The 53683-nt window shown below is 69.8% G+C and carries 58 protein-coding genes and 1 tRNA gene (2 of these 59 cut by a window edge); 24 read left to right on the top strand and 35 right to left on the bottom strand.

The features are described 5' to 3' along the window. The 4 genes in view from AC1DWJ_RS04845 to AC1DWJ_RS04830 are tightly spaced (at most 20 nt apart) and all read right to left on the bottom strand, a layout consistent with a single transcriptional unit that may run on beyond the window. Positions 1–157 carry the start of an ABC transporter substrate-binding protein gene (locus tag AC1DWJ_RS04845; RefSeq protein ID WP_477620122.1) on the bottom strand. 773 nt of this gene lie to the left of the window's left edge, so 157 of the gene's 930 nt are visible here — the first part of the coding sequence; it begins with the start codon at positions 155–157; its stop codon lies beyond the left edge, outside the window. A gap of 20 nt (positions 158–177) precedes the next feature. Continuing rightward, a complete protein-coding gene (locus AC1DWJ_RS04840; protein WP_457254220.1) occupies positions 178–969 on the bottom strand; it encodes an ABC transporter permease in 792 nt (263 codons plus the stop codon). Then, positions 966–1613 (bottom strand): ABC transporter permease, encoded by a 648-nt coding sequence (locus tag AC1DWJ_RS04835; protein WP_457254221.1) that lies wholly within the window; start codon positions 1611–1613, stop codon positions 966–968. The genes AC1DWJ_RS04840 and AC1DWJ_RS04835 overlap by 4 nt, the downstream gene beginning before the upstream one ends. Further along, positions 1610–2728, bottom strand: coding sequence for an ABC transporter ATP-binding protein (locus tag AC1DWJ_RS04830; RefSeq protein WP_457254222.1), 1119 nt, complete (start codon positions 2726–2728; stop codon positions 1610–1612). Before AC1DWJ_RS04830 ends, AC1DWJ_RS04835 begins: the two co-directional genes overlap by 4 nt. Between AC1DWJ_RS04830 and AC1DWJ_RS04825 the strand changes: the two genes are divergently transcribed. Then, positions 2727–4244, top strand: a complete 1518-nt coding sequence (locus tag AC1DWJ_RS04825; protein WP_457254223.1) for an aromatic amino acid ammonia-lyase — start codon at positions 2727–2729, stop codon at positions 4242–4244. The genes AC1DWJ_RS04830 and AC1DWJ_RS04825 overlap by 2 nt on opposite strands. Before the next feature lie 31 nt (positions 4245–4275). Here the strand turns inward: AC1DWJ_RS04825 and AC1DWJ_RS04820 are convergent, their stop codons facing one another. The 4 genes from AC1DWJ_RS04820 to dcd all read right to left on the bottom strand — a co-directional run bounded on the left by AC1DWJ_RS04820 (position 4276) and on the right by dcd (position 7240). Further along, positions 4276–4857: a dienelactone hydrolase family protein gene (locus tag AC1DWJ_RS04820; RefSeq protein WP_457254224.1), complete on the bottom strand. Its 582-nt coding sequence runs from the start codon at positions 4855–4857 to the stop codon at positions 4276–4278. A 54-nt stretch (positions 4858–4911) separates the two neighbouring features. Then, a complete protein-coding gene (locus AC1DWJ_RS04815) occupies positions 4912–5553 on the bottom strand; it encodes an alpha/beta hydrolase family protein (RefSeq protein ID WP_457254226.1) in 642 nt (213 codons plus the stop codon). Positions 5554–5642: 89 nt separating this feature from the next. After that, the gene (locus AC1DWJ_RS04810) at positions 5643–6593 is read right to left on the bottom strand and encodes an aldo/keto reductase (protein WP_457254227.1); all 951 of its coding nucleotides are present in this window, start codon (positions 6591–6593) and stop codon (positions 5643–5645) included. 71 nt (positions 6594–6664) lie between these two features. Continuing rightward, positions 6665–7240 (bottom strand): dCTP deaminase, encoded by a 576-nt coding sequence (gene dcd, locus AC1DWJ_RS04805; protein WP_457254228.1) that lies wholly within the window; start codon positions 7238–7240, stop codon positions 6665–6667. Positions 7241–7355: 115 nt separating this feature from the next. Between dcd and AC1DWJ_RS04800 the strand changes: the two genes are divergently transcribed. After that, positions 7356–7429: transfer RNA gene (locus tag AC1DWJ_RS04800), tRNA-Gly, on the top strand. 76 nt (positions 7430–7505) lie between these two features. Here AC1DWJ_RS04800 and AC1DWJ_RS04795 read toward each other — a convergent pair. Continuing rightward, positions 7506–10895: a beta strand repeat-containing protein gene (locus tag AC1DWJ_RS04795; RefSeq protein WP_477620121.1), complete on the bottom strand. Its 3390-nt coding sequence runs from the start codon at positions 10893–10895 to the stop codon at positions 7506–7508. A 158-nt stretch (positions 10896–11053) separates the two neighbouring features. After that, positions 11054–11710 (bottom strand): hypothetical protein, encoded by a 657-nt coding sequence (locus AC1DWJ_RS04790; protein ID WP_457254230.1) that lies wholly within the window; start codon positions 11708–11710, stop codon positions 11054–11056. A 183-nt stretch (positions 11711–11893) separates the two neighbouring features. Between AC1DWJ_RS04790 and AC1DWJ_RS04785 the strand changes: the two genes are divergently transcribed. After that, positions 11894–12883 carry a universal stress protein gene (locus AC1DWJ_RS04785; protein ID WP_457254231.1) on the top strand — a complete coding sequence of 330 codons (990 nt, stop codon included), beginning with the start codon at positions 11894–11896 and terminating at the stop codon, positions 12881–12883. Between the two features lie 95 nt (positions 12884–12978). On the opposite strand, the gene AC1DWJ_RS04780 is transcribed toward AC1DWJ_RS04785, so the two are convergent. The 4 genes from AC1DWJ_RS04780 to AC1DWJ_RS04765 all read right to left on the bottom strand — a co-directional run bounded on the left by AC1DWJ_RS04780 (position 12979) and on the right by AC1DWJ_RS04765 (position 15937). Beyond that, positions 12979–13746: a PIG-L deacetylase family protein gene (locus AC1DWJ_RS04780; RefSeq protein ID WP_457254232.1), complete on the bottom strand. Its 768-nt coding sequence runs from the start codon at positions 13744–13746 to the stop codon at positions 12979–12981. 756 nt (positions 13747–14502) lie between these two features. After that, positions 14503–14973 (bottom strand): hypothetical protein, encoded by a 471-nt coding sequence (locus tag AC1DWJ_RS04775; protein ID WP_457254233.1) that lies wholly within the window; start codon positions 14971–14973, stop codon positions 14503–14505. 132 nt (positions 14974–15105) lie between these two features. Beyond that, positions 15106–15360, bottom strand: coding sequence for a DUF3303 domain-containing protein (locus AC1DWJ_RS04770; RefSeq protein ID WP_056921920.1), 255 nt, complete (start codon positions 15358–15360; stop codon positions 15106–15108). Between the two features lie 94 nt (positions 15361–15454). Next, positions 15455–15937, bottom strand: coding sequence for a nitroreductase/quinone reductase family protein (locus tag AC1DWJ_RS04765; RefSeq protein ID WP_477620120.1), 483 nt, complete (start codon positions 15935–15937; stop codon positions 15455–15457). Positions 15938–16162: 225 nt separating this feature from the next. On the opposite strand from AC1DWJ_RS04765, the gene AC1DWJ_RS04760 reads away from it, so the two are divergent. Further along, positions 16163–18103, top strand: coding sequence for a sialidase family protein (locus AC1DWJ_RS04760; protein WP_477620119.1), 1941 nt, complete (start codon positions 16163–16165; stop codon positions 18101–18103). Positions 18104–18260: 157 nt separating this feature from the next. On the opposite strand, the gene AC1DWJ_RS04755 is transcribed toward AC1DWJ_RS04760, so the two are convergent. Further along, a complete protein-coding gene (locus AC1DWJ_RS04755; protein WP_477620118.1) occupies positions 18261–18908 on the bottom strand; it encodes a response regulator in 648 nt (215 codons plus the stop codon). Then, the gene (locus AC1DWJ_RS04750; RefSeq protein WP_477620117.1) at positions 18905–19813 is read right to left on the bottom strand and encodes a sensor histidine kinase; all 909 of its coding nucleotides are present in this window, start codon (positions 19811–19813) and stop codon (positions 18905–18907) included. Before AC1DWJ_RS04750 ends, AC1DWJ_RS04755 begins: the two co-directional genes overlap by 4 nt. Between AC1DWJ_RS04750 and AC1DWJ_RS04745 the strand changes: the two genes are divergently transcribed. Next, positions 19797–20078 carry a hypothetical protein gene (locus AC1DWJ_RS04745; protein WP_477620116.1) on the top strand — a complete coding sequence of 94 codons (282 nt, stop codon included), beginning with the start codon at positions 19797–19799 and terminating at the stop codon, positions 20076–20078. The genes AC1DWJ_RS04750 and AC1DWJ_RS04745 overlap by 17 nt on opposite strands. Positions 20079–20121: 43 nt before the next feature. Here AC1DWJ_RS04745 and AC1DWJ_RS04740 read toward each other — a convergent pair whose 3' ends face one another. Both AC1DWJ_RS04740 and AC1DWJ_RS04735 read right to left on the bottom strand, forming a co-directional pair. Next, the gene (locus tag AC1DWJ_RS04740; RefSeq protein ID WP_477620115.1) at positions 20122–21090 is read right to left on the bottom strand and encodes a hypothetical protein; all 969 of its coding nucleotides are present in this window, start codon (positions 21088–21090) and stop codon (positions 20122–20124) included. Further along, a complete protein-coding gene (locus tag AC1DWJ_RS04735; RefSeq protein ID WP_457254239.1) occupies positions 21080–21574 on the bottom strand; it encodes an RNA polymerase sigma factor in 495 nt (164 codons plus the stop codon). The genes AC1DWJ_RS04740 and AC1DWJ_RS04735 overlap by 11 nt, the downstream gene beginning before the upstream one ends. Positions 21575–21861: 287 nt before the next feature. Between AC1DWJ_RS04735 and AC1DWJ_RS04730 the strand changes: the two genes are divergently transcribed. Further along, complete coding sequence (locus AC1DWJ_RS04730) at positions 21862–23436, top strand: phospholipase D-like domain-containing protein (RefSeq protein ID WP_477620114.1); 1575 nt, start codon at positions 21862–21864, stop codon at positions 23434–23436. A gap of 64 nt (positions 23437–23500) precedes the next feature. Here AC1DWJ_RS04730 and AC1DWJ_RS04725 read toward each other — a convergent pair whose 3' ends face one another. Beyond that, the gene (locus AC1DWJ_RS04725) at positions 23501–24028 is read right to left on the bottom strand and encodes a TetR/AcrR family transcriptional regulator (protein ID WP_477620113.1); all 528 of its coding nucleotides are present in this window, start codon (positions 24026–24028) and stop codon (positions 23501–23503) included. A 136-nt stretch (positions 24029–24164) separates the two neighbouring features. On the opposite strand from AC1DWJ_RS04725, the gene AC1DWJ_RS04720 reads away from it, so the two are divergent. Beyond that, a complete protein-coding gene (locus AC1DWJ_RS04720; RefSeq protein ID WP_477620112.1) occupies positions 24165–24392 on the top strand; it encodes a hypothetical protein in 228 nt (75 codons plus the stop codon). Between the two features lie 60 nt (positions 24393–24452). Continuing rightward, positions 24453–25142 carry a DUF981 family protein gene (locus tag AC1DWJ_RS04715; RefSeq protein WP_477620111.1) on the top strand — a complete coding sequence of 230 codons (690 nt, stop codon included), beginning with the start codon at positions 24453–24455 and terminating at the stop codon, positions 25140–25142. A 99-nt stretch (positions 25143–25241) separates the two neighbouring features. Here AC1DWJ_RS04715 and AC1DWJ_RS04710 read toward each other — a convergent pair whose 3' ends face one another. Together AC1DWJ_RS04710 and AC1DWJ_RS04705 are read right to left on the bottom strand one after the other, a co-directional pair. Next, positions 25242–25517 (bottom strand): hypothetical protein, encoded by a 276-nt coding sequence (locus AC1DWJ_RS04710; RefSeq protein ID WP_457254244.1) that lies wholly within the window; start codon positions 25515–25517, stop codon positions 25242–25244. Between the two features lie 238 nt (positions 25518–25755). Beyond that, complete coding sequence (locus tag AC1DWJ_RS04705) at positions 25756–26691, bottom strand: acyl-ACP desaturase (RefSeq protein ID WP_457254245.1); 936 nt, start codon at positions 26689–26691, stop codon at positions 25756–25758. A 181-nt stretch (positions 26692–26872) separates the two neighbouring features. Between AC1DWJ_RS04705 and AC1DWJ_RS04700 the strand changes: the two genes are divergently transcribed. Next, a complete protein-coding gene (locus tag AC1DWJ_RS04700) occupies positions 26873–27916 on the top strand; it encodes an NADPH:quinone reductase (RefSeq protein ID WP_477620110.1) in 1044 nt (347 codons plus the stop codon). A 93-nt stretch (positions 27917–28009) separates the two neighbouring features. Here AC1DWJ_RS04700 and AC1DWJ_RS04695 read toward each other — a convergent pair whose 3' ends face one another. After that, the gene (locus AC1DWJ_RS04695; RefSeq protein WP_477620109.1) at positions 28010–28525 is read right to left on the bottom strand and encodes a nitroreductase family protein; all 516 of its coding nucleotides are present in this window, start codon (positions 28523–28525) and stop codon (positions 28010–28012) included. 215 nt (positions 28526–28740) lie between these two features. Here AC1DWJ_RS04695 and AC1DWJ_RS04690 point away from each other — a divergent pair, with 215 nt between their 5' ends. Further along, complete coding sequence (locus AC1DWJ_RS04690) at positions 28741–29265, top strand: hypothetical protein (RefSeq protein WP_457254248.1); 525 nt, start codon at positions 28741–28743, stop codon at positions 29263–29265. Positions 29266–29435: 170 nt separating this feature from the next. On the opposite strand, the gene AC1DWJ_RS04685 is transcribed toward AC1DWJ_RS04690, so the two are convergent. Continuing rightward, complete coding sequence (locus tag AC1DWJ_RS04685; protein ID WP_477620108.1) at positions 29436–30170, bottom strand: hypothetical protein; 735 nt, start codon at positions 30168–30170, stop codon at positions 29436–29438. Between the two features lie 456 nt (positions 30171–30626). Here AC1DWJ_RS04685 and AC1DWJ_RS04680 point away from each other — a divergent pair, with 456 nt between their 5' ends. After that, complete coding sequence (locus tag AC1DWJ_RS04680) at positions 30627–30857, top strand: DivIVA domain-containing protein (RefSeq protein ID WP_477620107.1); 231 nt, start codon at positions 30627–30629, stop codon at positions 30855–30857. Between the two features lie 202 nt (positions 30858–31059). Here the strand turns inward: AC1DWJ_RS04680 and AC1DWJ_RS04675 are convergent, their stop codons facing one another. Beyond that, positions 31060–31881 carry an ABC transporter permease gene (locus AC1DWJ_RS04675; protein ID WP_477620106.1) on the bottom strand — a complete coding sequence of 274 codons (822 nt, stop codon included), beginning with the start codon at positions 31879–31881 and terminating at the stop codon, positions 31060–31062. Next, complete coding sequence (locus AC1DWJ_RS04670; RefSeq protein ID WP_457254253.1) at positions 31878–32780, bottom strand: ABC transporter ATP-binding protein; 903 nt, start codon at positions 32778–32780, stop codon at positions 31878–31880. The genes AC1DWJ_RS04675 and AC1DWJ_RS04670 overlap by 4 nt, the downstream gene beginning before the upstream one ends. 282 nt (positions 32781–33062) lie before the next feature. On the opposite strand from AC1DWJ_RS04670, the gene AC1DWJ_RS04665 reads away from it, so the two are divergent. From AC1DWJ_RS04665 to AC1DWJ_RS04650, 4 genes are all read left to right on the top strand, one after another. Next, positions 33063–34019 carry an NAD(P)-dependent alcohol dehydrogenase gene (locus AC1DWJ_RS04665; RefSeq protein WP_477620105.1) on the top strand — a complete coding sequence of 319 codons (957 nt, stop codon included), beginning with the start codon at positions 33063–33065 and terminating at the stop codon, positions 34017–34019. A gap of 233 nt (positions 34020–34252) precedes the next feature. Continuing rightward, positions 34253–34543: a hypothetical protein gene (locus AC1DWJ_RS04660; RefSeq protein ID WP_477620104.1), complete on the top strand. Its 291-nt coding sequence runs from the start codon at positions 34253–34255 to the stop codon at positions 34541–34543. A 13-nt stretch (positions 34544–34556) separates the two neighbouring features. Continuing rightward, on the top strand, positions 34557–35186 hold the full coding sequence (locus tag AC1DWJ_RS04655; protein ID WP_477620103.1) for a hypothetical protein: 630 nt from the start codon (positions 34557–34559) through the stop codon (positions 35184–35186). A gap of 46 nt (positions 35187–35232) precedes the next feature. Continuing rightward, entirely contained in the window at positions 35233–35832 is a 600-nt protein-coding gene (locus AC1DWJ_RS04650) for a YdeI/OmpD-associated family protein (RefSeq protein ID WP_477620102.1), read from the top strand. Between the two features lie 95 nt (positions 35833–35927). On the opposite strand, the gene AC1DWJ_RS04645 is transcribed toward AC1DWJ_RS04650, so the two are convergent. From AC1DWJ_RS04645 to AC1DWJ_RS04635, 3 genes are all read right to left on the bottom strand, one after another. Then, on the bottom strand, positions 35928–37610 hold the full coding sequence (locus AC1DWJ_RS04645; RefSeq protein WP_457254260.1) for an ABC1 kinase family protein: 1683 nt from the start codon (positions 37608–37610) through the stop codon (positions 35928–35930). Positions 37611–37722: 112 nt separating this feature from the next. Next, positions 37723–38418: a phosphatase PAP2 family protein gene (locus tag AC1DWJ_RS04640; protein ID WP_477620101.1), complete on the bottom strand. Its 696-nt coding sequence runs from the start codon at positions 38416–38418 to the stop codon at positions 37723–37725. Between the two features lie 172 nt (positions 38419–38590). Next, positions 38591–39232 carry a TetR/AcrR family transcriptional regulator gene (locus AC1DWJ_RS04635; protein ID WP_477620100.1) on the bottom strand — a complete coding sequence of 214 codons (642 nt, stop codon included), beginning with the start codon at positions 39230–39232 and terminating at the stop codon, positions 38591–38593. Between the two features lie 59 nt (positions 39233–39291). Between AC1DWJ_RS04635 and AC1DWJ_RS04630 the strand changes: the two genes are divergently transcribed. The 4 genes from AC1DWJ_RS04630 (at position 39292) to AC1DWJ_RS04615 (ending at position 43078) form a co-directional block, all read left to right on the top strand. Then, the gene (locus AC1DWJ_RS04630; protein ID WP_477620099.1) at positions 39292–40188 is read left to right on the top strand and encodes a glutamate-cysteine ligase family protein; all 897 of its coding nucleotides are present in this window, start codon (positions 39292–39294) and stop codon (positions 40186–40188) included. Beyond that, positions 40185–41174, top strand: a complete 990-nt coding sequence (gene gshB, locus AC1DWJ_RS04625; protein WP_477620098.1) for a glutathione synthase — start codon at positions 40185–40187, stop codon at positions 41172–41174. The genes AC1DWJ_RS04630 and gshB overlap by 4 nt, the downstream gene beginning before the upstream one ends. Then, complete coding sequence (locus AC1DWJ_RS04620; RefSeq protein WP_477620097.1) at positions 41171–41569, top strand: MAPEG family protein; 399 nt, start codon at positions 41171–41173, stop codon at positions 41567–41569. Before gshB ends, AC1DWJ_RS04620 begins: the two co-directional genes overlap by 4 nt. Before the next feature lie 138 nt (positions 41570–41707). Next, on the top strand, positions 41708–43078 hold the full coding sequence (locus AC1DWJ_RS04615; protein ID WP_477620096.1) for an NAD(P)-binding protein: 1371 nt from the start codon (positions 41708–41710) through the stop codon (positions 43076–43078). 27 nt (positions 43079–43105) lie between these two features. Here AC1DWJ_RS04615 and AC1DWJ_RS04610 read toward each other — a convergent pair whose 3' ends face one another. Beyond that, a complete protein-coding gene (locus tag AC1DWJ_RS04610; protein ID WP_477620365.1) occupies positions 43106–44116 on the bottom strand; it encodes an NAD(P)-dependent alcohol dehydrogenase in 1011 nt (336 codons plus the stop codon). Between the two features lie 83 nt (positions 44117–44199). Here AC1DWJ_RS04610 and AC1DWJ_RS04605 point away from each other — a divergent pair, with 83 nt between their 5' ends. The 3 genes from AC1DWJ_RS04605 (at position 44200) to AC1DWJ_RS04595 (ending at position 46462) form a co-directional block, all read left to right on the top strand. Beyond that, the gene (locus tag AC1DWJ_RS04605; RefSeq protein WP_477620095.1) at positions 44200–45135 is read left to right on the top strand and encodes a patatin-like phospholipase family protein; all 936 of its coding nucleotides are present in this window, start codon (positions 44200–44202) and stop codon (positions 45133–45135) included. 88 nt (positions 45136–45223) lie between these two features. Next, positions 45224–45760, top strand: a complete 537-nt coding sequence (locus tag AC1DWJ_RS04600) for a GNAT family N-acetyltransferase (RefSeq protein WP_477620094.1) — start codon at positions 45224–45226, stop codon at positions 45758–45760. A 147-nt stretch (positions 45761–45907) separates the two neighbouring features. Next, positions 45908–46462: a hypothetical protein gene (locus tag AC1DWJ_RS04595; RefSeq protein WP_457254270.1), complete on the top strand. Its 555-nt coding sequence runs from the start codon at positions 45908–45910 to the stop codon at positions 46460–46462. On the opposite strand, the gene AC1DWJ_RS04590 is transcribed toward AC1DWJ_RS04595, so the two are convergent. Together AC1DWJ_RS04590 and AC1DWJ_RS04585 are read right to left on the bottom strand one after the other, a co-directional pair. Continuing rightward, positions 46459–47094, bottom strand: coding sequence for an FMN-binding negative transcriptional regulator (locus tag AC1DWJ_RS04590; RefSeq protein ID WP_477620093.1), 636 nt, complete (start codon positions 47092–47094; stop codon positions 46459–46461). The genes AC1DWJ_RS04595 and AC1DWJ_RS04590 overlap by 4 nt on opposite strands. Positions 47095–47098: 4 nt before the next feature. Further along, positions 47099–48100, bottom strand: coding sequence for a DMT family transporter (locus AC1DWJ_RS04585; protein ID WP_477620092.1), 1002 nt, complete (start codon positions 48098–48100; stop codon positions 47099–47101). On the opposite strand from AC1DWJ_RS04585, the gene AC1DWJ_RS04580 reads away from it, so the two are divergent. Further along, positions 48099–49517 carry an aminotransferase-like domain-containing protein gene (locus AC1DWJ_RS04580; RefSeq protein WP_477620091.1) on the top strand — a complete coding sequence of 473 codons (1419 nt, stop codon included), beginning with the start codon at positions 48099–48101 and terminating at the stop codon, positions 49515–49517. The two genes, AC1DWJ_RS04585 and AC1DWJ_RS04580, sit on opposite strands and share 2 nt — an antisense overlap. Positions 49518–49526: 9 nt before the next feature. Here the strand turns inward: AC1DWJ_RS04580 and AC1DWJ_RS04575 are convergent, their stop codons facing one another. Genes AC1DWJ_RS04575 through AC1DWJ_RS04565 form a run of 3 tightly spaced genes read right to left on the bottom strand, consistent with a single transcriptional unit; the run spans position 49527 to position 51052 of the window. Beyond that, on the bottom strand, positions 49527–49718 hold the full coding sequence (locus AC1DWJ_RS04575; protein ID WP_457254275.1) for a hypothetical protein: 192 nt from the start codon (positions 49716–49718) through the stop codon (positions 49527–49529). A 60-nt stretch (positions 49719–49778) separates the two neighbouring features. Continuing rightward, the gene (locus AC1DWJ_RS04570) at positions 49779–50477 is read right to left on the bottom strand and encodes a nucleoside/nucleotide kinase family protein (protein ID WP_457254276.1); all 699 of its coding nucleotides are present in this window, start codon (positions 50475–50477) and stop codon (positions 49779–49781) included. After that, positions 50474–51052 carry a DUF6584 family protein gene (locus AC1DWJ_RS04565; RefSeq protein WP_457254277.1) on the bottom strand — a complete coding sequence of 193 codons (579 nt, stop codon included), beginning with the start codon at positions 51050–51052 and terminating at the stop codon, positions 50474–50476. The genes AC1DWJ_RS04570 and AC1DWJ_RS04565 overlap by 4 nt, the downstream gene beginning before the upstream one ends. A gap of 226 nt (positions 51053–51278) precedes the next feature. On the opposite strand from AC1DWJ_RS04565, the gene AC1DWJ_RS04560 reads away from it, so the two are divergent. Beyond that, positions 51279–53153: an acyl-CoA dehydrogenase gene (locus AC1DWJ_RS04560; RefSeq protein ID WP_457254278.1), complete on the top strand. Its 1875-nt coding sequence runs from the start codon at positions 51279–51281 to the stop codon at positions 53151–53153. A gap of 213 nt (positions 53154–53366) precedes the next feature. On the opposite strand, the gene AC1DWJ_RS04555 is transcribed toward AC1DWJ_RS04560, so the two are convergent. Next, positions 53367–53683: the final stretch of a CHAP domain-containing protein gene (locus AC1DWJ_RS04555; protein WP_457254280.1), read on the bottom strand. The gene runs 457 nt beyond the window's last position; only the last 317 of its 774 coding nucleotides appear in the window; the start codon falls outside the window, past its right edge; the stop codon is at positions 53367–53369.

The following is a 53683-nucleotide window of genomic DNA, read 5'->3' as shown; positions in this document are numbered from 1 at the left end:
AGTCGGCCGAGCCGACCTTGATGGTGCTGCTGGCAGCGCCGCCCGAGCTCGAGCTGGAGGTGGTGGCAAGCGGGTCGCCACCGGAGTTGCCGCACGCCGCGGTGGCCATGAGGGCCGCCGCCGTGGCGATGGTCAGGGTGATCTTGGTGAGCTTCACGGTCCCGCTCCTGCCGTTGTTCAAGGGGTTTGAGCATCCACCGTACGTGGCGACGACGGAATGTCTACATCGAGGGGGGTATTACCTTGGTTACGGTTCGGTGACCGCCGCAGCGAGCCGCGCGCGGGTCCCGCGCCGCGACCGGTCAGCCCGGGCGAGACGACGTAGCGCTGCACCACCGCGAGCAGCAAGTCGACCACCAGGGCCAGGACGGCGACGAGCAAGGCGCCGCCGGCCATCTGGGGGTAGTCGCGGATCTTCTGGCCGTCGATGAGGAACCGCCCCAGCCCGCCGGTGCCGGCCACGGCGGCCAGGGTGGCGGTGGCGATCACCTGGAGGGTGGCCGAGCGGAACCCGGAGAGGATCAGCGGCAGGGCGTTGGGGACCTCGACCTTGCCGAGGACCTGCATGCCGGTCATGCCCATGCCCTTGGCCGCGTCGCGCGCCGCCGGGTCGACCCCCTCGACCCCGGCGTACGCCCCCGCCATGAGGGGCGGGATCGCCAGCACGATGAGGACGATGAGGCTGGGCACGAGGAACGCCGAGTCGCCCTTGAGCTTGGGGAACAGCCACAAGACCATGAGGTAGAGCAGACCCAGGCTCGGGATCGCGCGGGCGGCGCCGGCGAGGTTGACGACGAAGAACCGGCCGCGACCGGTGTGGCCGATCGCCAGTCCCACCGGGATGGCGATGAGGCTGGCGAAGAACAGGGAGATCGCGGAGTACCAGAGGTGGGTGAGGGTCTGGCCCGGGATGCCGTCGGGACCCGACCAGTTGAGCGGGTCGGTGAGCCAGGTGATGACGCCGTTCATGCGCGGCCTCCCGTCGCCCGCTGCCACGGCGTGAGCAGTCGCGCCAGGAGGATGATGATGCCGTCGAAGAGCAGGGCGAGCACGACGCAGCCGATGATGCCGACGACCAGCGGGTCGTAGAAGTCGCGGTTGAACCCGTCACTGAACAGCAGCCCGAGCTGCTGGACCCCGATGATCGTGCCGACGCTGACGATGCTGACATTGCTCACCGCGGCGACCCGCAGCCCCGCCGCGATCACGGGGACGGCGAGCGGGAGCTCGATCGCGAAGAACCGCTTGCCCCGGGTGTAGCCCATCGCGGTCGCGGCGTTCTGGACGTGGTCGGGGACAGCGCCCAGGCCGTCGGCGACGGTGCGCACCAGGAGGGCGAGGGTGTAGAGGGACAACGCGATCACGACGTTGACCGGGCTGAGGATGCCGTAGCCGGTGAAGAGCGGGAGCATGACGAACAGCGCGAGGCTGGGGATCGTGTAGAGCAGCCCGAACCCGGCCGTGAACGGGGCGTAGAGCCACGAGTAGCGCCGCGCCAGCCAGCCGAGCGGGAGCGCGAGCAGCAACCCGACCACCAACGGGATGCCCGCGAGGTAGGCGTGGGTCCATGCCAGTCGTAGGACCTCGGGGACGTGGTCGAGGAACCAGGTCATGCCGCCGGCGCCCCGGGGTTGTCGGGGTTCGCCAGCTCTGGGCGGCTGGTCTCCTCGATGGCGGTGAGCACCTCGTGGGCCTTGACCGTGCCGACCAGCGCCCCGGTGTCGTCGACGATCACCCCTCGCCTGCTCGGGCTCGACAGCGCGGCGTCGAGCGCGGCGCGCAGCGGCCCGCTCGCCCGCGCGACGGTGCCGCCACGGTGGAGGGTCTCGCTGCGCACCTCGCCCTTCAGGCGAGCCGGCTCGACCCACCCCAGCGGGTGGTTGTCGTCGTCGACCACGAGCACCCAGTCGGCGTCGATGGCGTCGATCCGCTCCCCCATGGAGACGGTGCGCTCGGACGCGAGCGGGAGCCGAGGGGTCTGCTGGAACGACAGCGCGCGGTAGCCACGGTCGCGCCCGACGAAGTCTGCGACGAAGTCGTCGACCGGGTGGGAGAGCAGGTAGGCCGGTGCGGCGATCTGGGCGAGGTGGCCGCCGACCTTGAGCACGGCCACCTGGTCGCCCAGCTTGATGGCCTCGTCGATGTCGTGGGTGACGAAGATGATCGTCTTGCCGAGATCGCCCTGCAGGCGCAGGAACTCGTCCTGGAGCTGCTCGCGGACCACCGGGTCGACGGCGCTGAACGGCTCGTCCATGAGCATCACCGGCGGGTCGGCCGCGAGCGCGCGGGCCACCCCGACGCGCTGCTGCTGGCCGCCGGAGAGCTGGGCGGGGTAGCGCTTGGCGAAGGCCGGGTCGAGCCCGACCCGCTCGAGCAGCTCCATCGAGCGCTTGCGGGTCTCGGTCTTGTCCATGCCCAGCAGGCGCGGGACGGTCGAGACGTTGTCGAGGACCGTGCGGTGGGGGAAGAGGCCAGCGTGCTGGATGACGTAGCCGATGCCGCGGCGCAGCTCGGACTCCTTCATCCGCCCGGTGTCCTTGCCGTCGAGGGTGATGGTGCCCGAGGACGGCTGGATCATCCGGTTGATCATGCGCAGGGACGTCGTCTTGCCACAGCCGGACGGGCCGACCAGCACGGTGATCTTGCCACTGGGAGCCTCGAAGCTGAGGTCGTCGACAGCCACGGTGCCGTCCGGATACTTCTTGGTGACACCGTCGAAGGCGATCATGCGGATCAACCTAACCCAGCACACCGACAAGCGACACCGGCAGGCGATACTTGGCGACGTGACGCAACCGGTGCACCTCGACGGCCACAGCCTCGACCTCGACGCGCTGGAGCGGGCGGCTCGCGGAGCGCCCGTGACCATCGACCCGGCGGCCATGGCGGTGGCCCGGACCTCGCACCGCAATGCCGCTGAGGTCAGCAGGATCCGCCCGGTCTACGGCCGCACGACCGGAGTCGGGGCGGCCCGCGACGAGAGCACCGACTCCAAGGTCGACCACGGTCTGCGGCTGCTGCGCTCGCACGCTGCCGGGTGGGGTGAGGCGATGTCGCCGTCCGTCGTGCGGGCCGCGTTGGCGGTGCGGGCCAACCAGATCCTCGCCGGGGGATCGGGCGCGAACCCCGCGCTCGCGCAGGCGCTCGCTGACCTCGTCGGTGCGCCGGAGGGCGACCTGCCCGTGGTGCACCGCTACGGGTCGCTCGGCACCGGTGACCTCACCGCGCTCGCGGAGGTCGGCCTGGCGCTCATCGGCGAGCGTGAGCGGGCCGGCGGCGCCAAGCGTTCCGTCGTGCAGCTGACCTCGGCCGACGCCCTCCCGCTCATGTCGTCCAACGCGTTCGCGATCGCGGAGACCGCGCTGCACGCCGCGTCGCTGCACGAGCTGGCGCGCGCCGCCGACACCGTCTGTGCACTGAGTTTCGTTGCACTGCAAGGCAATCCAGAGGCGGTGAGTGAGACGGCCGCCGCCGCGACTCCCTTCCGCGGCGCCCAGGAGGTGATCCGAGTGCTGCGCGAGCTGCTCGACGGCCAGCCCGGCGAGCCGGCCCACCTCCAGGACTTCTTCGGGCTGCGCACCTGGCCGCAGGTGCATGGTCCCGTCCTCGACACCGTCCTCGACCTCAAGAGCGTCGTCGAGACCGCGGCCAACACGGCCTCGGAGAACCCGCTCTTCACCGGCACCGACGGCGCGCCCGAGGTGACGCACCACGGCGGGTTCCACGCGGCATACCTGGTGTTGGCGGTGGACACGACGTTGTTGGCCCTGACGCGTTCGGCGCAGGCGGTGCAGTCCCGGATCAGCCACACGCTGACCGACTCCGACAGCGGGCTACCGCTCTTCCTGTCGGACTCGACGATGGGGTCGTCGGGGGTGCTCATCGCGGAGTACGTGGCCGCCTCGGCGCTGTCCACGATCCGAGGCGTGGCGTCGACGCCGTCGAGCGTGCAGACGGCCGGGGTGTCGGCCGGGATCGAGGACGACGCGTCGTTCGCCGGGCAGGCGGCGTTGCGGCTCGGGGAGGCGACCGCCGCCTACCGACGGATGCTGGCCGTCGAGCTCGTGTGCACGGTGCGGGCGTTGAGGATGCGCGGCGTCGTGCCGGTGGGTGAGCTGGGCGAGGCGTTCGGGCGGTGCGAGGCGCTCCCCGCAGGCATCGAGGACCGCGACCTGTCACCCGAGCTCGAGATCGCCGAGCACATCGTCGAGCGGTATGCCGTGTCGACGCCCGAGGAGCGCTAGGCGCCTCCGCGCGACCCGCAGTCAGGACCCGTCAGGTCACGCGGTCGAGGAACTCGAGGACCCGGTCGGTGAGGACCGCGGCCTGCTCGGCGTCGTAGCTGGAGATGCTGTTGTCGGCGAAGAGGTGCGCCCTGCCGGGGTAGACGAAGAGCTCACCGTCGGCGGCCTCCTCGACCAGCGCGCGGGCGGCGTCGAGGTCACCCTCGCCCGCGAAGAACGGGTCCTCGTCCATGCCGTGCACCTGCACCGGCACCTCGTCGGGCCAGCCGTCGTCACTGAACTCCGACGGTGGCACGCACGACTCCATGAGCAGCGCGCCCTGGGCACCCGGACGGGTCTGGGCCAGCAGCTGGGCGGGCATCACGCCGAGCGAGAAGCCGGCCCAGACGACCTCGGCAGGCAGCGCCTCGCCCGCGGTCTTGCCGCGCTCGAGGATGGTGGCGAAGCCGACCTGCTTCAGGTAGGCGAGGCCCTCGTCGAGGGTCTCGAAGGTCTGGCCGTCGTAGAGGTCGGGGGTGTGCACCGTGTGGCCGGCGTCGCGGAGGGTCTCTGCGAAGTCGGTGATCCCCGTGGTCAGCCCCTGGGCGTGGTGGAACAGCACTACCTCGGCCATGTCGTCTCCCCTGTCACGTCTCGTCGGTGGGCCCCAGCTGAGCCCTTCCCGACACTATGGCGTGAGGGTCCGACAGGGCTGGTCGAGCAGGTGGCCGACGAGGAAGGCAGCGGCTTCGCGGTGCCAGCGCGGGGCCTGGCGGAGCATGGCGTGGCTCTCGCCCTTGACGGACTCGTAGCTGACCTCGGCCCCGAGCTCGGCCATCGCCGTGGCCATCGCCCGCGACGCGCGTGGGGAGGTCATGCGGTCGAGGGTGCCGTGCATGAAGAGGACGTGGAGGCCCGGGTGGGAGCGCGGCTGGTCCCTGGGCTCGACCCACGGGGCGAGCGCGGCAATGGCGTGGATCCGCTCGTCGTCGGCGAGGTGGAGTGCGACGCGGCCGCCCATCGAGTGGCCGAGCAGCCCGATCGGCACGCCGGGGTACTTCGCCTCGATCTGCTCCAGGGCCAGGCGGGTGTCGGCCAGGGGGCTCTGCTCGGCACCGTTCCAGCCGCGCACCGCATACCGGAGTGACGCCACGGCGATGGAGCCGGCGCCGGCCTCCGCGATGACCTTCGCGAACGGCGCCATACGCAGCACGGCTCCCTGCCAGGGCCGCACGGGTCGGCGGCTGCGCGACTTGCCACCGTGGAGGACGAGCACCACGGCACGCGGCTGGTCGACCTCCGCCGGCCAGAGCAGTCGGGGTGCGGACACCGGGGCCTCCTTCAGGTTTCGCGAGCTGTGTCAGTCGTTCGGAGCGGTGGCCCTGCTGGATGCCACGGCGCCCTGGGCCGGCGCCACGGTCACCAGGCGTCGTCGAGCGCCTTGCGCTGGTCGGCGGTGAGGGTGAGCCGCGCGGCGTCGAGGGCCTCGGCGAGCTGGGCGGGTCGGCTGGTGGCGACGATGGGGCGGATCGCCGGGCTGCCGCCGATCATCCAGGCGAGCACCACCGAGCTCTTGGTGACGCCCAGCTCCTGCGCCACGGCCGCGATCGCGGCCTTGCGCCGGTCGCTGCCGAGGTGGTCGAACGCCTCCTCCGGCTCGCGGTCGTCGCGGTCGTAGGACCCCTGCATCAGCGGGCTGTAGGCCCAGGCCTCCCACTGGGCGTTGGCCTCGAGGTAGTCGATCGTCTCGTCGGTAATCCAGCCCATCCGGTGGTCGTGGCTGTGGTCGCGCACCATCGGTCGGGGCTGGAGGTAGGAGTAGCGGAGCTGGAGGGTGTCGGCGGCCGGGAGCCCTTGCGCCTCGGCGTGGGAGCGGGCGCGTTCGGCCCGCCAGACGGGCCAGTTGGACAGGCCGATGCGGTCGATCCGGCCGGCCGCCGCGTGGGCGCCGAGGGTCTCGGCGACCTCCTCGGCCGGCACGTCGCGGTCGTCGCGGTGGGCGAAGAACAGGTCGACGCGGTCGAGGCCGAGGCGCTCGAGTGACGCCTCGAACTGCCGGTCGATCGCCGCCTTGGCCAGGCCGGTCGTGGGGCCGGGGAAGACACCGGGGGTGACGGGCTCGCAACCGGCCTTGGTGGCGATCTTCACGCGGTCACGCAGGCCCGGGCGCTGGGCGAGCCAGCGACCGATCAGGGCCTCGCTGTCACCGCCGGCGCCGGTGTCGCTGAGCCAGAACGCGTAGCAGTCGGCCGTGTCGATCCACATCCCACCGCCGTCGACGTACTGGTCGAGCAGGGCGAAGGAGGTCGGCTCGTCGATGCGGGTGCCGAACTCCATGGCGCCGAGGGCGATTCCCAGGTCGTGGCTCATGCCTCCACTCTGGTCCCCCACCGTCCGGGACGCACGCGCCGGGGTGCGCCCGCGGCATACCTCGGCTGCGGTCAGACCTCGGTGGTGTGGAAGTTCTTGAACGAACGGCTCGCGGTCGGGCCGCGCTGGCCCTGGTAGTGCGAGCCGTACTTGGCCGAGCCGTAAGGGTTCTCGACGGGCGAGCTCAGGCGGAAGAAGCAGAGCTGGCCGATCTTCATGCCCGGCCACAGCTTGATCGGCAGGGTGGCGACGTTGCTGAGCTCGAGGGTGACGTGGCCGGTGAAGCCGGGGTCCACGAAGCCGGCGGTCGCGTGGGTGAGCAGGCCGAGGCGGCCGAGGCTCGACTTGCCCTCGACGCGAGCCGCGACGTCATCGGGGAGCGTGACCGTCTCGTAGATCGACCCGAGCACGAACTCGCCGGGGTGCAGGATGAACGGCTCCCCCTTGTCGACCTCGACCAGCCGGGTGAGGTCGGGCTGGTCCTCAGCGGGGTCGATGAAGGGGTACTTGTGGTTGTCGAACAACCGGAAGTAGCGGTCCAGGCGCACGTCGATGCTCGACGGCTGGACCATCTCCGGGTCCCAGGGGTCGAGGACGACTCGTCCGTTGTCGATCTCGGCCTTGATGTCGCGGTCGCTCAGCAGCACGGTGAGAGACTAACGCGAGGGGTATGCCGGGGGCCGTCAGTCTCGTGCGCGCGTTCGGTTAGACTTCCTGCCGCACCGCCCCGTGGGCGGTGTTCGCTCCGCCTCAGTGGGGTGCGCCGGTGTAGCTCAATGGTAGAGCGCCAGCTTCCCAAGCTGGACACGCGAGTTCGATTCTCGTCACCGGCTCCACAGGAGAGGACCCCGACAGACTGTTCTGTCGGGGTCCTCTTCCTGTTGGTCAGTTGCCGAGGCGCTCCGACCTTGCCTAGCGGACGACCTCGACCTTCAGCACCTGGGTCCGGCCGCCGACCTGCATACCGATGTTCCAGTAACGCTGCTTCAGCATCGCGCTGCTGAAGGTCACGCCGAGTGCCCAGCGGTTCGGGCCGGTCTTGACGAACTTGTTGTCCAAACCGCGCGGCGCCCGGGGGTACGGCATCGCGTCGACATACCGCGGCTGACTCGTCGCGGCGGCCAGCATCGTGTAGGTGTGACCCGCCTTGACCCGGTACATGCCATTGCTGAAGGTCGCGCCCTGGATCACGAAGCTGCTCACCTTCGCCGTGAGCCGGGTCGTCGAGACGTTGCCAGCCTTGTCCATCGCGGTCGCGGTGTAGACCGCCGTGCCGCCGCTGACGCGCCAGCTGATGGTGCACGACCCAATGCCCGAGAGTCCGTCGCGAGCGGTGCATCTTCCGACCGGCGCGGCTGCAAAGTACGGCGTCTGGGTCGAGACTCCCGTGACCGCCACCGTCGGGCGCGTCTGGTCGAGGTTGATGCCGGTGACCGAAACGGTCGCTGCGCCACCGTCGACAGCAGTGATGGTGCGAGAGACCGACTGCGCCGCGCCGTTCCTGCTGAGCGTGACCGGTTGCGGGCAACTGGAGACCAGTGCGGCGCCGTTCGGGGTGCAGGTGAAGCTCACCGTGACCGCACTGCGGTACCAACCGCTCTTGCTCTTGGGCTGAGCGCTGGTGAGCGTCGCCGTGATCCCCGGGCTGCGACGGGTCGTGGTGGCCGACGAGGCAAGGAAGCGGGAGTCGCCCTGGTACTGGACGGCAACCTCGTCAGCCTTGTCGGTGGGGAGTGAGTAGCTCAGCGTTGCGACTCCTGCGGCGAGCGTCGCAGTCCCGATCGGCATGCCATCGACGGTGAACCTGACGGTGCCGCTCGGGGTACCCGAGCCGGGAGCTACCGGGGCGATGCTGGCCGTGATGCTGCCGGCTCGCACGGTGATGGTCGGTCGCGTCGCAGCCTGGTCGACGACCAGGGTCTGAGGCGTAGCGCTGGAAGGTGCGTACTTCGTGGCCGCGAGCGGCTCGAAGACCGCCCCGACCTGGTGTGCGCCGGGCGTGAGGATCCCCAGCGCGGGGCTGGTGGCCCGGCCGTTGTTCACGGTGACGGGTGCGCCGAGGTTGGTGCCGTCGACGGAGAACTGGATGCTCCCAGCCTGGCCTCCGCCCACAGTTGCCGTTGCGGTTGCGGTCTGGCCGAAGACCGCCACGGGCGGGCTGAGGGCGACAGAGAGCGAGGTCGGCGCGAGCGCGACGGTCACGGTCTGGCTCACTTCCGGAGCGGCGGCGTAGTCGGCATTGCCACTCTGGTCAGCGACGACGACGCAGCTGCCCGCCTGGTCGAACGACAGGGTCGTCCCGACGATCGAGCAGGCCGAGCCGGTCGTGGACGGTGCGACCGCGAAGGTGACCGGGCGGCCCGACGCGCCCCCCGTGGCGGTGAGGCTCTGCGTGCCCCCCACGGTCGCCGGAGAGGTGAGCGGGGCAAAGGTGATGGCCTGCGCGCCCTGGCCGACCGCGACCGTCTGCTGTGCCTGAGGAGCGGACAGGTAGTCGGCGTTGCCGCCCTGGTCGGCGTCCACGACGCAGGTGCCGACGTGGTCGAAGGTGACGGTCGAACCGCTGATCGAACACGTGGAGGTGCTGACGGCATCGATGGAGAAGGTCACCTCGTTGGCCGATCCGCCGCCGGTGGCCGCGACCGGGTAGGTGTCGCCCGGCACGGCAGCGCTCGGGGCCGCGGTGGTGAACGTGATGGCCTGCGCGCCCTGGCCGACGGCGATCGTCTGCTGTGCCTGAGGAGCGGACAGGTAGTCGGCGTTGCCGCCCTGGTCGGCGTCCACGACGCAGGTGCCGACGTGGTCGAAAGTGACGGTCGAACCGCTGATCGAACACGTGGAGGTGCTGACGGCATCGATGGAGAAGGTCACCTCGTTGGCCGATCCGCCGCCGGTGGCCGCGACCGGGTAGGTGTCGCCCGGCACCGCAGCGCTGGGCGCCGCAGTGGTGAACGTGATGGCCTGCGCGCCCTGGCCGACGGCGATCGTCTGGCTACTAGTCGCATCGGGGGAGGCCCCGTTGCTCGCGCTGACCGTGAAGGTGGAGGCTCCGGCGCTGGTGGGGGTGCCGGAGAGCACTCCGGCGCTGGTCAGGGTGAGCCCTGCCGGAAGGACGCCGGAGGCCAGGGCGAAGGAGGGGTTGGGGTATCCGGACGCGGCGAACGCGTACGAATAGGCGGCCCCGACCGCGCCGGTGGTGGGTGCCGCTGCCGCGGTGAACTGCGGCGCGACTGTCTGGTAGGTGAACGCTCCGACCGCGGGGAGGGTGACTCCGCCTGCTGTGGTCACGCTGACCGGTTGCTTTCCGGAGGGGGGTGTCGTCGGCGCGGGAACAGTGGCCACGACCTGCGTGTCGCTCGAGGACGTCACCGACGCGGCATATCCACCGATGGTCACGGTCGCTCCCGCGAGCCCGGTGCCGTCGATGGTCACCGAACTACCGGGAATCCCGGACGCGGGCGAGGTCGCGGTGAGGTGTGCGGGGTAGGACAAGGTGACGAAGCCGTCGCCGCCATGGCCGGAGACTGCACCGGTCAGCGTGCCCGCGAAGAATGAGCCTCCACCGCCACCGCCGCCATTGTTGCCGTTGTACCGGCCGCCACCGCCGCCGCTGTAACCACCACCGCCGGCGCCTGCGAACCCAGTCGTCCCGCCGCCACCGCCGAAGCCGCCGGCCCCACGGCTGCCGCTGCCTGCGCCGCCGGCCGCGCCATTCGCGACGGACTGGCCGCCTCCGCCCTGGAAGCTCCCACCGTTGGAGAGCAGGCCGCCGCCACCGCCAGCGGTGCCGGCACCGCCGCCATTACCGCCAGTGCCTCCCGCGCCGCCGCCGTTGAGACCGGGCGTGCCGGAGGTGCCGGTGCTGGCCTCGGAGGGGAACGTGTTCGATCCCGCGCCTCCGCCGCCGCCCGCCGCAGCAAGGATGCCGCCCTGGTCCGCGGTCCTGTAGATGAATGACCCACCGCCGCCGCCGGCCCCGGCCTGGTACACCAGGCCGTTGCGGCCCATGCTGCCGGCGATGATGTGAAGCGTTTCGCCAGGGGTCACCGAGATCGTGCCGGTGAGTTCGGCTCCGCCCCAGCCCCCGCCGTATGCCGCCCCGCCCTGAGCGCCGCTGATGTCGACGTAGACCTCCGTGATACCTGCGGGGACGGTCCAGTTCTGGACGCTCCCGGTGGCGAAGAAGGTCTGGGCCGTGTCAATGGGGGCTGCGAAGGACGGAGTCGCTGCGACGATGGCCGCGGCTGTGATGGTGCTGACTGCGACACCGGCGGCTAGCAGGCGGCGATGAACTGAGTTCATGAAATGTGGATACTTTCGGTCAAATAGCAGAAGTCGGGCTCGCCGAGTAGAGCAGCACTCAGGGCCGCTCGTTGAGTTTTCATGAAGTTGGGGCCGGACGGGTGAGCTTGGATGGCCTGAACGGCAGCTGAACCGGCCGACTGTGGGACAAACCTGGGTCAGGGCGTGCCAGGTCGGTGCGTGAGAAGTCGTTGCAGGGCCAGACCCGTGACCAGGGCGACGGTCGTCGCCATCGCGCCCGCCGCGACCAGTCCGATCAGGACGACCACAGCAGGTCGCTGTCCTGGGTGCCACAACGGCGTGGCGATGAGCAGGAAGGCAACGAGACCTGCGAGCCAAGCAGCCGCTGTGGTCGCGATCCACGTCCAGGCTTTGCCGACGTGTCGTCGGAGCTCCAGCCATTGTGCGGTGCCGATCGACGCGAGCAGGACTGCCCCGGCCACTGTGCCGGCCAGCACGACCGGTACGCGTGGGGCCTCCACCAGCCGCGCCCCCAGGGTGGACGGCAGCATGCCGAGCACGTAGGCGAGGGCAGCGGCGAGGGCCGTCAGGCCCGCGAACCGTGCTGAGCGCAACCCGGGAATGGATGGAGCCAGTGCGTGCGCCTGGGCAGCGCCGAGCATCACACCTTCCACCGCTCCCGCCGCCACCATCGTCGGGATGGCCGCCCTGGAGGACCATTCCGCGCTGACCACACCGAGTACCGCGGGCGCGACGAAGCCGACCAGCTCCCCTGCGACAGTCCACCTCACCCACCGTCCGAGCAGCCGGTCCGCGGAGCCTGGCAAGCGGGCCACCGGCCTGTGCGTGTTCACGTTGACGTCCTGACCTGTCCGGTCCTGCCACTCGTCGTGCGTGCGGCCAGCCTCCTTCTCCCGCCCCCAGCGGCACAGGGCACTAGGTCCCGCCCGGTCACGGCACGGGGACCTATGGCCCTTCCTCCGCATCGGCCGCCCGGGCACGGTGGAGGTGAAGCCCCCGGGAATCAGGAGTGCACCATGAAGACGAACGCCCGCCCCGTCATCGTCGGCGTCGACATGTCCGGCACGAGCGACCTGGCCCTCGACTGGGCCGCCACGGAGGCCGCGCGACTCGGCCGTCCCCTGCTGGTCGTTCATACCTACTCACCGCCGCCCTACCCCGCCCTGCGCGCCGGCGGAGCCGCCGGCGCAGGGATCGCCGACCTGGACGAGGCGTTGAAGGACGTCGCCGAGCATGCCGCGGCCACCTGCGCAGACCGAGCCCGAGCCGCTCACCCGGGTCTGGCAGTCCAAGCGGTCATCGGCGTCGGGCTTCCGGGCACGATCCTGGTCGAGGCCTCCATCGACGCCGAGCTGGTCGTCGTCGGGGCCCGCGGCCTTGGCGCAGTCCAGGGCATGATCTTCGGCTCGGTCTCAACGCAGGTCTGTGCCCATGCCCACGCTCCTGTCATCGTCGTGAAAGAAGCCGCCTCTCACACCCTCACCGACACACGGATCGTGGTTGGCGTGGACGGTTCCGAGACGTCGCAAGCGGCGTTGGCCTTCGCCTTCGCCTTCGCCTCCTCCCGCAGGGCCGGCCTCACCGCCGTGCACACCTGGCAGGTCGAAGGTGACGAAGGAGCGGCCGCCTCGATGACGTCGTCGGTCGACTGGACCCAGCTCGAACAAGAGGAGCGTTCCGTCGTCGCGGAAGCCCTGGCCGGGTATGCAGATCAGTACCCCGACGTCGATGTGCGACGCCACGTCCCCCAGGGTCACCCCGTCAAGGAGCTCGCACGATTGAGCGAGAACGCCTGTTTGCTCGTGGTCGGCACCCGAGGCCGCGGCACGGTGTCGGGGTGGCTCAAGGGATCGGTGTCGCAGGGGGTCCTGCGGGCAGCGCACTGCCCCGTCGCGGTGGTCCACCCGGATAACCCTGAGACCAATGACGCCACGGGACGCCCCGGCGGGGCCAAGGAACGCCACGGCTTGCACCTGCCTGTGCTTCCCGTGCGAGAACCCGTCTGACCCGGCCGCGATCTGCCGGTGCCCGCTATGCCCTGCCCCATGGTGAGGGGCGCGCTATGCCGTGCCCCATGGTGAGGGGCGCGGCATACGCCCGATCAGTCGAGGCCTTCGAAGAGGTCGGTCAGCACCGGATCGCCCGCGGCGCGGGGTGGCCACGCCAGGACCAGGTGCTCCCGCGCAACCATCCGGCTCCAGTGGTCCGTGCCGTCGATCCCGCCGGCGATCACGTGCCGCTGACTGCGGTGTTCCACCAGCCCCCTGACGACCCGGTCGGCGACGGAGCTGGTGTCGACGACGACCCCGATCTGCTCATCGGGGACCCCGCGCACGTGGTAGACGGCGGTCGGGTCAAAGGCCCACATCCCCCGCTGGACCCGCGCGGCGTTCCACCGCTCGAACACTGACTGCGGCAGGGCACCGTGCACGAGGCGCCGCAGCCCGGCTCGGTCGCCGTCGCGAAGCCGATGGAACGCAGCGTCCGTCGCCGCGCCGATCGCGACGTGGTCCGGATGACCCGTGATGCCGTCCGGGCCGAAGGTCGCGACGACGTCGGGCCGCTCCTCAGCCATGATCCGGGCGATCGCAGCCCCGAGCTCCTGCTCGGGCGCCTCAGCGACGCGACCATCGGGCAGCCCCAGCCACTCGTGGCGGTCAGGGACCCGGCCGTGGGCCCGCCAAGCCGCCTCGCACTCGCGTCGCCGGACGACTCCCAGCGACTCCTGGGTGGCCGGGAAGCCCGGCGCGATCTCGCCGGCTTCCCCGAAGGTCGCGTGGACCAGCACGTAGCGAAACCGAGGGTCGGCGTCGTGCAGCGCCACGGACCCGGCCACCCCGTAAGCGTCGTCGTCAGGGTGTGCAACCACCAGCATCAGAGTCCGACCGGCCCCCATGGCATCAGGCTGACACCGGGGACTGCCTGCCACAAGCGATCTGTCCGACGGCAGCTCGGCCCAAGGCGGGTCCGCCCACGGCAACAGGCCGCGTACTGACGAGTATGAGGCGCAGGCTTCCGGCAAAACGGGCTGAGCAGGGGCATAGCGATGGGAAAAGCCATGAATGGGGCCGTTGTTCACCGTACTCATGCTTTTGCCCGATGATGACCTATTCGAGGCTGAGTAGCGTCCAACACGGGCGACGCAACGCATCCGGCAAAGGGCCGGAGCCTACGCACCCTTCTGACAGGAAGGACTCACGATGTCTCGACCCAACTGGCGAGTTCCGTTGGCGATAATCGGTTCCGCTGTCCTGCTCGTGACCGGCACGCAAGCCGTGGCCGCCAAGGCTCCCCCGGCTGTCAACGTTGCCGCCTCGGGCGTCATCAAGGCCTGCTACCAGAAGAACCAAGGGATGCTCCGGCTTCTTCAGGGCAGCCAGAAGTGCCGCAAGTCCGAGGTGCCGATCTCCTGGAACATGACGGGCATCCAAGGGCCTCCCGGACCCGCCGGCCCTGCCGGACCTACCGGACCTGCCGGACCCGTCGGCGCAAGGGGACCTGCGGGCCCCGCTGGACCCGTCGGCGCGACCGGACCTGCGGGACCCGTTGGCCCCATTGGTGCGACGGGACCTGCCGGACCTGCTGGACCCGCCGGACCTGTGGGACCTGCCGGACCGGTCGGACCTCAGGGCGCGCCCGGCATCACCGGGCTGGCTGGGCTGACCTGTCCGGCTGGGCAGTCGATCACGGGCTTCTCGGCGACCGGCACGTTGATCTGCAGCGGGGCGACACCACCGCCCGCCTGCTCCCCCACGACGCTGACGAACACGATCACCGGCGTCAAGGACAGCGACTTCGCGCAGCACTGGCCGGGTGGCACGGTCCTGCTGGGGTCGCCGACCTGCAACGTGACCCTGAAGCGTCCGTCGGGCAGCATCCTGCTGATCGGCACCCTCGGTGACGCCTGGCAGATCACCGCAAGGACAGGCTTCGGCACGGCGGTCCTGACCGTCAACCAGCCGAGCTGCAACTCGCCGTTGGCGATCCCGAACGTCACGGCGAACCGGCCCTCGTGCTCGTCCGCCTTGGTGAGCCCCATCCTCGGTGGCAGTGTCTCGACCGCTTCGGTCTCCATCGCGGCCAGCTGACCGCTCACAGCAACACCACTCAACAGGGGGCCGGTCCTACGGGCCGGCCCCCTCCGTGTTGCCTTGGCCTGAGGGTCGCCAACGACTGGGTATGCCGCGTGCTTGCCGCATCGGGCCCGGCGCCTGGTGCGAGTCCGAGGTCAGTCCTTGGGAACGGGGATCTCGCTCACCGGGGTGATCGTGCTGGTGCAGCGCTTGAAGCCGGGCCAGAGGAACTTGTGCACGGCGTTGACGTCGTCGGCCTCGACGACCAGGAAGAGCGTGTGCTGGGCGTTCGCGCCGTAGCGACCGATCAGCGTGACACCTTCGACGCTGTCGTCGTACAGCGAGTTGGAGCCGCCCTCGTCTCGAGGGCAGAGCTCAGGACTGTGAACCTGCGTGATGTGGAACAGCACTGGTCCTCCTCAGGCAGCCGCTTGATTGGTGCTGTCCATGGTGGACCGACTGGTGGTCCGTGTCATCGGGCAACGCGCCTAGTGCGTGGCGTGGTCAGTCGGGCCCTGGGACGAGCTCGAGGACCACGACCGCCGTCTCGGTCGAGCGAAGCGCGGCATACCCATCGAGCTGGGCGTCGATCTCACGCCATCGCGCCCACAGCCGAGTGCGCTCCTCCCCCTCGGCCGCATGCGCCCGCACCGTGCCCCCACCGCCGGCAATGGAAACGGTTGCCACCGGCTGCTCCTGAAGGTTCAGCCACCACGCGGGCTCGCCGTCGGCCCAGCCATTCATGGCCATCGTGACCAGGTTCGGACCGTCTTCGAGGTACCCGAGGATCACACTTCGCGGCTCACCCGAGTGCCGTCCCGTGGTCGTGAGCCGCAGTGTGCCCCAACGGTTGCGCCTCGGGCGCCACAGACCGACGCGGCCACGCGAGACCCGGTAGATGCCGCGGTGCATGCGCCAAGCCAGGTGGATGAACCACGTCGGCGGCAGCCGCGGTCCGCGACCATGGTCATCCGCTTTCAAGGCCATGGTCCAAGCATCCTCGCCCGAGAGGGGCCAAGCGAAGCCAGGCGTGGGTGCGGGATTGTTGCGGGCACCAACGGAAGCCTGTTACTGCATGCACCTCAGACGGTTTGAGGCTTCCTGCGCCTTTTGGTGGACGCGGCGACCCCGCCTGAGGGCGACCATGGCGGGTGGGCGCACCCGTACACCGACGGCATGGGAGGCCCGACCGGGTGCGCGTTGGGAGGCGTCATGACGTCCAGAACTCTCGTGGCCGGTATCGCCGTCGCAGCGACGGTAGCCCTGGTCAATGTGGCCCCCGCGGAGGCGCGGGACCGGCCGTTCTCCACCTTCCGCATGGTCGTCCGACCCGTGCTCGATCCGGGTGACGCAGGTAGCACCACAGGCGGTAGCGGCCAGTTCAGCAAGGTCGCCATCGAGGCATACCGGTGCACCGTGGCCGCCGGGCCCGGGTACGGCACGCCCGCCGGCGCGATGGACATCTCGTGCAACGACACCGAGCCCTATCGTCAGGACTTCAACCCGGACAACGAGCTCGCGATCGCGGTGAACCCCAAGGTGCCGACGCACCTGCTCGCGGGGTCAAACGACTACTTCTACCGGTTCAACAACTCGACGGGTGTCAGGCAGGCGCTGGTGCCGACCGGGTTCTTCACGTCGATGGACGCGGGGGCGACGTGGGTGGACGGACAGGTCCCGCTGCGTAGCGGGAACGGAGCGGGCGATCCCTCGCCCGCCTTCAACGGCAAGCTGTCCGGCAGCACGGCCACGACCGGTTGGGCGATGATGGCGCAGCTGGAGAACACCGGCGGCCAGGGCGGCCCCTATGTGTCGCAGGGTGATGTCTCGGTGAGCTGGTCCTCCGACGGAGGCATCACGTGGAACGAGCCAGTGACCGTCATGAAGGGCAAGGGAACCGGCATCGGCCCGGCCAACAACGCACTGTTCTTCGACAAGGAGTGGCTGACCGTCGACAACCACCCGAGCTCGCCGTTCTACGGGCGCGCCTATGTCGTGGCAGCGCGCTACCTCAACGGGCTCCAGGGCTCTTACGACGAGTCGTCGGTGTACTTCGCCTACTCCGACGACGGCGGCCGGACCTGGTCGACCCCCAAGGAGATCTCCGGCACGAACCCGCTGTGCAGCGCGCAGAGCGCGGGACCGGTCGGGGAATGCGACGAGGACAGCTTCCCGATCCCCGAGGTGGCCACCAACGGTGACCTCGTCGTGCACTTCGCCAACGGAAACATCGACGCTGCCTGGGAGACAGCCGGCGAGTACGAGCAGACGTTGCTGGCGGTGAAGTCCACCAACGGCGGCGCCACGTTCAGTGCGCCGGTCGTCATCGCACCGCTCGAGGACGGCGCGGCCGACACCCCATGGAGCGTCATCGGGCGACAGACCGTGACAGGACACCAGATCCGCTGGCAGTCACCGGGCAACATCACGGCCGACCCGACCAACGCGCAGCACTGGGCTGTCGTCTACAACGACAACGCCGCCGGCGTGCACGACAACGCCCCCGCCAGCTGCCTGAACGACATCCCAGGTGAGGCGCCGGACTACAACCCGTGCGGTGCGGTAACCGACACGAACATCTACCTGGCCGAGAGCTGGAACGGCGGGGCGTCGTGGACATCGCGAATCACCCTCGACGGCTCCGCGGGCGACCAGTGGTTCCCGTGGGCGGACTTCCGCTCCGATGGATCCCTGGCGGTGGCCTACGACTCCAACGAGAACATCGCCGACCCCGGCGGGGACCGCGACGACACCTTCAACCACGTGCTGCTGACCGTCGCGCCACGGACCTCCCCGGGCGGGCCCGCAGTGATCGCTGGCCGTGAGGTGCTGATGCCCAACGGTGCGGGGCGGCAACCCACGGAGCAGGTCGACATCTCAGTGACGCACTGGTCAGGACAGTACGTGCCACAGAGCGCATGGCCTCGGATCTGCGGCCCGGACGGTTACACCGACCCGCCCGTCGCGGACGCAACCGGCAAGGACTGCAATGTGTTCGACGGTGACTACACCGGTCTCGTGGTCGGCTCCGACAACCACGTCAACGTGGTCTGGACCGGGCTGAACCGGTGGGCTGTCTCGCCCCAGACGGACGCCTACACCGGCCTGGCACACGACGGGTACGCCCAGGACGCGATGTTCGCCCGCCGGTAAGGCGCGTCACCGCCAGTGGGGCTGTGCCGAGAACTCATCGCTCAGCCCCACTGGCCGTGGCTGTCCCCGACCGTAAGTCACCCGCCGAAGGCCCAAGGCGGAGCCGTCGCTGTGGGTCAGGGTCAAGGGCGACCGAATTCGCTGAGGTCCCAAAGGTTTAGATGCGGCCGGTCTCGTAGGCCCACATGGCGACCTCGACGCGGTTGCGGGCGCCGAGTTTTCTCATGAGGCTGGCGAGGTGGGCTTTGACGGTGCTGGGCGTGATGTAGAACTCGGTAGCGATCTCGCTGTTGGTGCGGCCTTGGGCCACGGGCCGGAGGACCTCTTCCTCGCGGGCCGTGAGCGGTTCCAACGGCTGCCGGGGCGGTGAGGTCTGGGTGTGCGCGAAGGCAGCGAGGAGTCGGACGGTCACGCTGGGTGCGATGAGTGCGTCTCCGTCGGCGGCGGCGTGGATGGCCTGGGTCAGCAGGGCGGGTCCGGCGTCCTTGAGCAGGAATCCGCGGGCGCCGGCTTTGAGCGCTCCGTGGACGTACTCGTCCAGGTCGAAGGTGGTGATGACCACGATCGGCAACGGGTCGATGACTTCGGGGCCGGCCAGTCGGCGGGTGGCTTCGATGCCGTCCATCAGCGGCATTCGGATGTCGAACAGGCCGACGTCGGGGCGCAGCTGGAGCACCAGGCGCACCGCCTCTCGCCCATCGGCGGCGGCGCCGATGACTTCGATGTCGGGTTGGGCGTCGAGGAGCATCGTCAGTCCGGTGCGCACGATGGGCTGGTCGTCGGCGATCAGGACCCTGATGCTCATCGTGGCGTCCCGGTTCGCGGCAGGTTCGCTTCGACCCGCCAGCCCCGGCCGGCGGTGGGGCCCGCGCGGAAGGTGCCGCCGAGCAGCGTGGCGCGCTCGCGCATCCCTACCAGGCCGTAGCCGGCTGGGGCCCGATTGGTTGGGCCGGAGGAGCCGTCGTCGTCGACGGTCAGGCGTACCTGGTCGGCGTCACCCGTGACGGCCACGGTGACCTGGGTGGCGTGGCGGGCGTGCCGTCGAGCGTTGGTGATGGACTCCTGGGCGAGGCGGTAGATGGCGGCCCCGACCGCGGGGCTGAGGTCGTCGAGCTCACCGGCGAGCGTCACCTCGACGCACGGGCGTGTCTGGCCATCGTTGGCGAGCTGCTCGACCTCGGCCACGCCCGGCTGCGGCGCGAACTCGGTGTGCTGCGAGGCGCGCAGCACCCCGACGATGGCGCGCAGCTCGGTCAGCGTTCGGGTCGCCGCATCCTCGATGGTGGCCAGGGCTTCGATGGCACGCTCCGGGTGGGAGGCGGCGACGGCACGTCCCGCTTGAGCCTGGATGGCGATTCCGGAGACGTGATGGGCGACGGTGTCGTGGAGCTCGCGCGCGAGCTGTTCGCGCTCCCGGGCCTTGGCTTCGTCGATGTCGCGGATGCGGATCCTCGCGCGATAGCGGTTCGCGGCGCCGAGCGCGGCGGCGAACAGGAAGAACGCGTATGCCGCGACCCTCTCGGCCAGGCTGGTCGGGTCGGCGACGTGGGTGACGGCCAACCAGACCAGGATCACGCCAAGGCCGCCTGCGGCCTCCCGACCGGAGCCCCACCGGAACAGGGCGTAGGTCAGGACCAGGGTGGCCGAGACACTTGAGGGCGGAGCGCCTTGGGACCCGGTGAGGATTCTGACGATGTCGATCCCGGTCAAGAGGCCGAAAGCCACTGCGGCCGCAGCGAGCGGGTGCGCACGTCGCCACGGCAGGGGGGCGACGCACCTCCCCGTCTCGATCTACAACGCGGACGGGGAGTCCTGGACCTACTCCTACTTCTACGGCCTCTCCATCGGGCTCGAGGTGCTGCTGCTGGCCTACATCCTGCGTTCCGCCTGGACGTGGCCACGCCGCACCGCATCACCGCCGGCCCAGGCAGCCAGCCTCGACACCGAGCCGCGCCGCACGCCGCAGCAGGCGTGACTGCGGCCTGTGAACCAGCTGACGGGAGCGGGGTTGGCGCGGGTCAGCGGACCCGTTCCCAGCTCCCTTCGAGCACCCCGCGATCGGTATCGCTGGCCGGCAGCGTATGTAGTCCTTCCACCGGGACGGCGTTGCGCGTGGTGAGGGTGTCACCCCGGATCGACCATTCGACGGCCGTGGTCCCGTGCTGGACCCAACGCCCGAGGGCGTCGTAGGTCACCGGTCCTTGGTCACCGATCTCAAGCCCGCCCTGGTCGTTCTCGAAGAAGATGAACCACCGGCTCCCGGCGAGCTCGATGACGAAGCGTCCCTTGCCGTCGGAGAAGCCGTTGGATGTCTTCCAGGCTGCGTCGGGCCAGAAGCGCACGTCGTTCAGCTGCCCCACGGTGACGTCCCGGGCCCATCGGCCATCCGGGATGCGTGGACCGGTGTATGCGGTGACACTCGTGGATATCCACGTCGTCTTGGTGAAGAACTGGACTCGTGACACACAGCGGTCATCAACCGACTCGAAGACGAGCTGGTCACCACGATCTGCGATCCGGTACTTGCCGCCAGGACCGTCGCAGACGAGGTTGCCCGGGTGGAACAGGTCCGTTCCGAACACCCCTTCACGGCCGATCCGCCCGGCCACCAACGGCTCCCCCCTGCCGTACCTGCTGGGAGGCGTGGCGACGACCGTGCCGTCGGCGCTGCGAGCGAGCACCCATCGACCGGACACGTTAGGCGCCTCGGCGAAGGGGGCGACCAGACCGGCATACCGGTCTAGAACTGTTGCCGTTGTCCTGCCGACTGGCGGGGCGGGCGCCGGCTTCGGCGCCGTCTGCCCCATCAGGGTGACCACCAGCGCAGCGCAGGCGGCTGCTGCCAGTCCGGCGACGCCGGCCCAGCGGCGCGCCTGTCGGCGGCGGTGAGCGGCGAAGGCCTGGCCGAGCAGGATGTCCACGTCTGGTTCGCGAAGGGCTGTGGCATTGGCGGTCAGGCCCACACGCAGGCGGTCGTCAACGGGCATCGGACCCGACCTCCTCTCCGAGGGTTTGGGCTAGCCGCGCGCGGGCGCGGAACAGGTGCTGTTTGACGGTCGACTCCGAGACCTGCAGGGTCCGGGCGATCTCCAGGACCGGCCGGTCCTCGAAGTAGTGCAGCACCACGACGGCGCGCTGCATGGGTGCAAGCTGTCGGACCGCGAGGGCGACATCGTGGTCGGGGACCGCGGCCGTCTGCGGGAACGACTGGGCAGTGGCCTCCTTGACCGGTCGGCGCGCTTCGCGACCGACGTGGCGAACGGCCATCCGGATGGCCACCTTGCGCACCCACGCCTCGGGACGTTCGTATGCCGCGATGGACCCCCACTTCGCGAGGAGCTTGATGAAGGCGTCTTGGGTGAGCTCTTCCGCCGCACCCTGGTCGTGGACTATCAGGTAGACGGTGCGCGTGATCGAGGCGAAGCTGCCGCGGAACACCTGCTCGTAGTCCCGCCGTTCATCGGTCTTCATCGCATCCCCCGGGCGTGGATGGGACACCTCGACCCAGGCTGCAGGAAGCCCTGCCGGCGCACCACCAGCAGATGGACGAGCGGGTCATGACGTGCCTGCCTCTGAGGGCGTGCTGGCGGCAGCGGCGGTGAGCGCGACGGCGACACGGAGACTGGTGGTGCGGTCCATGGCTTCCTCCAGGTGCCGTGCGCGACAGTCGCACGGTCTACCCATGAACAGACCCGACGAGCCTTGGAGGTTGACGCTTCGCACGCAGGTTCAGGTGAGTCGACCGGACGTGGAGTCCAATGCGGCGGCGTGACGCAGCTCTGCTAGCGCGATCTCGGATGAGCGGATCATCCAACCACTCCGGATTCTCGGCGCTGGTTCCCAGACCGTCCGGCTGGCAGCCTGTAGAGATGAGCGACTGGTTCCTGCCGGAGCGGGATCGTCCGTGGACGGCCGGGAACCTCGTGGTGCCGCACGTTCACGGTCACGACTACTTCGCGCGTCTGGCGCAGCTCGTGGACGGCACCCGTGCGGGGGACCGGATCTTCTTCACCGACTGGCGCGGTGACGCCGACGAGCTCCTCGCCGAAGGCGGCCCGACCATTGGCGACCTACTCACCAAGGCCGCCCGCCGCGGTGTCGAGGTCCGGGCGCTCCTGTGGCGCTCGCACAGCGACACGCTTCGCTTCAACGCGGAGGAAAACCGCCATCTCGGCGCGGTGATCAACGAGGCGGGTGGCGAAGCCCTCTTCGATGAGCGGGTGCGCCGGGGCGGATCGCATCACCAGAAGCTGTTCGTGGTGCGGCGTCAGGGCCGCTCACACGAGGACGTTGCCTTCGTCGGCGGGATCGACCTCTGTCACGGGCGGCGTGACGACACCGAGCACCGTGGCGACCCACAGCCGGCGCCACTTGACGAGCGCTACGGGCCCAACCCACCGTGGCACGATGCCACGCTGGAGATCCGTGGCCCTGCGGTGAGTCACGTACTCGATGTCTTCTCCGAGCGCTGGGACGACCCGACGCCACTCGATCATCGCAACCCGTACCGCGCGCTGGTCCACAGGGCCGCCCGGATGCCACGGCATCCAGAGCCCCTGCCGGAACGCTGGGACCCCCCGCCCGTGTGCGGTCCGCACTCGGTGCAGATAGTCCGCACCTATCCTGCAAAGCGACCCCCCTACCCGTTCGCCCCGCACGGCGAGCGGACGATCGCACACGCCTATGAGCACGCCTTCGCACGCGCGCGGCGCTTGGTGTACATCGAGGACCAGTACTTCTGGTCGGAGGTCGTGACTGCCACGCTCGCCGACGCGCTCCGCCGCGAACCCGGACTCCAGGTGATCGCAGTGGTCCCGCGATTCCCCGAACAGGACACTGCGGCGAGCGGCACACCAATGCGCCTCGGCCAGCAACGGGCCAGGGACCTGCTCCTGGAGGCTGGTGGGGCGCGGTTCGCCATGTACGACCTCCAGAACCCCGCCGGCACCCCGGTCTACGTCCACGCCAAGGTCTGCATCGTCGATGACGAATGGATGACCTGCGGGTCCGACAACCTCAACCTGCGCTCCTGGACCCACGACTCCGAGGTCACCTGCGCCGTCGTCGACGCTGAAGGGCGCCTGCCGCGCGAGCTGCGTGCGACTCTCTGGGCCGAGCACCTCGGCCTCCCTCCCGCCGACCCTCGGCTCGCCGACCTCGACCACGCCACGGACCTGTGGGGGGCGCGTGCCACAGAGCCAGGCGCCCGCATCAGGCCCCATGCCCTCAGGGAGATTCGCCCTGCTGCCCGATTGTGGGCCCGACCGGCCTACCGGTTCCTCTTCGATCCCGATGGTCGCCCACGGGCCCTGCGCGGCACCGACAAGTTTTGATTCGAATCCGAGCTGCGGCGGCATGCGGCATCAGTCGCGCCCGGGGCTTGGGGCGGAGCGACGCTCAGGGAGCCGCCGGGCGTACCACGAGGGCCCTGGTGAGCAGGGCGACCGTGTCATCGGTCCAGCCCTTGCGTGGCTCTCCATGGCGCAAGACCTCGCCCAGGTAGGCGCCGAACAGGAGCCCGATCACGGCCTCAGGTTCGACGTGCTCCGCGACCTGTCCAGCGTCGATGTCCGCGGCGATCTGTGCCCGCAGCGGACCGAGCCGCCGCTCCAGGGCTTGGCGCAGGGCACCGGTGAAGTCCGGGTCGGAGTTGCTGATGATGGCGGCAACTGCCCCCCTGCCCAGCCCGGTCTCGAATAGCTCGGCCACCTGCTCCAGGACCCAACGCACCTTGCCGTCCAAAGCCAGGTCGTGCGGCGGCAGGGGCCGGTCGACGACCGGGTCGATGGCGGCCTCGATGAGCTGTCGACGACTATCGAAACGTCGGTAGATCGTCGTCCGCGCCACGCCTGAACGAGATGCGACCGCCTCGATGCTCACCCCGGCCGGGCCCTTGTCGCGCAGCAGCTCGACAGCTGCGCGCATCAGCCGCGCGTCCGTCTCTGCACGTCGCGGCCGACCACGTGTCGCTGGCTCGCCCATGGTTTCTGCCTCTCGGGAACAAAACGTGACGTCGTTACGCTACAGCGACTGTAGCGTAAATGAAAGGAGGTGACACGGCATGACTTCGACTCTGGACCCAGTGCTCCTGGGGCCGTTGATGATCGGCTTCACGGTGCTGTGGTTCGGCGCAATGTCCTGGGCCGGAATGCACGAGGACGACGCGCCCTGGCGCGCGACCCGGCCGCGCTCGCTGGACGAGCCCGGCCCCTGGTGGACCAACCGTGGCTTCGACGGCCTGCCGCAAGCCACCACCATCCCGGTCGAGCCGGGCAACCCTCGCCGCTGAGACGGCTCGAGGCCCTCCATCGCAGGGCCTCCACATCAAGAGAAAGAGAGGTCTGACGACATGGTCGTCTACAACGAGTTAGTGGCCATCACGGCCGGAGCGGGGCTGTTGGGGTTCGGGTGGTTCCTCACCCACCTCGTGCGGGGCAAACGGATCGACAGCGAAGGCTGGGCAGGATTCTTCGGCGTCACCGGCCTGTTGCTGCTGGTGCTGGGACTGCACACCACGGCGACGTGGCCGTTCGGCGGGGACGGGTTCGAGTACGCAAACATCGCCTTCGGCCAGCCGGCCGCAGGATTCGGTGCGCTGTTGCTGTTCGCCGCCCTGTACCTGTGGCGCCACCGGAGCCTGTTCGCGGGTGAAACGGACGAGGCGAACGCCACCGCATTGTCAGGGTTCAAGCCGGTCGGTGTCTTCGTCGGCGCGATGGGTCTGGGTATGGCCGTGCTCGCCATCGCATTCGTGCGGTTCCAACTCGGCGCCGCACCCCCACAAGAGCCGATCAGTGGCCGTTTCGGACACCTGCCCATCCTCGAGGCCCTGTTCCTCGGCGGGCTTTGGGGCGTCATCGCACTGGGCGCGTTGCTGTTTGCGACCGCGACGCTGACCGAACGACCGCACCTGCTGCGCTGGGCCGTGCGGGCCTTCGCCCTCGGTGGCCTGGTCCTGCTGCTGTTCGGTGCCATGAACTTCTACACGCACATCGGTATGTACGTGAACATCGCGCACGGCACCAACTACCGGTGGTGACCCGACCATCCGATGCCGCTGCTGGCCCCGCCAAAGCGGACGCGGCATGCCTCGACGAAAGGGAGCTCCGGCCTACTGGAGCTCCCTTTCGCCTGGCGCTCAGGCCACCTGCGCCGTGAAGGCGGGGTACCCGTCCGCGGCCGTCTCGTCGCGGTGGGCGGAAGCCACCTGGTCGGCGTCGCGCTCGGGAAGGAAGCCGGAGTCCTGGCAACAGTCATGGCATACGGCGACAGCGCGTCGGCCGAGGTGGACGACCTCGATCAGGTGGGGGTGGCAGGTCTGCTCACCTTCGTGGTGGTGGTCGCGTCGATGGACGGCGTCGACAGTGCAGGCGGCCACGGGGTCTTTGGACTGCTGGTGTGTCGAGTCGAACATCGGGCCCGCCTTTGCGGAAGTCGTCGGTCATCCCATTGAACGCCTCATAGCGGCTTTCCCTGATCGGGCGATGAGCCGAACTCCGCCGACGAACGGGTGATGGGCGATCGGGTGATCACCTCCCCTGCTCCAACTGGCTGTCACGCGCTTCGTGCGCCGCGAAGAGGCCCCGACACGGCGGCATACCCGGTCGACAAAGTCGCCGACCGGTGTCTCCTCAGCTGGTCCTGCGGCGAGGCTAGGACTCCTGGCGGGCCGCCAGCTTCGCTGCGCGCTCCTCGCGGCGGGCGACGAACCGGGCGGCCTCCTGGTCGAGGCTGGCGAGGGCGGTCGCGAGCTCGTCCCGGGCTTTCTCGCCATCGGCGTCGAGGCCCTCGAGCTCCCAGACTCCCCACTGGCGCAGCAGTGGCTCCACGATGTCGTCGTGGTGGATGCGCAGGTCGTAGATCCCGGCCATGGCCATCTGCACGGCCTTGCGGCCGAACCCGGGGATGATCGCACCGGGCATCTGGAACGTGAGGACCTCATCGGTGATCGCCCGCATCGTCTGGCTCGGCGTCAGCTCCAGGGCGGCTTGGACGATGTTCCGGTAGAAGATCATGTGGAGGTTCTCGTCCTTGGCGACCCGCGTGAGCAGCTTCTCGGCGATCGGCTCCTCGGCGTAGCGGCCCGTGTTCCGGTGTGACACACGGGTGGCCAGCTCTTGGAACGAGACGTAGGCGCAGACATTGAGCAGTGGCTTTTCACCCGGGTCGTAGCCGGTCTCCATCGTGTCCATCCGCGCCCGCTCGAGCTCGTTGGGGTCGACGCCGCGGGTGACGAGGAGGTAGTCCCGGATGCAGAACGCGTGCCGCCCTTCCTCGGCGGTCCAGCGATTGACCCAGGTCCCCCATGCGCTCTCGCGCCCGAAGGCCTGGTCGATGACCCGGTGGTAGCTCGGCAGGTTGTCCTCGGTGAGGAGGTTGACCTCCAAAGCCGTCCGAGCGATCGGCGAGAGCTGCGACTGGTCTGGCGACCACGCCTCGCCCCCCAGCTCGGCAAAGTCGCGGCCGAGCGACCAGGGGACATATTCGTGCGGCATCCACTCTTGCGCGACCGCGAGGTGACGGTTGAGGTTCTCCTCGACCGTCGGCTCGAGGGCTGCGAGCAACTGGGCGCTGTCGAGTGCGGCCATGGGTCCTCCTCGGTGACGAACGCGCAGGTCGCGCCTGCCCCCCTGCCTACACCCTCGGCGGCCACCGATCCATAGCCGCGCCCAGAAGGCGTGGGCCGACTTCCGCCACGACGGATCAGTGGGCTGCGAGGAGAATCAGCGCCAACGGCATCGAAACCAGACCCGGAAGGCTTGAACTGACATGAAAGCCATCGTCTACACCGCTGCCGGCGCGCCCGACGTCCTCCACCTGGTCGACCGGCCGATGCCCGAACCCGGACCTGGCGAGGTGCGGGTGAAGGTGCACGTCTCCGGGGTCAACCCCACCGACTGGAAGCGCCGCGCAGGCTCACTGCCGGCGGGGATCACTGAGCAGGTGCCCAACCAGGATGGTGCCGGAGTCGTTGATGCGGTCGGGCCAGGAGTGCCCGAGTCGAGGATCGGCCAGCGTGTCTGGATCTGGGAGGCCGCGTGGCAGCGCCCGGGCGGCACCGCGCAGGAGTATGCCGTCCTACCTGAGCGGCAGTGCGTGCCGTTGCCGGACAGTGCCTCGTTCGAGCTTGGCGCCGCGCTGGGGATCCCAGCCGTGACCGCGCACCGCACCCTGACCGTCGCCGAAGGAGGCCCGGAGCGACTGGCCCCGGGCGCCCTGTCCGGCAAGACGGTGCTCGTCGCGGGCGGCGCCGGAGCGGTGGGCAACGCCGCCATTCAGCTCGCCCACTGGGCCGGCGCGCGCGTGATCACGACCGTGAGCGGACCCGCCAAGGCAGAGCTGGCCACCGCGGCTGGCGCAGACCACGTCGTCAACTACCGCACTGGCAACACCGTCGAACAGGTCCACGCGTTCGCCCCTGAAGGCGTCGACCTCTTCGTCGAGGTGGCCCCCTACGCCAACGCGATCCTGGATCACGCGGTCGCCGCAGTGAACGCGACCATCGCCTTCTACGCCGACGACGGCGCAGACCAGGTCCGCATTCCCATCCGGGAGGCCATGACCAAGAACCTGCGCTGGCAGGGCGTCCTCGTCTACACGGTTTCCGAGCAGGCCAAGGACAACGCCATCGCCGGCGTCAGCGCAGCCGTCGAGGACGGCGCCCTGCAGGTCGGTGAAAGTGCCGGGGTGCCACTTCACTGGTTTGCTCTGGAGGACACTGCGGACGCCCACGCCGCCGTCGAGAACGGGGTCGTCGGCAAGGTCCTGATCGAGGTCGCGTCCAACACCCGGGGCAGCCGGAACGGCGCCTGAAAGAGTCCACCGTCGGGCTGAGTTCCATCCGACGCCAAGCGCGTGCTGTTCCCGGCATGGCGAGCTCCGGTCTTGCTTGCGGCGTCGCGCTGGTCACCACACTCCCCGGTGCACGACCTCATCGAACGGGCGTCGGTTGAGCCGGTTGATGACGGCCAACGGCTTCTCCGACGGATAACCGACGGAGAGCATGTAGGCCAGGAATCGTCCCTCCGGGAAGCCCAGCACCCTCCTGGCCTGGTCCTGGTCAGCGGCCGCGGCATGGCCCGTGCCGACACCCAGGTCGGCCGCGGCGACGGTCATCGCATACGTGGCCTGGCCAAGGTCGTACTGGAGCAGCTCCGACTGCCGGTCGTCCTTGGGCTCTGGCGCGACGATCGCGATCGCGGCCGCCGCCCCGGCGACATGCCGCGCGCCCTGCCAGACCTTCGCCAGCTCGACCAGCTGCGCCCTGTCCGTGACGAGCACGAAGTCCCAGGGCTGCCAGTTGCCTGCCGACGGGGCACGCCGCCCAGCCTCGAGAATACGGTCGAGCGCCTCGTCCGGCACGGGCTGCTCAGTGAACTGTCTGACGTTTCGTCGCGCCCGCAGGGCATCCCACGTTTCCACGGTCTCATCCTGCGCCTCCAACCCCATCGGTGGCGACCATCTACCGCGCCCGTTGGTTGGTGAGCAGCCCGCCGCACCCTGCAGAAATCTTCCTCAGACCAAGCTGACTCAGCCCCATCGACAATCCACCCCGCCAAGACGCCAGGGGCAGAGCCTCGTAGCCACCCCTTCCCCGCCTCTGGCGTGTCGCCGGGCCGCGACTCTAGGCTTGCACCATGCGCCGAGCACTCGGCCGGGACCACGAGGTCCAAGAGAGTCCGGCCGTAGCGACGGCTCCGGAGATCTCGGACCCGTTCGTGCGCCAATACCGCTACCTGTTGCGCACCGCCCCCGCCGACGCACTCGAGGACGCGCACCGAGAAGCGTTGCCGGAGCTCACGGCGCCACACCGCTCGGCGGTGCTCGACGCCGTCCGGAGCAGCATGGCGTCGGGCGCACACCTGGCTGTCGACGACACCCACCGCCTGGCGCACCTCGTCGTCTTCGCCGAGAAGAACTTCCCGGGGCTGTTCCTGGCCGCATGTCCCCCCGAGGTGTTGCGCGACCTGGCTGACCACGTCCTGGTGGCGGAGGCCTCCTTCGGGCTGCTGGGTGGGTACGCGACCTGGGACGGTGCCGAACCGCCACCAGTGAACGACTCTGCTTGGGCCGACGGCGGCTTCCGCAAGCAGAAGGGCAGCCTCGGCAACGGACGAGACCAGGTTCGCGTCGCCCGCGCTCAGCAGTGGCTGCCGTCTTGAGGCACGCGCGTCCCACTGGCGGCGCAGCGGACTGCACGGTGAAGTGGAACTCGACCACGTCGCTGTCGCGCAGGACGTAGTGCTTGCCCTCATGGGCCCACTGGCGGACCGCCACCCACGTCGGGCAGCCAACCAGGCCCGGGCCACGGGCCAGGCGGCCCCATGCACAGTCAGAAGTCGACTCCGTTGATCGGGAGCATGAGCGGTCCGAACTGCGCGCTGCGCCTGGCCGCGGTCAAGAGCGCCGGGATGTCGCCGTTGAACCTGTTGACGCCCATCGCCATGCAGACCAGCAGCATCTCGACCGACCTCACCGGCTGGGTCCACTTCAGCAGGACGTCGGTGGGCAGCGCGTCACGCATCGCCTCGATCTGCGAGTACGTCGCGCGGTCGCCGTGAAATGACCCTCCTTGGACGAGCGTCGGACCTGCCCCGCCCACCAGGGACGTGCAGGCCCTCAACTGGTCTTTGGACGCGTCGGTCGTGTTGATCAGCACCCGGACCTTGCGGCGCTGAGGTGCGACGGCCTCGACGACGGCCTGTACCTGCTCACGGATCAGGTTCAGGCAGCCGTCGCCGTCGAGCCCGGGTGCGACAACCAACGCCACCTCTGAAGCGCCGGCGCAGACCAGCTCAAGTGCTTCTACGGCCAGGTCGGCGGGGTCCTGCTGCCGCGTCGAGTCATGGAAGGCGAGAGCCGTCACCGCCGCGACGCCGGTCCCGGTCAGCCGCCGGGCGGCCGTGGCCACGTGCTCTGGGCGACACAGGACCGCCCCGAGCCCGACTTCGCCGGCGTAGTCACAACCGCGCTTGAGTTGCCCCCGGTCAACTTCGAGCCCGTACAGACGGTGCTCGAGGGATGCGGCGAGGAACTCGCGGGTCAGCACGTCGCGTTCCAGCAGCACCCTTGACGCAAGCCATCCGCTGTCTAGTGTCAGCACGCGTCACCCTCCGTCCGGTCTGGCCCGGGAGTGGTCAACATGCCATTGACACTGCCCCGGACGCGTGCCATCAGCTCTTCGACCCCATCTGGGGCTGGGCATCTCGTTCTCCCTGAAGTCGCCCCCACTGCGGATGAGGCGTCGCGGATGTTGCTGGACATGGTGACCCCCTCGGACCCGGGATTGTCCCGGCACACTCACCGTCCTCGCCGGTGACTGCCCCGACCAGAGCCAATGGTCCTGAAGGCGCTGCGAACGGCGCGAGAAGATCCAGTCGGGGACTTGGCCGCGGAAGACGCCCTGGGTGGAACAGGCGCCAGTGGCGCAGAACCAACGAACGCTGGTTGCCCGCGTGGTGCTCAGCCGGTGGGTCGTCGCCGACTTCCCAGGCAGAGCCGTCGTGGGGCGCATGATGGTCGGATGCTCACCTCGAAGGACGTCATGAACAAGACGCTCACACCGACGCAGTTCCAGACCGGGTATGACGAGCGCGAGGTCGACGACTTGCTGGACAAGGTCGCTGAGGCCTTGCGCTACTACGAGCAGGGCGGTCGGCCCGATCCGCAGGCCTTGGCATCCCTGGTGGGCTCAGAGCCGGAAGGGCTTGGTCAGCGGGCCCTTCGCTGGCTGCGTGGAGACCCAAGCTCCTGAATGTCGAGGAGCCGCAGCAGAGGAGGGAGGACGGTGGAGTCCCTCCGTTCCACCCTCTGACACCCTGTCCATCCTGCGGAACCTCGCTGGATGGACAGGGTGTCTTGATATGCAACTGCTCAGCTCGTGGTCCCGGGGTGGCACTTGGCCGGCATGCACTCGGCTCCACGGCGCCGCCCGATGAACGTGACCGCGGGAGGTCCTACTTGACCTCGGCGCGACGGACGACCAGCAGCCCGACCGCCATCGGGAGGAGAAGCCACAGCCCACCGGTGGCGGCAAGGTGCTGCCACTGGTGGCTGGAGAGGCCGCCGTCAAAGAGGGGGGTCTGCGCGTAGTTGTAGTCCACCCACGGCTGCAGGTCGGCAAACCATTTCTGGTTCGCCGCCAGCAGCCCGAGCAGCGGGGGCAGGACGAGTGTGTACACGAAGTACGTGACGATGGCGCCCGCGGAGTTGCGGATGAGCAGGCCCAGCATGAAGCCGAAGACCATGCCGAGGACGCTGCCCAGGACGATCGTCGCGAAGTGGCCCACCGAGACGTTCCAGACCGGGTCCACGCCGGCGATGGCACTCCCGACGACCGTGCCGAGCACACCGACGACGAGGGCGACGACCATCGACGCGACACCCACCGTGATGGCTGCGAGGAACTTGGCCCCGAGCACCCGACCACGGTGCGGCACGAGGGTGAAGGTGGTCAGCCCGCTGCGCTGGCTCCACTCGCTCGTCACCGCGAGGATCCCGATCATCGGCAGGATGACGGTCATCGGGGCTCCAATGGCGGCCGCGAAGTTGTCATAGGTGAGCTGGTCGTCCGGTGCGAACACGATGATCGCGGCCGTGGCGAGCACGCTCGTGATGACGATGCTGGCCATCAGCCAGAAGCCCGAGCGGGTGTCGAACATCTTGCGCAGCTCGACCCCGATGATGCGGGTCAGTGGGATCCGCGCCGTCGCTGTGCGCGCGCGGGAGGCGGACGTGGCCGACTCGGAGGTCGGGGTCCGCAGGACGGTGGTGGTCATGCTGCTGCTCCTTCGCGCTGGGTGTCTGCGGTGAGCTCGAGGAACATCTCCTCGAGCCCGGCACCGTCGGCAGTACGGAGCTCGGTGAGGACCACGTGTGCGGCGAGTGCGATCTCGCCGACCTGGTCGGGTGCGGCGTCGGTGTGCACGCTGCCGTCAGGGTGAGCCGTGATGGCCAGGCCGGCGCTCTCCAGTGCCACCGCCAGGGCGGCAGCGTTGCGGGCGCGGACCACGGTGCCGGCCGACGCGAGCAGGTCGGACTTGGTGCCCTGGGCCACGATGCGTCCGTTGCCGATGACCACGAGGTCGTCGGCGATGACCTCGATCTCGTGAAGGAGGTGGGAGGAGAGCAGGACGGTGCCGCCTTGGTCGGCGAATCCGCGCAGGAGGTCGCGCATCCAACGTATGCCGGCGGGGTCCAGTCCGTTTGCCGGCTCGTCGAGGATGAGCACGCGCGGGTCTCCCAGGAGGGCGGTGCCGATGCCGAGGCGCTGACGCATCCCAAGGGAGTAGTCGCGGACGCGTCGGTCGGCCTCGTTGGCGGTCAGGCTGACGCGGTCCAGCATCTCCTGGACTCGGGTCCGGGGCAGGCCCATCGTCCGCTGGGCGAGGGTGAGGATCTCCCGTCCCGTGCGCCCGGCGTGCTGTGCGGAGGCGTCCAACAGGACACCCACCTCCGTGCCTGGGTTGGGCAGGTCGATGAACCGGCGCCCGTCGACCGTTGCGGTCCCCGAGGTGGCCGGCGTGAGGCCCACCAGGATGCGCATCGTCGTCGACTTGCCTGCACCGTTGGGGCCGAGGAATCCGGTGACCCGACCGGTGGCAGCGGTGAACGAGACACCGTCGACGGCGGTCATTCCGCGTCCGTAGCTCTTCGTGAGTGATTCGACTGTGATCATGCCGAGAATCGTGGCTCTAATAGCCCAGCGCCCACATCGGGGAGGCGCCGGAGCCTCACCCTGAGGTGACCCTGACGCGACTCAGGGTCAGCGTCGTGGAACTCGGCCTCAGGTGCACGACGCAGGTCGGCGAAATCCAGGTCGTTCGGATGTTCCACGGCTGCTCTCACCTCGGCAACGGGACCGACTCGAGGGTTGAAAGGAGAGCCTCATGCCGATCAAGGTCGCAGGTCGTTTGAGCACACCTGACAGGATCGAGGTATGGCGCGGGCTGGAGGGAGCATGAAGGCCGTCGTCCACGAGCGGTACGGCGGCCCCGACGTGCTGCGTGTCGAAGACGTCCGCATTCCGTCCCCCGCTACCGGGCAGGTCTTGCTGAAGGTCACAGCAACGTCGATCAACCTCAGTGACTGGGAGGGCCTCCGAGGCTCGCCTTTCTACGCGCGCCTGGGTGGGCTGCGCTCGCCGCGACGGCCGACGCTCGGATCGGACATCGCCGGAGTGGTCGAGGCAGTCGGCAACGGCGTCACTCGGTTCCAGCCCGGTGACGCGGTCTACGGCGACAACCTGCGGCTGATGGGCGGCTTCGCCGAGTACACGGTCGCACCCGAATCGGTCCTGGCCCTCAAACCAGCCGAGCTGACATTTGCTGAGGCGTCGACGATCCCGCAAGCCGGCGCGATCGCTCTCCAGGGCACGGCTCGCGTCTCGCCTGGGCTCCGATTGCTCATCAACGGGGCCGGCGGTGGCTCTGGTTCCTTCGCCGTCCAGTTGGCCAAACGTCTGGGTGCACATGTCACCGGTGTCGACAACGCGGACAAGCTGGAGTTCATGCGAACCCTCGGCGCCGATGAGGTGATCGACTACCGCGGCGACGACTTCACCCGGGGCCACGACCCGTATGACCTCATCTTGGACCTCGTGGCTCATCGGTCGGTGTTCGCCTATCGACGCGCGCTCGCTCCTGGCGGCCGGTACCTGTGCGTCGGGGGGTCCGTCCGGGCGCTGCTTCGGGTGCTGACGATCGGTGCGACCGCCGGACTGGTCACAGGCCGTCGACTCGGCGTGCTGGCCGTGAAGCCGGGTCCCGCCCACTTCCAGTCGCTGACCGATCTGTGCGTCGCCGGCCACGTGGAAACCCACATCGATCGCACCTACTCGCTCGATGAGGTCCCGGAAGCGCTGGCCTACGTCGGTGAGGGCCGCGCCCTCGGCAAGGTCGTCGTCATCCCGACGTGAACGGGGTTGTCGGCAGTCTGAAACTGCGCCCCAGCCGTCGTGTTCTGGTCCACAACGATGTCGGCCGTGCGGCTACACGGACGGCCCGCAGCGCGGATGCGGACGGCTGATGCTGGTCGCCATGCTGCTGGGATCAACGACCCGAGCGACAACTTCTGGAAGCCGAGGAACCGACCATGCAACGACCACTTGTCACACGAACTCTTCTGGGGTTGTCCCTTGGGTTGGGCGGCATGTTCGGCGCAGCCGCCGCGGCATCGGCCGCAGGGACGGTCAGCCAGGTCTCGGTTTCCGACGGGGCTCTCCTGGCGAAGGGTGCTGCGATTACCGTCCCGATCACGTACTGCACCGGGGACGCGCAGTCGACGACCTTGACCGTTTTGCCGGACTCGGGGAGCACGGCAGCATTCAGGTCGGGCGTGGCGCTGGCGTTCGTGAGCTTGACGGCGTGTGACGACGCGTCATTCACGGGTTGCTCGTTCATGACCCGAGAAGCCGTCGAGTTCCGGCTCGGAAACAAGTAGTCCGGGCAGCGCCATGTCTGATCCCACGCATCCCTCCCGGCTCGAAGCCCCGCTCGCCGCCCCGGCCGTCAGGCCGCCGGTCGCCGCGCCCCCAGCGGGGTCGTGCGCGCTCTTCGGCCACGAGATCGACAACCGAACGGTGGTCGACGGCAACCCGCGGTGCCGACGGTGCGGCCAGCCGTTCCTCTTCGAGGACGGCAGGGTCAGCCACACCCGCCACGTGCTGGGCTGCTTCCTCCGCCATCACACATACATCCGCATCGACCGACGCGCCGGACACAACGAGTACACCTGTGTTCGCTGCGGGCATCCGCTGCTCCTCGCAGTGGACGCCGACCGCCACGAGCCCCTGGCGGCGTTTCCCAAGAGGGTCCGCTATCTGTGCGGCGTGTTCGGCCACACCGTCCACCAGGTCACCGCCCGGAGCGGCTTCATCGAGTACAGCTGCGTCTGCGGGCACAGCTTCCTGCTCGCGGAGGAGGGCCTCACCCGGGTCACGCACCCGTTCATCTGCCGGGTTTCGGGGCACCGCGTGGCCTTCGTGGAGCAACGAGGCCGGTGCCACGAACACCGTTGTCTCGACTGCGGACACACGTTCGGATGGATGGACGCCGATGCCGGGTTGGTGAGACCCACCGGGTGACCTGGCATGTCCAGCTACTCCAAATCCGTACCCCTAGGCTGCTGCCATGTCGATGGTCCACACCGACGCGGTGTTCTTCGAGGACGACAAGGCGTTCGAGACCTGGCTCGTCGACAACGCGTCGACCGCCACGCACGTCTGGATTCGGATGGCCAAGAAGGGCACCGGCGTCACGTCGATCAATTGGACGACGGCCGTGGACGTGGCGCTCTGCTTCGGCTGGATCGACGGCATCTCCCGGCGGCTCGACGACGAGTGGTACGTGCAGCGGTTCACCCCGCGGCGCGCGAAGAGCGTCTGGTCGAAGATCAACCGGGAGCGCATCGAGCGGCTCACCGTCGAGGGGCGGATGCGCCCCGCCGGCCTGGCCGTGGTGGAAATGGCGAAGGCGGACGGCCGCTGGGACGCCGCCTACGACAGCCCGGCCACCGCAGTGGTGCCCGACGACCTTGCCGCCGCCCTGGCTGCGCGCGACCTCACCGACGTCTATGCGGCGCTGGACGGCCGCAACCGCTTCGCCTTCCTGAATCGCATCCAGACCGCGGTGCTCCCGGAGACCCGCGCCCGTCGCATCGAGCAGCTCACCGACGCCCTCGCCCAGGGCAAGACCCCGTTCCCGGCACCGACGAAGAAGTCCGGTACCTAGGGCTCGGACACACACTGCCGGAACGTAGCCGGATGCACCCCATCAGGCGCCTGAACGTCGTAGCCCCATCTGGGCGACCCGTGGGGGCGTCCCGATCAGGGTCTGGGGTCGCGGTCGGTGACCTCGCGGCGCGCGATGCGGCTGTCCGTTCGCACGATCGAGACCACCAGCGCAGCTCCGCCGAGAGCGGCCAGCAGGAAGAACACCATGGCGATGGCGGGATAGCCCAGGATCCGGTTCTGCGTCGGCACCTGCATCATCAACGCCGCGCCGACGACCAGCGCGGCCATCACGATCCCCATGGTGAGCCGGTTGGCGAGCCGCTGGAGCACGTGCAGGAACCTCGCCTCGTCGAGGGCATCGACCCGGAGCGAGAACTTCCCGCCGGCGAGGTTGTCCATGATCGCGTTGGCACGGCGGGGGAAGTTCGCCGTGAACTCCTTGGCATCGATCGCTGCAGCCATCAGCCCGGATGCCGACACGTGCAGCCCGCTGCCCATGATGTCGGTGACGTTCTCGCGGATCGCCTCGGCGGGCGCGAAGTTGGGGTCGAGGTGCTTGGTCACCTGGTCGAGGTTGAGCAGTGCCTTGCCCACCATGGTCATCTCGGGCGGTGGCCGCAGTCCGTGGACGCCCGAGAGGCGGCTCAGCTCCACCAGGACGGCACCCGCCTGCACCTGTTCGCCGAGGGCCACGGCCCGGGACACGAGGGCGGCCACTTCGTCGCGGAACTGCCCCGCGGCATACCCCTCCAGCTGTTGGCCCATCGCGGCGAGGACCATCGCCGCCTCTTCGCCGTCGGAGTCGCCGATCGCAAGCAACAGCTTGACGATCTGGTCCTGGACGCGGGGCGGGACGGTCGCCACCATGCCGAGGTCGATGAGGCCGAGCCGGCCGTCGGGGGTGAGCAGGACGTTGCCGGGGTGTGGGTCGGCATGCAGGAAGCCGTCCACGAGGATCATCCGGAGGTATGCCGCGAAGAGCTCCTTCACGAGCGGCTCGCCGTCGAGGTCGGTCAGGCCCAGCGGGCCGATGTCGGTGACCTTCCGACCGGGCACGAAGTCCATCGTGAGCACCCGACCGCTGGTGTAGTCCGAAACAGGTTGCGGGACAACGAGAAGGGGGTAGCTCTCAGTGAGCTCGCCGAGGCGCACCAGGTTGGCGGCCTCCCGCTGGTAGTCCAGCTCGCCGGCCAGCGAGCGGCGGAACTGCGTGAGCAGCTGGCCGAAGCCGTAGCGACGACCCACGTCGGTGTGGTCGTCCGCGAACGCTGCGATCTTGGTCAACGCCTCCATGTCGTCGCGCACGACTTCCCGCACCCCTGGGCGCTGCACCTTGACGACGACTTCCTTGCCGCTGGGCAGGACCGCACGATGCACCTGCCCGAGGGACGCGGCGGCGATGGGGACCTGCTCGAAGGAGGCGAACGCATGCCTGATCGCGACGCCCAGCTCGTCCTCCACGATCTGCTGGACCTGCGCGTAGGGAAAGGGCTCGACCTTGTCCTGCAACCGGGTCAGGGCCTCCGTGTACGCCGGCGGCAGCAGGTCGACGCGGGTCGAGAGGAGCTGGCCGAGCTTGACGTAGGTCGGACCCATCGACTCGAGGTCTTCGGCCAGGGACTCCGCCTCGGAGAGGTCGCCAGCGGGCCGCTCGTCCTCGACGAGGAACTCGTCGAACCCCGCACCGCTGACCAGGTCCGACCGTCCGTGCCGGACAAGCAACCTGGCCAGAGCGGCATAGCGCACGGCGTTGGGCAGGTCGGGCAGCGGGTTCATGGCGTCATCTTGGCAGCCGGGTGGCGCTTGCCCGCTGAGCCCCCCAACCTGATGGACCTGAAACGATCGTCGCGCGCGGCCCGGCCAACCGATTTCTGCTTGTTCGGTGGCATCAGTACTGGCCGGAGTACGCCTTGCGGCGGAGGTAGGCCCAGGCGAGCAGGGCGCAGACGAGGCCGTTGAGGGCGCCGATCAGGATGTCGCTGAGGTGGTGCATGCCTCGATAGAGCCGGGCCCACGCGACGAGCACCGGGATCACCAGGAACAGCGTGGTGACCAGTCGTCGTAGCGCCTTGCGTTGGATCGACTGAGCGAGCAGCGCGAACGACACGTAGAGGGCAGTGGCCGCGCCGACGTGCCCGCTGGGGTAGCTCGAGGTCGGCGGTGCGGGATCCAGGTGGGGGACATGGGGTCGCGGCCTGCCGACGACGGCGGTCGCGATGACGAACACCGTGGCCTGGAGGGAGATGGCGATGGCCGGCACCAGGGCGCGCCACCACTCGCGGGTGCGCCACCAGATCAGGGCGACGGCGACCACGCAGACGCCGATCACGATCTCGGTGTTGCCGATGTGGGACCAGACCATCGTGATGGAGTCCCAGGTCTTGGTGCGGGTCTCCTGGACGTCCTTGCTGATGGTGTCTTCGGAGTTCAGCCCCTTGAGCGGGCCCTTGATGACCAAGCCGCCGCCGACGATCGCGACCCACAGGAGGATCGCCGGCGCGACCGCGCGCACCGCGAGGTCGCGGAGGGCGGAGCCGACCGAGGGCGTCGACGGGTCGTCCGAGTAGCGCGTCAGGAAGGCCATCACAGGGCCCCAGGCGCGTCGAGGAGGTTCATGGCTCGAGCAGTGCACATGTCCGCGACCCTACGCCCAACGGGCAGCCTGCAGGCCCCTGACCTGCACTTTTGTCGCACCCCCCGGTCTGCATTGTGGCCAAGGACCAGCGGACTGAGCCCAGCCAACCCCACGGCGCAGGTCAGGCGAGGAGCTGCTCGGTGGCGCTGGTGATGACCCAGTCCTGGTAGCGCTGCTGGCCCCACCGCCGCTTGCGCCGCAACGTGTTGAAGACGCCGGGTGAGCTCAGCGTGAACATGATGTCCGCGGCCGTCGCAGCAGTCAGCCCGGGCCGAAGCTCGCCGCGTGAGTGAAACCGTTGTGCCAGCTGGAGATTCAGCTCGTAGGCAGACTCCGTGCCGCGCGTCACCGTGCGTTGCAGGTCTGGGTCGGCGGCCGGGATGGCATCGCTGACGAGGATCAGGTCGCCGGCCCGGTTCATCAGGTCGGTCGCCAGCCGCAGGTGCGTGGCGAGCGCCTCGTGGGGGTCGTCCATCGCACGAGCGGCGATCGCCTCGGGCCGGTCAGCCGCTCGCACTCGCGACTCGTCGCCCATCGTCAGCATCGCGATGGTGTGCCGGAGCAGGCCGAGCTTGTTGCCGAAGCTGTCGTAGAGCGTGCGCTCCCCCACGCCCGCCCGCTCCGCCACGTCCTTGAGCGTCGTGCCCTGCCACCCCCGCGCGACGAAGAGCTCCACCGCCGCCGCACGGATGCGCGCCCGCGTCTCCTCGGCCGCCGCCGTCCGTGCCGCCGAGCGGTATTGCCTCTTGACACCTTCTTCCACGAGCGTCACTCTATCGGTAATTGACCGCAGTGCAACTGCGGTGAAATGAGGGAGATCCGATGACTGAGTCAGCGCACCTGAGGGAAGCGGTCCAGCGAGCGTTCAGCCCGGCCACAGGACCCCGCACGATCGGCGTCGAGCTCGAGATGCACGTGCGCGGCATACCGGATCTCGATGGTGAGCTGGCCCGTCGCGGCCACCCGACCCTCGAGCCCGGCGGGCAGCTGGAGCTGAGCCTTCCCCCGCAGCCGTCCATCCCCGCACTGCTCCGCGAGGTCGACTGGTGCCTCGCAGCGGTCCACGCGTCCACGGAGATCGCCCTCACCGGAGTCGACCCGTGGCGCGCGCTCGACGACGTCCCCCTCACCCTCCGGACGCCGCGCTACCTCGCCATGCAGGAGCTGTTCGATCGCGACGGCGACGCGGGCCGCCGGATGATGCGGCTCAGCGCGAGCCTGCAGGTGTGCGTCGACCTGCTGCCCGGCCGCGCCGGCTACGAGCAGTGGCTGGTCGCCAACCTCGCCGGCCCATCGCTGGTCGCGGCCTACGGCGGCGACCGCGAGCGCACCCGCATCTGGCAGGGGATCGACCCGGCCAGGACCGGCTACGACGGGCGCCACCTCGACGTGCGCGACCCGATCGGGGCGTATGCCGCGTTCGCCGGCGCCGCTGAGCGCCTCGCCGTCCCGGAGGCGAGCGATGACGGCTACCACCTCACCACGCTCTTCCCGCCGGTCCGTCCGCGGGGTGGCTACCTCGAGCTCCGCTACCTCGACTCCCAGCGGCCGACCGCCGAGCTGCTCGGCACCGTCTGGGCGCTGATGTACGACGCGAGCCTGCGTCGCCGCGCGCTGGACCTGTTGCTCCCCACCCTCCCGACCTACTGGGACCAGTGGCAGACGGCTGACCCGACCGCCCTCCTGGAGGCCGTCAACGACACGGAGGTGGCGGCATGAAGACACTCTTCGTCATCGACCCGCTCGACGGGCTCGACGCGTCGCTCGACACGAGCATCGGGCTCATGCACGCCGCGCAGGAGCTCGGTGTCGAGGTGTGGGCCGCCGAGGCCCGGCACCTCGAGGTCGTCGACGGACGCGCGATGGCCCGGGCGCGTGCGCTGAAGCTGGCGCCCTCGACGCCGGCCGACGGCTGCCGGTGGACCGTGCCGGATCCCTGGTACGACGCCGGACCCGAGGAGCAGCTGCGGCTCGACGACGTGGCGGCAGTGTTCATGCGCCTCGAGCCACCTGTCGACCTGGACTTCCTCGCGGCGACCTACGTGCTCGACCTCGTCGGCGCTGCCGACACCAACAGCAGCCCAAGCACCGCGATGGTCAACGCCCCCAGCGGTTTGCGCGCCTGCAGCGAGCACCTGCTCGGCCTGTCGTTCCCCGACCTCGTGCCACCGACCGTCGTCACGGCGAGCGCCGACACGATCAGGCACTTCCTGGCCGAGCACCAGCGCATCGTCGTCAAGCCGGTTGACGGCTTCAGCGGACGAGGCGTCTTCCTCGTGTCGAGCACCGACCCCAACCTCGCCTCGATCGTCGAATCCTCCACTCGCAGTGGGACCAGAGCGGTCGTCGTGCAGCCCTACCTGGCGCAGGTCGAGGCGGGCAACAAGCGGATCTACCTGCTCGACGGTGTCGCCGTCGGCGCCAGCCTGCGGCACCCGGTGCCGGGCGACTTCCGCATCGTCAGCCCCGACGGGCCGGCCGAGCTCACCGACCGCGACCTCGAGATCGTCGAGCGACTCGCACCAACGCTGAAGCACCACGGCCTGCGCTGCGTCGGCCTCGACGTCATCGGCGACCACCTCATCGAGGTCAACGTGACCTCACCCGGCGCGCTCCGCAAGGCCGACGCCCTCCTCGGCACGACCTACTGCGCCGACCTCGTCTCGCACGTGCTCACCCACCCCACGTGGAAGGAACCGTCATGACCACAGCCATCATCTGCTCCGCCGTCCTGGCCGCCTCGATCTTCGTCCTCGGCTTCAACGTCTCACTCAACCGTGGCTACGCCGCCAAGCGCGGAAGCAGCCAGATGCCAACGGATCCAGCCGACCCGCTGCTGATCGCCCAGCGCGCCCACGGCAACGCGGCCGAGTACGTGCCGACCCTCATCGCGCTGTTCCTGCTCGTCGGCTGGCAGTCCCCGCAGCTGTGGGCCCAGGGCCTCATCGTCCTGGCGACCGCCTCGCGCCTCCTGCACGCCGTCTCGATGCTGCGCAGCCAGACCTTGGCCGCCGAGTCCGCGCCACGGATGACCGGCGCGATGGGCACCTACGCGTTCGGGCTCGCCCTCGCCGTGACCGCCGGCGTCGCGGCGATCTGACCCCTGCCGCTCGACGGCCCTCGACGGCCCTCGACGGATCCTCGACGGTCCTCGACCGACCGTGACCTGATCCTCGGCCCGAACGCCTCATGCATCTGCAGCATGGACGAGCGCGCCGCGCGGTGACAGCGTGGGGGCATGACGCGCATCGTCGAAGCCGACTACCTCGTCGTGGGGGCCGGCGCCATGGGCATGGCTTTCACGGATGCGCTGGTCGACCACGCCGACGTCCGCGTCGCCCTGGTCGACCGGCGCCACGGCGTCAGCGGCCACTGGCTCGCTGCATACCCCTTCGTTCGACTGCACCAGTCCTCCGCCTTCTACGGGGTCGCCTCGACCCTGCTCGGCGGCGGCCAGCTGCAGCAGCGCGGCCCGGAGAAGGGACTGCAGGAGCGAGCCAGCCAACCGGAGATCTGCGCCTACTACGCCAGGGTCCTCGACCGCCTCGTCGACACCGGCCGCGTCGAGTTCTTCCCCAACAGCGAGTATGCCGGTGACCGCACCTTCACCTCGCGCATCTCGGGCGAGCGGTTCGAGATCAGTCCCGAGTGCCGGGTGGTCGACGCCCGCTACCTGGCCCCGAGCATCCCGGCCGAGAAGGCAGCCCCGTTCGGGGTCGCCGACGACGTGCGGCTCGTCCCCGTCAACGAGTTGGCGCAGCTCGACGAGGCACCGCGCCAGTACGTCGTCGTGGGGGCCGGCAAGACCGCCACCGACGCCTGCATCTGGCTGCTCTCGCGGGGCGTGGACCCTGACTCGATCTGCTGGGTGCGCGCGCGCGAACCGTGGATGTACAACCGGGCGCTGATCCAGCCCGACCCGGCGATCTTCCTGAGCGCGAGTGCCGACATCGTGGAGGCCGCGGTGGGCGCCGAGACCCTCGACGAGGTGATGCTGCGGCTCGAGGAGCGCGGCGTCGTGTTGCGGATCGACCGCACCGTCACGCCGACGATGGCCAAGACGCCGACGCTCGCCACCTGGGAGCTCGACCAGCTGCGCACCCTCGAGAACGTCGTGCGGCTCGGGCACATCCAGACCGTCGACCGCGGGAAGCTCACCTTCGCCGACGGGTCGGTGGCCATCGACAAGGACGCCCTCGTCGTGCACTGCGCTGCCGACGGCCTCAAGTACCCGGGACGCGTGCCCGTCTGGCGCCCCGAGGTGATCACGCTCCAGGCGATCCGGGCCGGCTTCCCCTCCTTCGGTGCGGCCGTGACCGGATACATCGAGGCGACCCGCGACGACGACGACGAGAAGAACCGGATCTGCGCTCCCTCGGTCTACGGGAACTCGTTGCAGGAGTGGGCCCGGATGATCGTCTTCGGCAGTCGCAACGCTGCCGCCTACACCGCCGAACCCGACATCAAGGAGTGGGCCACGGGGGTCGCCCTCAACCCGGCGCGCACGCCTCCCGGCTATGCCGCGTCGCAGGCCCTCGACGACGCGACCGAGCGACTCGCGAAGTGCGGTCCACCCGGGCTCGCCCGGCTCGCGGAGCTGATGGAGTAGGCGTCAGTCCGAGCGCGAGCCAGTCAGTCAGTCCCCGGGCCGGATCATGACCTTGATCGAGGTCGGGTCGGTGCGTCCGGCAGTGAGAGCGGCTTCGACGTCGTCGAGCCCGTGGTGCCCGGTGACCATGGAGTCGAGGTCCACCCGACCCGAGGCGGCCAGCTGGATGGCGATCGGCCAGGTGTTGGCGTAGCGGAAGGCGCCGGTGATGGTGAGCTCGCGGTCCTGCACGTAGGACAGCGGTAGCTCGACCTTGTCGCCACCCATCCCGACCAGCGCCACGCGTCCGGCGCGCGCCACGACCGACACCGCGTCCCAGGTGGCTCGCGCGTTGCCCGAACACTCGAGCAGCACGTCGGGCTCGATGCCGGCCTCGGCCAGCGAGGTCGCGCTGACGTCGATCGCGCGGAGGCCGAGCTTCTCGGCGAGGGCGAGGCGGTGTGGATTCACGTCCGTCACGGCGACGGCATCCGCCCCATACGCCCGGGCCGTCTGGGCGGCGATCAGGCCGATCGGACCCGCACCGGTGACGAGGACAGTGCTGCCCGGGGCGACCCGCGCCCGCAGGCACGCCCAGATGCCGACGGACAGTGGTTCCAGCAGGCCCGCCGCGTCGTCGCTGATGGTGTCGGGCACGGCATACACGAACGACGCGGGCACCGCGACGAACTGCGCGAACGCCCCGTCGTAGGGGGGCGTCGCGAAGAACTTCACGTCGGGGCACAGGTTGTAGCGCCCGGCCAGGCACTGCGTGCAGTTGCGACAGGGCACACCCGGCTCGATCGACACCCGCTGGCCGACGCTCAACGAGGTGACGCCCGCCCCGACCGCGGCCACGACCCCGCCCGCCTCGTGCCCGAGGACCAACGGGGAGTCCACGACGTAGGGACCGATCCGGCCGTGTTCGTAGTAGTGCACGTCGGAGCCACAGACCCCGACCGACCCGACTTCGACCAGCACCTCGTCGTCGCCCGGCACCGGGACCTCGCGCTCCTCCACGCCCACGCGCCCGACCCCGCTCAGCACGCTCACCCGCATCGTTGTCACGCTGAATCCTCCAGACTGCTACACCTGAGCGGCACACGCTTCCTTGGACTCAGACGTTAGCCTCGGCGTCAACCATGGACACCACGCCTGCTCACTCGCGAGACGCCGGCCCGCTCGGCGATCGGGCCCTGGTCCTCGCCGGCGGCGGGGCGGCCGGCAACGCCTGGGAGCTCGGCCTCGTCGCCGGCCTCGCCGAGGCGGGCGTCAACCTGGTGGACGCCGACCTCATCGTCGGCACCTCGGCCGGCTCGACCGTGGCCGCCCAGATCACGAGTGGCACCAGCCCGACAGACCTGTATGCCGCCGTCGTCGCGCAGGCGCCTCGGCCGCGCGTCAGCGACGCCCGGCCAGGCGAGGGCCGGCCTGGCGACGGTCGGACTGACCGACGACCCGGTCCGGGGGCCGCGGGTCAGCGCTACGTGGACTGGTCGAACGCGATCATCGCCGCTGCCTCGGACCCGACCGACCTGCGGCGCCGGATGGGAGCCGCGGCCCTGGAGAAGGACGACGGCTCCCAGGCGCGCTGGCGCGACCTCGTCGCGGCTCGGCTCCCCAGTCACGGGTGGCCCGAGCAGAGGGTGCTCATCACCGCAGTCGATGCGCGCACCGGCGCGCCGGTCGTGTTCGACCGCGACAGCGGGATCGACCTCGTCGACGCGGTGGCCGCCAGCACCGGCAACGGCTACCCGATCGGGGACGAGCGCTACCTTAACGGCGGCTACCGACGCAGCGAGAACGCAGACCTGGCAATGGGATTCGCCCGGGTGCTGGTGCTCTCGCCCTTCGGCGGCCGGACCCGGATGCCGCTCGAGTGGCGGATGGACCTCGCCAGCCAGGTCGACGACCTCCGCGCCGGAGGCAGCCGGGTCGAGACCGTCTTCCCCGACGCCGGCGCCGGTGATGTGTTCGACGCCAACGCACTGGATCCGGCCACCCGACTACAGGCCGCGCGCGGCGGACACGAGCAGGGCCAGGCGCTGGCGGAGCACCTCGCGGCCTTCTGGCACTGACCGTCGCCTGGCACGGCCCCCTCCACCACCCGACGGGCATGGCACACAATGGACCGTGCCCAGAGAGCTCGCCGACGTCGAATGGCCCGTGTCCACAGCCCGACTGACGCTTCGGAGGGCAACGGTCGACGACGCGGATGCCGTGCTCTCCTATCGCAGCTCGTCGCTGGTGACCGAGTGGCTCGGCGAGCCGCCGGAGGACTTCCACGAGCGGTTCGTCGCACCCGAGCGACTCGACCTGTTGCTCGTCATCGAGCGTGAGGGAGCGGTCATCGGCGACCTCATGGTCAAGATCGGAGACGTGTGGTCACCCCCGCAGCTGGCGTCGCAGGCGAAGGGAGTCCAGGCCGAGCTCGGATGGGCCCTGCGACCGGAGGAGACAGGGAGGGGCTACGCGACCGAAGCGGTAGAGGCCGCACTCCGGATCTGCTTCGAGGACCTGGGCCTCCATCGCGTGACCGCGGACTGCTTCGTGGGCAACGCCCCCTCCTACCGGCTGATGGAGCGAGTCGGGATGCGACGGGAACAGCACGCCGTCAAGGACGCCCTGCATCCGTCCGGTGAGTGGATGGACGGCTACCTCTATGCCCTGTTGGCCGAGGAGTGGCGCGTCCGCCACCCTTGACCGCGGACCGGGGCAGGGTCATCGTCTGAGTGGTCGGAGCAGGGAACCGCACTCCGCAGGACGGGAGGCCCGAGGACCTCGGCAGCACTGGGCGCCTCTCCTTTCCTGACCTTCCTTCAGGTGGGCAACGGGAGTTCAATCGTCGGCATGGAGACGCTCATAGCGGTGCTCGGAACCCTTGCGGGTACGGCCTTCGGTGCCATTGCCACCTTCGTCACACAACGCGCCAGCTTCGCCAGGGAGTCAACGGAACGTCTGCGCGAGACCCGACGGGTCCAATACGTGGAGTTCATGGCCAAGAGCCACGACGTGTTCCTGGCGATCCGCACGCTTGCAGCAGCTGGGCGACAGCGAGGGTTCGCAACGGAGGGCGAGCGTCTCGACATGCGTGGCGTGCCCGCCGCGGAAGGCCAGAAGGCGCTTGAAGAGCTGCGCCTCGTCTGCGATGACGAGGTCGCGGCGCGCGCCGCGGACCTGTGGCTCCACCTCCGAAAGGAGCACATCCCCCGCGGAGCCAAGCACAACCACGTGGACTTCAATGAATGGAGCACCCGCTATTGGGCGCTGCGGCGGGAGTTGATCAACACGTGCCGAGCTGAGGCCGGGATGCAGTCGCTCGACTGGGAGAAGGCCTCCGTGGCGGGTCGGGAGCCCGGCAAGGCTGACCAGTCGTCGACGCTGACCGACGAGGACGACCGCTAGACCGGCGGAACGACCCCGCCGGTGCGCATCTGCTCCGCGACGGCGTGCGCGTCTGACGAATCCTCCGCCAGCAGCCCGGTGACGACGCCGGCGCGGTCGGCGTCTGACCGGTTCTGGCTGAGCTTGGCCTTGGCCTGCACGCGCTCCACCGCGAACTCGACCCCGACGATCGCACGCAGCTGCCCGCGGATGTACTTCTCCGGGGCGTCCGTGCGGTGCCACGGCGCCTCGCGATGCCCTTCGTGCTGCTCGACCAGCTCGTCGAGCGCGCCCTGCAGCCAGTCGACGTCGTCGTGCACGGTCGCGCGTCCGGCCAGCTGCACGACCGAGTAGTTCCACGTCGGCACGACCCTGCCGTGCTCCGCCTTGGCCGCGTACCAGGTCGGCGAGATGTAGGCCTGCGGCCCGGTGACCACGAGCAGCGCGGGCTGGTCGTCGGCGATCGCCTTCCAGTGCTCGTTGGCCCTGGCGAAGTGGGCGATGACGGTGTCGTCGCGCCAGACCACCGGCAGCAGCGTCGCCAGCGGGTAGCCGTCGGGACCGGTCGTGATGAGCTGCGCCGAGCCGAGCTGCGCGACCATCGCGCGGACCGCCCGCTCGTCGTCGAGGGCGTTGAAGTGCGGCACGTACATGGCGTCAGTCTCCTCTCGATGCCGCCGGCGTCACCGCGATCTCTGCCGCCGCCGCCGCCGACGTCGTCGCCGCACGCGGCAGCGTCGGTATGCCGAGTCGCACCCGCACCGCCGCGCCGGCACACCCGATCACGACCAGTCCTCCGACGACCGTGGTCCAGGTCAGCGCCTCGCCCAACAGCAGTGCGGCCCACGAGATGGAGAGCACCGGCTGGACGAGCTGGACCTGGCTCACGTGGGCCATCGGGCCGATCGCGAGTCCGTGGTACCAGGCGAAGAATCCGAGGAACATGCTGACGACCCCGAGGTAGGCGAAGGCCGCCCACTGCACGGCCGTCGCCGAGGGTGCCTCGTGCGCAACGGAGAGGCTGGCCAGGAGGACCATCAGCGGCGCGCAGAGGACGAGCGCCCACGACACGGTCTGCCAGGCGCCGAGCTCGCGGGCGAGTAGCCCGCCCTCCGCGTAGCCGATGGCAGCGGCCACCACCGCCCCGAAGAGCAGCAGGTCCGACCAGCGCAGCTGGCCCAGGCCTCCCCACTGGGCCGACGCGAAAACCATCGCGGCGAGCGCCCCCACCCCCGCGATGACCCAGAACGACACGGGCGGCCGCTCGTGCCCGCGCAGCACGGCCATGGTGGCGGTGGCCGCCGGCAACAGGGCGATCACGACGGCGCCATGGCTCGCGGGAGCGGTGGTCAGCGCATACGACGTCAGCAACGGGAAGCCGATGACGACCCCGGCACCCACGATCGCGAGCCGCGCCCACTGCCGGCCACGCGGCATACGTTGGCGGGTGGCGGCGAGCGCAGCGGCGGCGAGGACGGCAGCGACGACGGCGCGACCGGAGCCGATGAAGAGCGGCGACAGACCGCCGACCGCCACGCGCGTGAAGGGCACGGTGAAGGAGAAGGCTGCTACTCCGACCAGGCCCCACCAGAGGCCGGCCGAGGCACCCGCGGGTAGCACCCGCGGTGGAGAGAGAGTAGCGCTACTATGCTGCGTCATGACCGACGATAGCAGTTCGCGGATTGCGGCGTCACTCCGCGACTGGATCGCGGACGCTTCGCCGGGCGCCCGGCTGCCCTCCACCCGTGCCCTCGTGGCGCGGCACCAGGCCAGCCCGGTCACCGTCCAGCGGGCGCTGCGCGAGCTGACCACGCAGGGGCTGGTCGAGAGCCGGCCCGGGGTGGGGACCTTCGTGCGAGCCGTCCGGACGGCTCGACCCTCCGACTACGGCTGGCAGACCGCGGCCCTGCGAGCGCCCCAGTCGCGCACCCCGGCTGTCTCGACCGCGATGCGCAGCGCGGCCAACGACGTCATCGCCCTGCACTCCGGCTACCCGGATCGCGAGCTCCTGCCCGAGCGGCTGGTGCGCTCGGCCCTCACCCGCGCGGTGCGCGGCGACACGACGCTGTCGAGGCCGCCGGTCGCAGGGCTGCCCGACCTCCAGTCGTGGTTCGCCCGCGAGCTCGGGGCGGCGAGCCCGGTCGGCGTCACGCCTCCCTCGCCGAGCGACGTCATCGTGCTGCCCGGCAGCCAGAGCGGACTGAGCTCGCTCTTCCGCGCGCTCGTCGCCGCCGGACAGCCCGTCCTCATGGAGTCGCCGACCTACTGGGGCGCGATCACCGCCGCCGCCCAGGCCGGCGTGCGCGTCGTGCCGGTGCCGTCGGGGCCCGACGGGCCGGACCCCGACGAGCTCGCGCGAGCCTTCGAGGAGAGCGGTGCCCGCGTCTTCTACGGACAGCCCAACTACGCGAACCCGACCGGCGCACAGTGGTCGGTCGAGCGCGCGGAAGAGGTGCTCGAGGTGGTGCGCGACCACGGGGCGTTCCTCGTCGAGGACGACTGGGCCCACGACTTCGGCATCACCTCGACACCCAGACCTGTTGCAGCGCAGGATGATTCGGGCCATGTCATCTACCTGCGGTCACTCACCAAGAGCGTCTCCCCGGCCCTCCGAATCGCCGCCGTCATCGCCCGCGGCCCGGCGCGCGAGCGCATCCTCGCCGACCGGGGCGCCGACTCGATGTACGTCAGCGGCCTGCTCCAGGCCGCCTCGCTCGACGTCGTCACCCAACCCGCCTGGCAGACCCACCTGCGCAGCGTGCGGGAGCAGCTCAGGGCCCGTCGCGACCTGCTGCTCGACAGCCTCCACACCCACGCCCCGCAGGCCCACGTCGAACAGGTGCCGCGGGGTGGTCTCAACCTCTGGGCCCGCCTGCCGGACGGCACCGACCTGGCCGAGCTCGTGACCCGCTGCGAGCGCGCCGGACTGCTCATCGCGCCGGGCACCGAGTGGTTCCCGGCCGAGCCCGCCGGGCCGTTCCTGCGGCTCAACTACAGCGGCCCCAACCCCAGCGCCTTCCCCGACGCCGCGCGGATCCTGGGCGAAGCCCTCTCGCAGGGGTCACCCGATGCGTGAGCCCTCAGGTCAGGCGGAGCGGCGCAGGGCTGCCACGGCGGGCAGGTCGTCGAGCGCCGAGAAGACCGCGGTGTCGCAGACCGTGCAGCAGAACCCACCGGGCAGCTCGTCGACGACCGGCACGAGGATGCGCTCGCCCAGGCACTCGTCGCACCAGGCCTGGACTGCGTGGAGCAGCAGCACGTCCGAGAGGTGGTCCATGCCCCGAGCGTGACACGGGGCACCGACAGGGCGAAGGACCCACGCCGCACGCGCGCGGTGCTAGTCGAACCGGCCGGTGACCACGAACGGAGCGGCGAGATCGGTGTTGTCGACGACCAGGTCGGCCCGCGTCCACGGGGAACGCTGCTCGAAGTAGGTGCGCTGGGCCCCGACATAGCGCTGCATGGAGGGGTCCTCGGGGTCGGGTGAGGTGCCGTCGCGCTCCGCCATCCGCGCGGCCGTCTCCTCGAACGGCACGTCCAGCCAGATCGCGAACTCGAAGCACCCCTCCAGCTCGGCTCGCTGCAGGAACAACCCGTCGACCAGCACCACCGAGCCGGCCGGCGCGCGGGACACCGGACCGGTCAGCACCTCGTCGGTCTCGAGGTCGTGCCCCCGCGGCCGGTACTCGCGCGAGCCACCCGGCCCGAGCGGCTCGAGCACCTCGGCCCGCAGGCGCGGGTAGTCGTAGGAGTCGAGCCAGAAGCCTTCCGGGGAGGTGCGGCCGCGCGCGTAGCGGAGCTCGCGCACCTGGTGCCAGTCGTCGGCGCTGACCCGCACGACCGAGCGACCCCGGGCGGACAGCTCCGCCGCGAGCTCGTCCGCGAAGACCGTCTTGCCCGACCCGTCGACCCCGTCGACCGCCACCCGCACGCAGTCCTCCCCCACCGCGGCGGGCACGGAGTCGGCCACCTGCGCGACCACGGCCGGGCGCACCAGCGGCGGACCTCCCACGCTGACCGACGGCTCGCCGCTCACCCGGGCACCAGCCAGCCGAGCACGGTGACGAGGCCGATCACGGCGCAGGCCACGAACAGGACTCCCAGCGCGAGCGCGATGACCGTCGCCGCGTCGGTGCCGCCGTCACCGGAGTCGTCTCCGGAACCTGGGTGCGCCTGGCCCGCCCGCGCCTGGCCCGCCTGGGTCTGACCGGCCGCCCCGCCTGATCCCCCCGAGCTGCCAACCTGCTCGGCGCGGCGACGCAGCGCGTCCACCCGCTTGTTGCCCTCGAGCTCGCGCACCGAACGCGGCAGGCTGCTCCACATCTGCGCGAAGTGGTCGCCGTGCCGCTCGCGCCACGCCTCGACCGACTCGTCGACGTCCTTGCCGCGCCGGCTCGTGCCGAACCACGCCGCACCCGCCGCCGGCAGGTCGCGCATCGCGTAGCTGACCTCGCCCAGCAGCTCCAGCGCCTCCGCGTCGTACTCCGCGGCGAGGTGGCCGACCAGCCGCTCGCGCGCCTTCCACTCCCGACCTGCTGCCAGGTCGGCGCGGGCGCGCTGCACGGCGCCACTGGACGGGCTCGCGGGCTGCTCCTGCGGTTCCTCGCTCACCCTCGTGAGTATGCCGCGTGGCCCCCCACCGGCGCCCGGGCACCTCCCGCGCGCCCGCGGCATACCCGATCGCCCTGCTCGTGGTGGTCCGTTTGGTGGGGAATCCCACAAGGGACTTGATTTCGTTACTCGCGAGTAGCACCATGGAAGTTACCGGCCAGTACGGACTGGCGGTGCACGACGAACGCCCGACACAACGACGTTTCAAGACGTGGAGGTGCCCGCGATGGGCCACTACAAGAGCAACCTGCGCGACCTGGAGTTCAACCTCTTCGAGGTCTTCGGCCGCGGTGAGGTGCTGGGTCAGGGCCACTACTCGGAGGTGGACCAGGACACCGCCCGCGAGATGCTCAAGGAGGTGTCCCGCCTCGCCGAGCACGAGCTGGCCGAGTCCTTCTCGGACGCCGACCGCAACCCCCCCGTCTACGACCCCCAGACCTACTCGGTGACCATGCCCGAGTCGTTCAAGAAGAGCTACCAGGCCTACGTCGACTCCGGCTTCTGGAGCGTCGACGTGCCCGCCGAGCTCGACGGCACCGTCGCCCCGCCCAGCCTCAAGTGGGCCATGAACGAGATGGTGCTCGGCGCCAACCCGGCGATCGCGATGTTCGCGGCCTCCTACTCGTTCGCGAACCTGCTCCACATCCTCGGCAACGACGAGCAGAAGAAGCTCGCCCACTGGATCGTGGCGAAGGGCTGGCACTGCACGATGGTGCTGACCGAGCCCGACGCCGGCTCCGATGTGGGCGCGGGTCGCACCAAGGCCACCCAGAACGCCGACGGCACCTGGAACGTCACGGGCGTCAAGCGGTTCATCACCTCCGGTGAGTCCGACCTGACCGACAACGTCATCCACTTCGTGCTGGCCCGCCCCGAGGGTGCCGGTCCGGGCACCAAGGGACTGTCGCTCTTCATCGTCCCCAAGTTCCAGATCGACCTCGAGACCGGCGAGCTCGGTGAGCGCAACGGTGCCAACGTCACCAACCTCGAGCACAAGATGGGCCTCAAGGTCTCCACCACGTGCGAGATCACGTTCGGCGACAAGGCGCCCGCGGTCGGCACCCTGCTCGGCGACACGCACGACGGCATCGCCCAGATGTTCCGCGTCATCGAGCACGCGCGGATGCTGGTGGGCACCAAGGCGATCTCGACCCTGTCGACGGCCTACCTCAACGCGCTCGACTACGCCAAGGAGCGGGTCCAGGGCGCCGACCTGACGCAGCAGACCGACAAGGCCGCGCCCCGCGTCACCATCACGCACCACCCCGACGTGCGTCGTTCGCTGATGACCCAGAAGGCGTATGCCGAGGGCCTGCGCGCGCTGGTGATGTACACAGCGACGCAGCAGGACACCGTCCACCAGGCCTTCCTCGAGTCCGGCTCCGAGGAGATCGCCGCCGACACCCCGGCCGAGATGGCCAACCGGGTCAACGACCTGCTGCTCCCCATCGTCAAGGGCGTCGGCTCCGAGCGCGCCTGGGTGCTGCTCGGCACCGAGTCGCTCCAGACGCTCGGCGGTTCGGGCTTCCTGCAGGAGTACCCGATCGAGCAGTACATCCGCGACGCCAAGATCGACACCCTCTACGAGGGCACGACCGCGATCCAGGGCCTCGACTTCTTCTTCCGCAAGATCATCCGCGACAAGGCCCAGGCCCTCTCGCACGTGGCCATGCAGGTGCAGGAGTTCGCCAAGGACCTCGGTGCCAACGGCGGCCGCCTCGACACCGAGCGCGAGCTGCTCGGCAAGGGTCTCGAGGACGTCCAGGGCATCCTCGGCTACATGGTCGGCGAGCTGATGAAGTCCGACCCGCGGCAGGAGGGTGGCGACGTCACCAACCTCTACAAGGTCGGCCAGAACACCTCCCGCCTCCTGCTGTCCGCCGGCGACCTCGTCATCGGCTGGCTGCTCCTGCGCCAGGCCTCCGTGGCCGCAAAGGCCCTCGAGGGCGACGTCTCCGCGAAGGACCGCGACTTCTACGAGGGCAAGATCGCCGCGGCGTCGTTCTTCGCGCGGAACGTCCTCCCGAAGATCGCGGCGGAGCGCCAGATCGCGGAGTCGACCGACAACGCGCTGATGGACGTGCCCGAGTCCGCGTTCTGACGCGTCACCCACCCCACCACGCGGGTATGCCGGGTGGTCCCGGCACGACCGAAGGGCTGGCTTCCCCTGGAAGCCAGCCCTTCGGCATACCGCGCTCTGCGTCTGGTCAGAGTTGTGGTCCCGCCCTCCCCTCCGGGGACGAGCGCACGTACCTGGTTCGGATCAGCGCGCCAAACGGATGTCCCGCTACCGCGGGCTGATCCGGATGTCCCGCTACCGCGAGAAGCGGATGAAGTCGCTGAACTGCTCGCTGCCGGTGCCGCGGGTGGCGCGGCGGTAGCTGTAGGTGTCGGAGCGCACGTGGTTGTACTCCTCCACCATGAAGCTGCCGTCGCTGTTGACCTTGGCGACGTAGGCGACGTGGCCCCAGGTGCCGCTGCTGCGGACCGCGATGTCACCGACCTTCGGGGTGGAGTAGACCGGGATGCCGGCAGCGCGGGCGGCGTTGTCCCAGTGCTCGGCGTTGCCCCAGTGCTGGCCCTTGTAGGAGTTGGAGAAGGCGACCCCGAGGTTGTGGCGCACCCGCCAGG

Source organism: Pedococcus sp. P2_D7, assembly GCF_056404295.1.
The sequence above is the reverse complement of the archived record's forward strand: the minus strand, read 5'-3'. Positions and strand labels throughout refer to the sequence as shown.

What these genes read in the sequence shown, in the direction of transcription:
- AC1DWJ_RS04690 (WP_457254248.1), top strand. Translation starts at nt 28,741, where the DNA reads ATGCGCCGAGCACTCGGCCGGGACCACGAGGTCCAAGAGAGTCCGGCC.
- AC1DWJ_RS04610 (WP_477620365.1), bottom strand. Translation starts at nt 44,116, where the DNA reads ATGCGGGTGAGCGTGCTGAGCGGGGTCGGGCGCGTGGGCGTGGAGGAG.
- AC1DWJ_RS04705 (WP_457254245.1), bottom strand. Translation starts at nt 26,691, where the DNA reads ATGGCCGCACTCGACAGCGCCCAGTTGCTCGCAGCCCTCGAGCCGACG.
- AC1DWJ_RS04675 (WP_477620106.1), bottom strand. Translation starts at nt 31,881, where the DNA reads ATGACCACCACCGTCCTGCGGACCCCGACCTCCGAGTCGGCCACGTCC.
- AC1DWJ_RS04810 (WP_457254227.1), bottom strand. Translation starts at nt 6,593, where the DNA reads ATGAGCCACGACCTGGGAATCGCCCTCGGCGCCATGGAGTTCGGCACC.
- AC1DWJ_RS04590 (WP_477620093.1), bottom strand. Translation starts at nt 47,094, where the DNA reads ATGTACGTGCCGCACTTCAACGCCCTCGACGACGAGCGGGCGGTCCGC.
- AC1DWJ_RS04680 (WP_477620107.1), top strand. Translation starts at nt 30,627, where the DNA reads ATGCTCACCTCGAAGGACGTCATGAACAAGACGCTCACACCGACGCAG.
- AC1DWJ_RS04715 (WP_477620111.1), top strand. Translation starts at nt 24,453, where the DNA reads ATGGTCGTCTACAACGAGTTAGTGGCCATCACGGCCGGAGCGGGGCTG.
- AC1DWJ_RS04725 (WP_477620113.1), bottom strand. Translation starts at nt 24,028, where the DNA reads ATGCGCGCAGCTGTCGAGCTGCTGCGCGACAAGGGCCCGGCCGGGGTG.
- AC1DWJ_RS04650 (WP_477620102.1), top strand. Translation starts at nt 35,233, where the DNA reads ATGTCGATGGTCCACACCGACGCGGTGTTCTTCGAGGACGACAAGGCG.
- AC1DWJ_RS04745 (WP_477620116.1), top strand. Translation starts at nt 19,797, where the DNA reads ATGTCGATCCCGGTCAAGAGGCCGAAAGCCACTGCGGCCGCAGCGAGC.
- AC1DWJ_RS04560 (WP_457254278.1), top strand. Translation starts at nt 51,279, where the DNA reads ATGGGCCACTACAAGAGCAACCTGCGCGACCTGGAGTTCAACCTCTTC.
- AC1DWJ_RS04840 (WP_457254220.1), bottom strand. Translation starts at nt 969, where the DNA reads ATGAACGGCGTCATCACCTGGCTCACCGACCCGCTCAACTGGTCGGGT.
- AC1DWJ_RS04575 (WP_457254275.1), bottom strand. Translation starts at nt 49,718, where the DNA reads ATGGACCACCTCTCGGACGTGCTGCTGCTCCACGCAGTCCAGGCCTGG.
- AC1DWJ_RS04720 (WP_477620112.1), top strand. Translation starts at nt 24,165, where the DNA reads ATGACTTCGACTCTGGACCCAGTGCTCCTGGGGCCGTTGATGATCGGC.
- AC1DWJ_RS04755 (WP_477620118.1), bottom strand. Translation starts at nt 18,908, where the DNA reads ATGAGCATCAGGGTCCTGATCGCCGACGACCAGCCCATCGTGCGCACC.
- AC1DWJ_RS04830 (WP_457254222.1), bottom strand. Translation starts at nt 2,728, where the DNA reads ATGATCGCCTTCGACGGTGTCACCAAGAAGTATCCGGACGGCACCGTG.
- AC1DWJ_RS04735 (WP_457254239.1), bottom strand. Translation starts at nt 21,574, where the DNA reads ATGAAGACCGATGAACGGCGGGACTACGAGCAGGTGTTCCGCGGCAGC.
- AC1DWJ_RS04795 (WP_477620121.1), bottom strand. Translation starts at nt 10,895, where the DNA reads ATGAACTCAGTTCATCGCCGCCTGCTAGCCGCCGGTGTCGCAGTCAGC.
- AC1DWJ_RS04765 (WP_477620120.1), bottom strand. Translation starts at nt 15,937, where the DNA reads ATGGCCTTGAAAGCGGATGACCATGGTCGCGGACCGCGGCTGCCGCCG.
- AC1DWJ_RS04660 (WP_477620104.1), top strand. Translation starts at nt 34,253, where the DNA reads ATGTTCGGCGCAGCCGCCGCGGCATCGGCCGCAGGGACGGTCAGCCAG.
- AC1DWJ_RS04615 (WP_477620096.1), top strand. Translation starts at nt 41,708, where the DNA reads ATGACGCGCATCGTCGAAGCCGACTACCTCGTCGTGGGGGCCGGCGCC.
- AC1DWJ_RS04700 (WP_477620110.1), top strand. Translation starts at nt 26,873, where the DNA reads ATGAAAGCCATCGTCTACACCGCTGCCGGCGCGCCCGACGTCCTCCAC.
- AC1DWJ_RS04820 (WP_457254224.1), bottom strand. Translation starts at nt 4,857, where the DNA reads ATGGCCGAGGTAGTGCTGTTCCACCACGCCCAGGGGCTGACCACGGGG.
- AC1DWJ_RS04785 (WP_457254231.1), top strand. Translation starts at nt 11,894, where the DNA reads ATGAAGACGAACGCCCGCCCCGTCATCGTCGGCGTCGACATGTCCGGC.
- AC1DWJ_RS04710 (WP_457254244.1), bottom strand. Translation starts at nt 25,517, where the DNA reads ATGTTCGACTCGACACACCAGCAGTCCAAAGACCCCGTGGCCGCCTGC.
- AC1DWJ_RS04640 (WP_477620101.1), bottom strand. Translation starts at nt 38,418, where the DNA reads ATGGCCTTCCTGACGCGCTACTCGGACGACCCGTCGACGCCCTCGGTC.
- AC1DWJ_RS04670 (WP_457254253.1), bottom strand. Translation starts at nt 32,780, where the DNA reads ATGATCACAGTCGAATCACTCACGAAGAGCTACGGACGCGGAATGACC.
- AC1DWJ_RS04620 (WP_477620097.1), top strand. Translation starts at nt 41,171, where the DNA reads ATGACCACAGCCATCATCTGCTCCGCCGTCCTGGCCGCCTCGATCTTC.
- AC1DWJ_RS04605 (WP_477620095.1), top strand. Translation starts at nt 44,200, where the DNA reads ATGGACACCACGCCTGCTCACTCGCGAGACGCCGGCCCGCTCGGCGAT.
- AC1DWJ_RS04645 (WP_457254260.1), bottom strand. Translation starts at nt 37,610, where the DNA reads ATGAACCCGCTGCCCGACCTGCCCAACGCCGTGCGCTATGCCGCTCTG.
- AC1DWJ_RS04655 (WP_477620103.1), top strand. Translation starts at nt 34,557, where the DNA reads ATGTCTGATCCCACGCATCCCTCCCGGCTCGAAGCCCCGCTCGCCGCC.
- AC1DWJ_RS04825 (WP_457254223.1), top strand. Translation starts at nt 2,727, where the DNA reads ATGCGGATCAACCTAACCCAGCACACCGACAAGCGACACCGGCAGGCG.
- AC1DWJ_RS04630 (WP_477620099.1), top strand. Translation starts at nt 39,292, where the DNA reads ATGACTGAGTCAGCGCACCTGAGGGAAGCGGTCCAGCGAGCGTTCAGC.
- AC1DWJ_RS04760 (WP_477620119.1), top strand. Translation starts at nt 16,163, where the DNA reads ATGACGTCCAGAACTCTCGTGGCCGGTATCGCCGTCGCAGCGACGGTA.
- AC1DWJ_RS04835 (WP_457254221.1), bottom strand. Translation starts at nt 1,613, where the DNA reads ATGACCTGGTTCCTCGACCACGTCCCCGAGGTCCTACGACTGGCATGG.
- AC1DWJ_RS04595 (WP_457254270.1), top strand. Translation starts at nt 45,908, where the DNA reads ATGGAGACGCTCATAGCGGTGCTCGGAACCCTTGCGGGTACGGCCTTC.
- AC1DWJ_RS04730 (WP_477620114.1), top strand. Translation starts at nt 21,862, where the DNA reads ATGCGGCGGCGTGACGCAGCTCTGCTAGCGCGATCTCGGATGAGCGGA.
- AC1DWJ_RS04580 (WP_477620091.1), top strand. Translation starts at nt 48,099, where the DNA reads ATGACCGACGATAGCAGTTCGCGGATTGCGGCGTCACTCCGCGACTGG.
- AC1DWJ_RS04740 (WP_477620115.1), bottom strand. Translation starts at nt 21,090, where the DNA reads ATGCCCGTTGACGACCGCCTGCGTGTGGGCCTGACCGCCAATGCCACA.
- AC1DWJ_RS04665 (WP_477620105.1), top strand. Translation starts at nt 33,063, where the DNA reads ATGAAGGCCGTCGTCCACGAGCGGTACGGCGGCCCCGACGTGCTGCGT.
- gshB (WP_477620098.1), top strand. Translation starts at nt 40,185, where the DNA reads ATGAAGACACTCTTCGTCATCGACCCGCTCGACGGGCTCGACGCGTCG.
- AC1DWJ_RS04585 (WP_477620092.1), bottom strand. Translation starts at nt 48,100, where the DNA reads ATGACGCAGCATAGTAGCGCTACTCTCTCTCCACCGCGGGTGCTACCC.